Genomic DNA, 57,142 nt, shown 5'->3' with positions numbered 1-57,142 from the left:
CTGAGTCACCATCGTATTACTACTACGGAGTAGAATAATTGGAATAAACTTGAATCAAATAAAAGAACGAAATTCGTAGGCTAGGAGAGAAAATGATTGATATTCATTGCCATATTTTACCGGGGATAGATGATGGGGCTAAAACTTCTGGAGATACTTTGACAATGCTGAAATCAGCAATTGATGAAGGGATAACAACCATCACCGCTACTCCTCATCATAATCCTCAATTTAATAATGAATCACCGCTTATTTTGAAGAAAGTTAAGGAAGTTCAAAATATCATTGACGAGCATCAATTACCAATTGAAGTTTTACCCGGACAAGAGGTGAGAATATATGGTGATTTATTAAAAGAATTTTCTGAAGGAAAGTTACTGACAGCAGCGGGCACTTCAAGTTATATATTGATTGAATTTCCATCAAATCATGTGCCAGCTTATGCTAAAGAACTTTTTTATAATATTCAATTGGAGGGACTTCAACCTATTTTGGTCCACCCTGAGCGTAATAGTGGAATCATTGAGAACCCTGATATATTATTTGATTTTATTGAACAAGGAGTACTAAGTCAGATAACAGCTTCAAGTGTCACTGGTCATTTTGGTAAAAAAATACAAAAGCTGTCATTTAAAATGATAGAAAACCATCTGACGCATTTTGTTGCATCAGATGCGCATAATGTGACGTCACGTGCATTTAAGATGAGGGAAGCATTTGAAATGATTGAAGATAGTTATGGTTCTGGTGTATCACGAATGTTTCAAAATAATGCAGAGTCAGTGATTTTAAACGAAAGTTTTTATCAAGAAAAACCAACAAAGATCAAAACAAAGAAATTTTTAGGATTATTTTAAAGGGATTAAATGGAGTAAATAATGGAAGTTTTTGAGGAAGCCGCATCACCTGAATCGGAAGAGCATAAGTTAGTAGAATTAAAAAATTTTTCTTATAGAGAGCTAATTATAAAAAGAGCAATTGATATCCTAGGAGGATTAGCAGGTTCAGTTTTATTTCTTATTGCGGCTGCATTACTTTATCTCCCTTACAAAATGAGCTCAAAAAAGGATCAAGGGCCAATGTTCTATAAACAAAAACGGTATGGAAAAAATGGTAAAATTTTTTATATTTTGAAATTTAGAACAATGATAATTAATGCTGAGCAGTATCTAGAGCTACATCCAGAAGTTAAAGCCGCCTATCATGCCAATGGTAATAAACTAGAAAATGATCCCCGTGTGACGAAGATTGGTTCATTTATTAGACAACACTCAATTGATGAATTACCACAATTTATTAATGTCCTTAAAGGAGATATGGCATTAGTTGGTCCAAGGCCAATTTTGCTTTTTGAAGCGAAAGAATATGGGGAACGCCTCCCTTATTTACTGATATGTAAACCTGGAATTACTGGTTATTGGACAACACATGGTCGAAGTAAAGTTCTTTTTCCTCAACGAGCAGATTTAGAGCTCTATTATCTCCAGTACCATAGTACGAAAAATGATATGAAGCTTTTGGTACTCACAATTGTACAAAGTATTAACGGATCGGACGCATATTAAAAAATGAAAATAGCATTAGTAGGTTCCAGCGGTGGCCATTTGACACACCTGTATTTGTTAAAAAAGTTTTGGGAAAACGAAGATAGATTTTGGGTCACATTTGATAAAACAGATGCAAAATCTATATTGAAAGAAGAAAGATTTTATCCTTGTTATTATCCCACAAATAGAAATGTAAAAAACACGATAAAAAATACCATTCTTGCATTTAAAATACTTAGAAAAGAAAAACCAGATTTGATTATTTCGAGTGGTGCTGCGGTGGCTGTTCCTTTTTTTTGGTTAGGTAAACTATTCGGTGCCAAGACAGTCTATATTGAAATATTTGACCGAATCGATAAACCAACCTTAACAGGAAAATTAGTTTATCCAGTTACTGATAAGTTTATAGTCCAATGGGAAGAGTTAAAAAAAGTTTACCCTAAAGCAATTAATTTAGGAGGAATTTTCTAATGATTTTTGTAACTGTTGGAACTCATGAACAGCCTTTTAATCGACTAATCAAAAAAATTGATGATTTAGTCAGGGAAGAAAAAATTACAGAAGAAGTCTATATGCAAATTGGATATTCTTCTTATATCCCTAAGCATACTCAATATTCAAAAGTTATTGGCTATAAGGAAATGAATAAATTAATGTTGAAATCTGACATAATAATTACTCATGGTGGGCCATCAACGTATATGCAAGTCATACAAATGGGAAAGGTCCCCGTAGTTGTTCCACGTCAGCTAAAATTTGAAGAACATGTGAATGACCATCAATTACTGGTAACAAAAAAGGTCTTAGAAAAAGGATACCCACTCATTATGTGTCAAGATGTTGAAAATATATTGATAGACATGGAAAAAGTAAAAAAAATGAAAAGCCATTCTAAAATTACCAATAATGATGAATTTGTAAAAAAATTTATTTTAGAAGTAGGTAGAATATTTGAGTAGTCTTGACATTATAGTTCCTTTTTATAACGATGCCAAAGGAATACATAAATTATTGATATCTTTAGAGCAATTCAGTGGTTATACAACAATAATTATTATCGACGACAATAGCGATTATAATCAGTATCAAGAACTTATTAATATTTCGAAAGAATATAATAATGTAAAAGTTTTAAAAAATGATTCGGGATGTAAAGGTGCAGGAAGTTGTAGAAATTTAGGTATTTTAGAGTCAAAATCACCTTGGATGATGTTTGCAGATAGTGATGATCATTTCTTAAATAATTCTTCTAGTATTGTTGAGTATTATTTATCTAAAAATTATGATATGGTGTATTTCCCACCAATATCAAGTGATGAAAACGGGAATATAGGACACAGACATGATACTTATTTAGGTTATTTCAAAGACTCAAGTGGAAAAGAATTAAGATATAAACTTCCAGTTGTATGGTCCCGACTATTTAATTCTGATTTTATTAAATCCAATAGAATAAGTTTTGAGAATACAATTGTTAGTAATGATCGTATGTTCTCATTAGTAGCAGGGGTATATGCTAAAACCATTAAAATTGAAGATAAAAGTATATATAGCTGGGATTTTAATAGTAGTAGTTTAACTACAAAAATGTCTAAAGATAGGTTCAAAGTAAATTTAAGTGTTTTTGAGAGAGTAAACAAATATTTAAACAATAATCTTTCGGAAGTTGATTACAAAAAATATTCTGAAACAGGATTGAAGTTTTTAGCCATGTCACTTTTTAGATATAAATATGGTGTAATTTTCACAATACGAATTTTAAACTCTTTTCTACAGAAGAAGATACCGATAATAAGCAGAAAAGATTTAAAAAGGTTTAAAACGTTCTTTAGAAACAACAAATACTATTCAGAATAGAGTTAAAATGAAAAAAAAAATATTTTTTATATATCTAAATTTTTTTGATAAGTTTAGAAGATTAATCAATTCTAGTTATATCAATCAAATTTTTCATAATTCTGTGATTAATTATCTAGAAAAAAACTTTAAAGAAGTTATTTTAAAATATACTAATACACATCAAAAAAATAGTCAGGAATTAAATAAAAATGTATGGTTGATGTGGTGGCAAGGAGAAGAAAATGCTCCAGATTTAGTAAAAAAGTGTATTCAAAGCGTAAGAGATAACCTTGGAAATGTAACTATAATAAGTAAAGAAAATTATCGAGATTACGTTGATATTCCCGAAATAATTATAAGTAAACAAAAATCTGGGATAATAGGCATGGCTAATTTTTCTGATATTATGAGATTCAATTTATTGTCGAATCATGGAGGACTTTGGATTGATGCGACTATCTTCTTAAAGGATTATAATCCAGATTTGGAACTCAGTAATCCTTATTATACAATTAAGGGAAATGATTATTTCAATAATAAGTATGTCCCTAAAGGTCGTTGGAGAGGTTTTTTTCAGTACGGTCAAAAAGATTTATTGCTTTTTAAATTTAGTGTAGAGTTTTTTAATGAATATTGGAAAGTTGAAAAAAAGTTAATAAATTTCTTTTTAATTGATTATATTTTAGAAATTGCTTATAGAAATAATATAGGTGATTTTAAAAATATAAATGATAGAATTACTATGAATAATCCTGGAATCTATGATTTAGATAAAAAGTTATTAGGTTGTGATATTATACTTGATTTTGAAAAAACTCATGTATTTAAACTAAATATAAAACACCATTATGAAAATAAAGATAATAGTTCTTCAAATTATAAAAAATTTATAGAAAGCACCTTGTTTTCGTAGGAAATTTAATTTCTTAGATAAAAGGGGAAGAATTAAAGTTTATTTTTTATAATCTGGAAAGGGAGTGAATAATGGAAACTATTTTTGTACTTGATAAATTGGATATAGGAGGGTTGCAAAGAGTAAATACTAGTGTTGCAAACGAATTAGGAAAGCATCTATCGGTAAAGATTTATAGTTTGCAGAATTCTAAAAATGAGATGGAAACTAGTGTTCCAGTTGTTTATGGCGAATCTGGCAACTTAGAGCACCGATTTGTCCAAATGTTAAAAGCACTAAATTCTATATATAGATTAACTTCTTCTAAAAATAGTTTACTTGTTATAAAATATCAAGTTAAAAAATTAATAAATTATATTAAACTACATGATGTTAGCACGGTTGTTCTAAGTGGACCAAGTATATTGTTTGTCTCTGAAATAAAAAAAAAAATACCAGATTTACAATGTATTTTGTGGATGCATAGTACGTATGAAGTATATACTGAAAAGTACTTTATAGCATCAAAAATTCAGTTTACCTCATCTATAGTAAAAGCTGATAAAATTGTATGCTTAACAAGAGAGGATAAAAGTAAGTATTCTAATTTCAATATAAATACAACTTATATAAATAATCCGAATATTATTTACAATGATGGCGAATCTTCAAGTCTTAATAATAAGGTAATTTCTTTTGTGGGTAGTTTAAACATAGAAGCAAAAGGTTTAGATTATTTGATCGAAATCTCGAAACATATTCCAGATGACTGGGTAATTAAAGTTGCAGGAGAAGGAAAAGACCAAAAAGTTCTCGAAAGATTAAAAGTAAATAATGTTATATTTGTAGGTGGATTATCCGGAAAAGATTTAGAAAAGCACTATTTAAATTCTTCTATTTTTATTTCTACAAGTCGATGGGAGGGATTCGGACTCGTAATTATTGAAGCTATGAGTTTTGGAATTCCTATAGTTGCCTTTAATACCACGGGCTCTAGAGAAATATTGTTAGATAGTAAATTTGGAATTTTAGTAGAGAATGGAAATACAGATCAAATGATAGCTGAATTACAAAAATTAATAATATCCATTGATTTAAGAAAAAAATACTCAAAAAAATCTCTGGAAAGATCAAAAGATTTTGAAATAGACAATATTATTAATCAATGGATTAGTTTAATAAAGGATGTTTGTTAATTTGAAAAAAATAGAAATTCTAACAGCTTTACAGAATATGTCAATTTTCTTCATGTTTTTATATACCTTATTGAGACTTTTTGACATATCTACTCTAACTTTAGTAATAAATATATCTAGCTCTGAACAATATGCAATGATCGGATTAATTATTTGTTTATTTAGTATGAAAGTATTAAACAAGGAAGATATACGAGGAATATTGCTTGGGTGTTTAATTGTATTCTTTTTTTTAATAAGTAATTTTAATGGGCAGACCAACTTTTTAACAATTATATTAATTGCCTTAGGACTCAGTAATCGAAACATAAAAATATATGTTAAAGCAATTTATTATGCAACTATAGTAGGAATTTCAATGATTCTACTATTAAGATTTACTGGAATTATTCCTGATATGCTGGGACTATCTCCACGCGGGAGTATAAGGTATTCTTTGGGGTTCTTATCTGATAGAGGTATCTCTGATAATTACTTTTATTTTTGTCAATTATTTATTTTTTTGAAATATGATAAATTAAAAAAATACTGGTTAATTATTTTATTAATTCCCATGCTTATTCTATATAAAGTTAATGATGCAAGAGCAACTTTAATATTATTAATTCTGATGTTTCTAATGGTATTGATAGCTAAATCAAATAATACTGGTAAAACAACCACCATCTTGTATTGTTTAACGAATATAACATACATAACCTCTGCTTCTTTAACGATATTATCATCCATATTATATGATAACCTTTCTAATTTCTGGGTATCTTTAGACAATTTATCTAGTGGTAGGCTTCACTTATCTCAATTTTTCATGATAGCTTTCCCACCGCGAATGTTAGGTCAAAAGTTGCCTCTAGGTCTAGACTCAAGTTCATTATGGCTAAACTATAATAAAAATTATTTGATGCTTGATAGCGGATATATGACTATGTTAATTGAAGCTGGTATTTTGATTTTTATTATAATGACATTTTTAATTCTATTTACATTTAAAAAACTAAAGGACTCTAGGGATAATATTTCTTTAATTTTTTGGATTATTATGGGACTAAATATGATTCAAACAAGGCCGCTAAATCCAACATCACTTCAAGTGTTACAGATTTCAAAAGTATTTTCAAAAAATAATGTCCGAGGAGAGAGTCGTTGAAAAAAGGTTTTACATATACTGCTATTGGTAAATACAGCAACTATTTAATTCAATTAGTAGTCCAAATGGTTTTAAGTAGGTTACTAACTCCTAAAGAATTTGGAGTTGTTGCTATTATGCAAGTATTTATTGTTTTTTTTGCACTAATGGTTGAAGCCGGTATGGGACCCGCAATAATTCAAAATAAAACTTTAACTTATCAAGATAATAATATTTTATTTAACTTTTCGGCAATATTTACTGTAATAGTTTCAATAGTTTTTGGATTTTTTGGGTTTTTCTTATCTTCATTTTATAACAATTCTATATTCATCCAATTAACTTGGCTACAGTCATTATCAATAATGTTTGATGGTTTAAATATAGTTCCGACGGCATTACTTTATAAGAATAAAAAATTTAAAATATTAAATTTTAATGTTGTAATTGCTAACTTTATTTCAGGTGCCTTAGGAGTTGCCCTTGCATTTTATGGATTTGGAGTGTATTCACTTATATGGTATGCAATCTGTACATCTTTACTAAAATTTACTCTGAATATGTTTTTTACCAACGTTTCATTTGTTAGAGAATTGAATTTAGTAGCAATGAAAAAGATTTGGAGCTTCTCAAAAAATCAATTTTTCTTTAATTTTATTAATTATTTTTCGAGAAATTCCGATAATATTCTCATAGGAAAATTTATGGGAGAAACGGCAATAGCTAATTATAGTAAATCTTATCAATTATTAACAATGCCGAGTAGTTTATTATTAGGAATAATTTCGCCAGTATTGCAGCCAATCCTATCTGAATATCAGGATGATGTAATATATATTAGAAAAATATCTTATAAATTAGTACATTTTCTAGTTTTAATTAGCTTACCACTATCGGTATTCTTAAGCTTTACTGCACAACCAATAATCTTTATTTTATTTGGAAATCAATGGGGAAATGCTGTCTTACCTTTCAGAGTATTATCCTTAACTATATGGAGTCAAATTGCTGTAGCAAGCTTTGGCGGAATAATTGCTTCCAGAAACAAATCAGAAATACTAGTTATTAATGGTATACTTAATGCAATTATTACTGTCAGTTCAATTATAATCGGAATTATTTTTGGATCAATTAACAATGTATCTATATGTCTCACAATCGCATTTATTATAAATTTCTTTATAAGTTCATATATAATAATTAAGTATGTATTAGATGATCATATGAAAAATTATTATAAACTATTTTATTCTCCTATATTGCTATCTATTGTTGTTTCTATATTTTTGTGGGGAGTTAATATTTTTAATTATTCAAATGTATGGCTTTCATTTGCTATCAACTTAATAGTATTTATAGTTGTTTTTATAACTTACTTAGCTATAACAAAAGAAATAAATAATGTTTTAAAAATCTTTAGAAAGGAATAATTTAAAGTGAAGAAAATTCATATTGCTTTATATTATTTATTACTTCAGTATCTGCCTGTTGGTAAAAGTTATAATAGGTTTTCTAAAATATGGTGGATAATACGAGGTATTGCATGTAAAAAAATATTTAAATATTGTGGTAAAAATGTACATATACAACGCAAAGCCTATTTTGGAAGTGGAAAAGAGGTTGAAATTGGTGATAACTCAGGCCTGGGTATAAATTGTGAAATACCTAGTAATATCAAAATTGGTAAAAATGTATTGATGGGGCCAAATTGCGTAGTATTAAATGGGAACCATGAATTTAAAGATAATGATATTCCAATTATTGAACAGGGGATGCGTCCATCAAGAAGGACTATTATTGAAGATAATGTATGGATCGGTTATGGTGTAATAATAACCCCTGGACGTATATTAAAAAAAGGAACAATTGTAGCTGCTGGAGCAGTTGTTACTAAAGACTTTCCTGAGTTTTCAATAATTGGCGGGAATCCAGCAAAAATTATAAGAATGAGGAAATAAATGAAAATTGCAGTCGTTGGTACAGGATATGTAGGCCTATCGATCTCAGTGTTATTCGCAAAGCATCACGAAGTAGTTGCTTTAGATATCCTTGATGAAAAAGTAAAGTTAATTAATTCTAAAAAATCTCCTATTTTAGATAAAGAAATTGAATTATTCTTAGCAAGTAAAGAATTAAATTTACTTGCAACGACGGACACGGCCCAAGCGCTAGATGGAGCTGACTTTGTGGTCATTGCAACACCTACCAATTATGATGATGTCAAGAATTATTTTAATACGGATTCTGTAGAAATAGCAATTGAAGAAGTTTTAGAATTTAGTCCAAATGCTACGATTGTAATAAAATCAACTATTCCAGTTGGATTTGTCGAAAAAATGCGTGATAAATATAATGTTGATAACATCATCTTTTCCCCAGAATTTTTACGAGAAGGTCGAGCATTATATGACAATCTTCATCCATCTCGCATTGTTGTTGGTGATCAATCTAAGCAGGCATCTCAATTTGCTAAACTCTTATTAGAAGGAGCTGTTGAGAAAGATATTCCAGTTCTTTTTACAAATCCTACTGAAGCAGAGGCAATTAAGCTCTTTTCAAATACATATTTGGCTTTACGTGTAGCTTATTTTAATGAATTAGATACATATGCTGAAGTTCGTGGTTTAGATACAAAACAAATCATTGATGGCGTTGGGTTAGATCCACGAATCGGAACACACTATAATAATCCTTCATTTGGTTATGGGGGGTATTGCCTACCGAAAGATACCAAACAGCTTTTGGCTAACTACGACCAAGTTCCTGAGAAATTAATTGAGGCTGTTGTTGAATCAAATAGTACAAGAAAAGATCATATTGCAGATATGATCATTAAACGTTCTCCTAAAGTGGTGGGTATCTACCGCTTGACTATGAAGTCAAATTCTGATAATTTTAGATCAAGTTCAATTCAAGGAATTATGAAACGAATTAAGGGCAAGGGAATTGAAGTAGTCGTCTATGAGCCAACACTAAATGATACTCATTTCTACAATTCTCGGGTAGTTCATAATCTGGATGAGTTTAAAATGATTTCTGATGTGATTGTTTCAAATCGTTATACTAAAGAACTTGAGGATGTTAAAACTAAAGTTTATACGAGAGATTTATTTGGGCGTGACTAAACAATAATTTTGGAGGAAAAATTGGAACGAAAAAAAAAGAAAAAAAAGAATATTTGGGTTATAATTATACTTATCTTAATTTGTATTACCCTTATAGGAGCAGGGGTTTATGCCTTAAGAGATTCACTTATTCCTAATGATCATACGAAAACAAATAGTTCGGATCAACCGACCAAAACTTCGGCCTCTAATGGTTATGTAGAGAAAAAAGGTGAAGAAGCTGCTGTGGGTAGTATAGCACTTGTAGATGATACTGGTATACCAGAATGGGTTAAAGTTCCCTCAAAGGTAAATCTAGATAAATTTACTGATTTATCTACGAATAATATCACTATTTATCGAATTAACAATCCGGAAGTCTTAAAAACAGTTACCAATCGTACAGATCAACGGATGAAAATGTCAGAAGTTATAGCTAAGTATCCTAATGCTTTGATTATGAATGCTTCCGCATTTGATATGCAGACAGGACAAGTAGCTGGATTTCAAATTAATAATGGAAAGTTGATTCAAGACTGGAGTCCAGGTACAACGACTCAATATGCTTTTGTTATTAACAAAGATGGTTCGTGCAAAATTTATGATTCAAGTACACCTGCTTCAACTATTATTAAAAATGGAGGGCAACAAGCCTATGATTTTGGTACTGCGATTATCCGTGATGGTAAAATTCAACCAAGTGATGGCTCAGTAGATTGGAAGATCCATATTTTTATTGCGAATGATAAAGATAATAATCTCTATGCTATCTTGAGTGATACAAATGCAGGCTATGATAATATAATGAAATCAGTGTCAAATTTGAAGCTCCAAAATATGTTATTACTTGATAGTGGTGGCTCAAGTCAACTATCTGTCAATGGTAAAACGATTGTTGCTAGTCAAGATGATCGAGCCGTACCGGATTATATTGTAATGAAATAAAAAAAAGAACCTCTTGGTTCTTTTATTTTAGAGATTTTTCAAAAAGGGTTTTGACTGAGTCTAATTCTGTTTGAGAAACTACCTTAGCTCCATTTTCATCTGTTGTATGTAGATTGAGCTTGCTGGTATTCTTTAGAGCCTTATTGTAGCTCATAACGATCGTTTTAGCATCATTGAAACTTATATTGGTTTTAACAGTGTTTGAAAAAGCATAGAGAATTTCTCGATAGTAATTGAAACTTTCAAGTTTTTTCATATGAGCAATTTTTTGAATATTTCCGTAGAGTTCCATTGAGACATTTTGAATCCGAGTGATTGAAGCATCCAAATCAGTATCGTCAATTTGTGTCATATAGGCTTGGACTTGATCAGCAGTTTGTAAATTAACAGTTCCTTGTTTAAACTCATAACCTTCAGCATTGAACGCCTTTGGATTTTGCATGGTGATTCCACCAGTGGCCTGTACAAGTGATCCCATTTTATTAACATCGATCTGAATTACTTTGTTAATGGAAACATTCAATAGGTCTTTAACCATCTGGAAAATTCCATCATCTCCATTCGTATTGTAAACTTCAGTGATTGTTTTTTGATTAGGCATTGTCGCAAAAACTGGGAAGTTCATGAAAGTAGTTTGATTTGTCTTTACATTCGTTGAAGCTAAAACAGTAGCATAAGCTGAATTTTTAGAATTATTTTTACCAGTTGCAATGATAAGTGTGGTGAATGTTTTAGATTTTTTTAAGTCAATACTTGTTGTTTTAGGAAAATTTTCATATGATGTTGAAAAGGTTGATTCAACATTTCTATAAGCTGCGTAGGCTATAGAAGCAACAGCGATAATTACTAATACAAAAATAATTGAAATAACTTTTAGTACTGTGTGTTTTTTCTTACGATAATGACGCCTCTTTTTTTGATTCATGGTATCTCCATATACATATTATATACCTTAAATTATACCATATTTAATAACAAATTTAAATGTAAGAATAGTGATGTTATCCTTAAAGCTTAGAGTGTGTATTGTATAATTTAGACAAAGGACAAAATCATGCAAAAGAATTTAAAGAAACCTTTATCGACTTCTACCATTCTGGGCAATTCATCACTCAGCTTTCTAAAAAATACAACGTGACTCATTCAACGATTTATAAATCGATTGACCTCTAATGTCCAATGAAGAATCACTCTCAAAAGATGATGCTCTAGAATTTAAAATATGATATCTCAAATCCAATCAATTTTCAAAAGTAAACGCTTAAAAAAATATATTAGAATTGTACATTCTTGCTTATAAGAATTTGATTGAACGTCAATGAACCCTGTTGGTTAATTTTTTTTATAATTGAAGTAAAATAATACAGTTATTTTTTATTGGAAAATGAACTTATAATATTTTAAAATTTTTATAGTATCTGTTATTTTAAATACAAAATAAAAGTAGATAGAATTCTATCTACTTTTATAAGCATTTATTTACGCTGGACTCTTTCTTTTCTCCATTTTATATTTTCAAAAAAGGTTGCCAAAAAGGTTGCCATAAGATTTATTTTTAGTGAAATGTATTGAAAGTAAAAATCTTATAAAATCACTAAAAATCAAGGTTTTACAAGTCTATTGACGTGTAATGAAACCTTATTTAACCTCTTTAAAGATTACGTGTTTACGCAATTTTTTAGAGTATTTTTTAAGTTCCAATTTGTCTGGAGTGTTGCGTTTGTTCTTTTGAGTAAGGTACAGACGTTCACCAGATTCTTTGTGTTCAAGTGTAATATTTACGCGCATGATAGTCCCTTTCTATAACTTTTGTCGAATTATTTAGTGTCGCGAACTTTGCGGCCTTTGTAGTAGCCTTTAAGTGAAACGCGATGTGAGTGACGGTAGTCACCAGTAGTTTCGTCAAAAGTAACAGTTGGAGCTGTCAATTTGTAATGTGTACGACGACGGTTTTTCTTTGCTGATGAAGTGTGACGTGCAGGTACTGCCATTGTTTTTTTCCTCCGTAGAATTTTATCTCGTTCTTGCAAAGTGCAAAAACGTACTTTATTAGTATAGCATAAATTTTCAGAAATGCAAGTTTTGTAAAGTAAAATTACTTGACAAATTTTTGCAAACCTTTCTGTCAGTAAAATTTGAGTAAGCAAAAGTACTGACAAATATCTTTGACAACTAAAATGATAGGGCCTTTAGCGCAAATTTGATAAAATAGAAGTAACTTAACGGATAACTTAAAAATTTAAGCTCAGCTTCGAAAGAATCAAAGCGGCGTAAGGAGAAGACAATCAGGTCGTAAAAACTCCTCACAAAGCAGGGCAATGTTCTAGGACAATTAAATTTTTAAGGAGAAATGAATGAAGAACTGGAAAAAACTGATTCTTGTTTTTGTCATTGCAGGCGTGGCATTGATTGCTTACTTTGGCTTTAATCAGCCTTTTTTGGCACGCTTAATTGTTACAATTGCTGGGGGAGTCTTGGCTTTCTCAATGCTGATTGAAATGATTAAAACTTTACGGTCGGGCTCTTATGGTGTTGACTTATTGGCCATCACGGCCATTATTGCTACTTTACTAGTGGGCGAATATTGGGCCTCTTTGATTATTATTCTCATGCTTGTTGGAGGTGAGAGTTTAGAAGACTATGCAAATGGTCGAGCTCACCGAGCTTTAGCTGCTTTATTAGATAAGTCGCCTGATATTGCTCATGTGCAAAAAGGAGATAAGGTGGTCGATTTACCGATAGACCATGTGGAAGTCGGGAGTCATTTATTGGTTAGACCGATGGAAATTATTCCAATTGACGGGAAACTTATTTCTGAGGCAGTGGTACTTGATACAGCGTCATTGACGGGTGAAACCAAGCCGAATGAATTAGTAAAAGGTGATCCTGTTCTTTCGGGAGCTATCAATGGGAATTCTAGTATCCAGATTGAAACTACGGTGATAGCGGCAGAATCACAGTTTCAAAAGATTGTAGAACTGGTTAAAGAAACGGAGAAAACTCCAGCTCAGTTTGTACGTCTGGCTGATCGTTATGCTGTTCCTTTTACAATTATTGCCTATCTTATTGCAGCAGTTGCTTACTTTATTTCTGGTGACCCAGTACGAATTGCGGAAGTCCTAGTGGTTGCAAGCCCTTGTCCATTGATTCTGGCAGCTCCTATCGCGTTTGTTTCGGGAATGAGTCGCTCTAGTCAAAATGGAGCTTTAATCAAAAATGGAACAGTCATCGAAAAATTAGCAAAGGCTCGGGAAATATTTTTAGATAAAACAGGTACAATTACTGAGGGGACAATTAAGGTTGACAGCCTAAAACCAATAGAAACGGTAGATGAAGTAGAACTTTTACAGTTGGTTTACACGGTTGAAAAATCAAGTGGTCATATTTTGGCAAAAGCTGTTGTTGAATATGCTGAAAATAAAAAGGTTCAACCATTAAAATTGACCTCTTTAACTGAGGTTGCTGGACTTGGTGTGATTGGAGAAATCGAAGGTCAAGAAATTAAAATTGGGCGAAGTTCTTTTGCTTTTGCACCTGATAATCTCAACTATGAAACAGCATTTTACGTGAGTAAAGCAGGTAAATATATTGGGGCGGTCACATTCTCTGATACTTTAAGACCAGAAGCTAAAGAAACAATTGCTCAGATGAGAAAAATTGGTCTTGAAAAGATTACAATGTTGACGGGTGACAATCAACTTGTTGCTGATAAAATTGCGAGCACTGTTGGAATTGACAATGTTTATGCAGGTTTGATGCCAGATGAAAAATTAAAATTTATTAAAAATGCGACGAATAGACCAGTAATTATGGTTGGAGATGGAGTTAATGATGCTCCAGCTCTAGCCACAGCAGATGTTGGAATTTCGATTGGTGTGGGCTCAGGTACAGTTGCAAGTGAAGCGGCTGACATTGTTCTATTGCAAAATGACCTTAGGAAAGTGACGACATCTATTGAAATCAGTCGTGATACGTTAAAAATTGCTAAACAAGCGGTCATGATTGGGATTATCATTTGTATTATTTTGATGTTTATTGCAGCTCTGGGAGTGATTCCAGCTGTGATTGGAGCTTTGTTCCAAGAGATCATTGATGTTGTTTCAATTCTCTATGCGCTTCGGGCTTTAAGAGGATAAAAAAAATTTACTGACGGAATGCTTAAAAGTCCTCTGTCAGTAAATTTTTTTTATTTTTTTAGTAATTTTATTAGATGTTCCAGTTCATCAAGATTATCAAAGTGAATGGATAAATTCCCTTGATATTTTTTATTTGCTTGAATCTTAACCCTATTTCCCAATTTTTTCATCAGTTCTTTTTCAGTTTCGTCAGTAAAAAGATTGATATTTAATTTACTGACAGATTTGTCAGTAACTTTTTCTTCACCATAAATAATAGCTTCAAGTGCTCTGACATTGAGCTGCTCTTTAATTATTTTATCAACGAGCTCTAATTGCTTTTTAGGATTTTTTTCAGCTAAAAGTGTTCTAGCGTGAGCAGGTGAAATCTCTCGATTTTCAACATGCTTCAAAATTGTGTTAGGCAAACCAAGTAAACGAATAAGATTAGAGACATAAGACCTTGATTTTCCAAGGGACTTAGCGATTTGATCGTGGGTCATTCCCAATTTGTCAGCCAGTTGTGCCAAGCTTTTGGACTCTTCTAGTGGATTGAGATTTTCTCTCTGCAAATTTTCTAAAATTGAGAGAGTCATCATTTCTTCATCAGAATAGCTTCTAATAATTGCTGGTATAGTTTCTAAACCAGCTAATTTTGAAGCTTGAAACCGACGTTCACCTGCTAAAAGCTCATAGCCAACAAGTTTTGATTTACGAACGATTATGGGTTGTAAAACGCCATTTTCTTGGATAGAATTAGCCAATTCTTTTAATTTATCCTCATCAAAAACAAGACGAGGCTGGTAAGGGTTTTTTACAATTGTTGACAACTTAAGTTGAGTGATTTGTTCTACCATATTTTTCACTTTCTGTCAGTAAATTTTATTGTGCTCTATTTACTGACAGATTTGTCAGCTCCTCTTTTTTTGTTCATCAATCCATTCTTTACGACTGTGGAGTGCTTTTTCATATCTTCCCATATCATCAGGACGGAAATAATCAGCATTTTTAATTTTATCAGGTAAGTACTGTTGGTTTACCCAGTGATTAGGAAAATTATGAGCATATTGGTATTCTACAGACCTTCCTAAATCTTTTGCCCCAGCGTAATGGCCATCCTGTAAGTGTGGTGGTACAGCAAGATTTCCATATTTTCCTAAATCAGCAATGGCTTCATCCATCGCTAAATAAGCCGCATTTGATTTAGGGGATAAAGCCAAGTCAATAATGATATTGGCAAGGGGAATCCGTGCCTCAGGAAAACCGAGTTTTTCGGCTGCTGATAATGCTGAAACCGTATGAAGTGCGGCATCAGGATTTGCTAAACCAATATCTTCATAAGCCATAACGGTTAAGCGCCGGGCTAGACTCTGCAAATCTCCGCCCTCAATTAAACGAGCCGCATAGTGTAAACTTGCGTTGACATCAGAACCACGAATTGACTTTTGTAAAGCAGAAAGCAAGTCATAATGAGCATCGCCATCTTTATCAAAAGTTGCAGCTTTTCTTTGCAAAGAATTTTCCATATCATCTAAAGTGACATGATGTTCTTCTGAGGAAAGAACGGCTAATTCTAAGGCATTAAAAGTAGAACGTAAATCCCCATTAGTCGAATGAATTAAAAAGTAAAGTGCATCATCGTCAATGGTCACATCAAAATCAAATCCACGTTCTTTATCTTGTAAACTTAGGTTTACAGCAAATTCTAAATCTTCTGGTTCTAAAGGTTTTAATTCAAAAATCTGTACGCGAGAACGAATCGCTGGAACAACTGAAAAATAAGGGTTTTCGGTTGTTGCTCCAATTAAAATAATTTGTCCGTTTTCTAAAAGTGGTAAAAGAAAATCTTGTTTAGGTTTGTCTAGGCGATGAATTTCATCAAGTAATAAAACAAGCTGACCAGAAAATTCGGCTTCTGAGGCAATTTCTTGAAGTCTTTTTTTAGTGTCTGTCGTTGCATTAAATGTCCGAAATGCGACATTCATTGTTCCAGCAATCGCTGAAGCAATTGAAGTTTTACCAATGCCAGGAGGTCCGTAGAGAATCATACTTGAAAGAAGTTGAGTTTCGACCATTCGGCGAATGATTTTTCCTTTACCAACTAAATGTTTTTGTCCAACAATTTCATCAATATTTCTTGGTCTCATTCGTCTTGCAAGATTTTGTGCCATATTATTCTCCAATCCATAGGTTTACAACAAATGTAAATCTGGTTTACATAAGGCTTTTGTCTAGATAGAAGGCGAGAATGCAATCATCAATATATTCACCATCAATGAAAAATTCTTTTTTCAAACGTCCTTCTTCAACAAAGCCTAATTTATTATAAAGTTTCAAGGCTGCTGGATTTGAACCCATCACTTGAATTGTAATTTTTTTGAATCCTTCTTTTTTTGCAAAATCAATAAAGAAGTTTATTAGTGTATTAGCTACGCCCTTACCTCTGGCTTCTTGTGCTGTCATAATGCCAAAGGTGACAGTATGTCTTCCAAATTCAGATTTGTGGCGGGGGCCGTAATCAAGTATTCCAAGAATTTCATCATTTTCTACTGCCAGAAAATAAGTGGTTCCAGTCATAATTTTACCGATAATTTTTTCTGCTGAGGAATCCATGACATGTGGAGTTGAAGCTAAGGTCCAATTTTCATTCTCCAATTGAGCAACTTTGACAAAGTCACGTGGTTCTATTTTTCTAATTTCCATTAAATCTTTCTCCAAATTCTAAAAAAATATCTATTTATACATTCTAAACGTAAAAAAAGCTATTAAATGAGCTGATTTATTAAGTCTTGCGACTTTTCTAGAGCAAATTTTTGTTATAATTATTTTAACATAATATAAAGAGGGTGTGAACAATGGCTAAATTTGGATTTTTAGATGTTTTGGAAGAAGTTTTAGAAAAAGGATTTACTTATGATTTTGAAATGAATTGGGATAAGCGTAATTTTGCGGTAGAAGTCAGCTTTTTACTAGAGGCAGAAAATAGTTCTGGAGCGCTTTTGACTGATGCAGAAGGAGTAGAATCAGCAGAAAATATCGTCTATGAGGATGCAGTTTTATTTTATAATCCAGCTAAATCACGTTTTGATGAAAATGATTATTTGGCAACAATTCCTTATGGTGAAAAAGGCTTATCTCGTGAATTTTTGGCTTATTTTGCTCAATTTTTACAAGAAAGTGCCGATCAAGGCTTGGATGATTTAATGGACTTTCTAGCTGATGAAGCTGCCGAAGAATTTTCAGTCAATTGGGATAAAGGAGCTTTTGAAAGTGGCATTGCTGATTTATCTGAAACAGAATTTTATAAGTATCCAAGATATTAAGAAATTTAGAAAGATTTAAGAAATAAAAAATGAGTATTTTAAATGTAAAAAATCTATCCCACGGTTTTGGTGACCGCGCAATTTTTGAAGATGTAAGTTTCCGTTTGCTAAAAGGTGAGCACATCGGATTTGTTGGGGCAAATGGTGAGGGTAAATCAACTTTCATGAATATTATCACAGGAACTCTGGTTCCTGATGAGGGAAAAGTAATCTGGTCTAAAAAACACCGGGTTGGCTATATGGATCAACACGCTGCGCTTGGAAAAGGTAAAACGACGCGTGAAGCATTGGCTGAGGCTTTTCAATATCTTTTTGATATAGAAGCGCAAATCAATGATACTTACATGAAAATGGCAGAAATGTCAGAAGATGAGATGAATGCTGCGCTTGAGAATGTAGGAGAACTTCAAGAAGAATTGGATAATAGTGACTTTTATCTCATTGATGCCAAAGTTGAAGAAACAGCACGAGGTCTTGGTTTAACTCCTCTTTTGGATAAAGATGTAGCCGAGCTTTCTGGAGGGCAAAGAACAAAAATTTTACTTGGTAAACTTTTGCTTGAAAAACCAGATATCTTGCTTTTGGATGAACCAACAAACTATTTGGATGAAGAACATATTTTATGGTTGAAAAATTACCTTAAAAACTATGAAAATGCCTTTATTTTGATTTCGCATGATGTGCCCTTTATGGATGAAGTGGTCAATATCATTTATCATGTGCATGGTCTAGGGATTACCCGCTATTCAATGGGGTATGCGGAATTTGAACGTGTCTTTGAAGAGAAAAAGGCACAGCTTGAATCTTTGCATAATGCGCAGGTCGCTGAGCAAGCTAAACTTAAAGATTTCATTGCCCGTAAAAAAGCGAATGTGGCAACGTCTGGGCAAGCAAAAGCGCGTGAGAAAAAATTGGCGAAAATGGAAATTGTTGAGACTATTTCTGAAAAGCCAAAACCTCATTTTGATTTTAAATTTAGTAGAAAACCAAGTCGTCTCGTTTTTGAGGCAAAAGATTTAGTTATTGGTTACAATGAACCTTTGTCGTCAGAAATTAATTTAAAAGTAGAATCTGGACAAAAAATTGCCTTTATTGGTTCCAATGGGATTGGGAAATCGACTTTGCTCAAGAGTTTAATGGGCTTGATTCCAAGTCTTGATGGGGAAGTTGAAAAAGGAAATTTCCAAGATATTGCTTACTATGAGCAAGAAATCAAAAATCCTTCGCAAAAAACGGTACTTGATGATTTATGGGATGAGTATCCAAGTTGGAATCAAGCAGAACTCCGCGGGGCACTTGCTCGGGTGGGCTTGACGGCCAAACAAATTGAATCACGTGTTTATGTTCTTTCAGGTGGAGAACAAGCAAAATTACGTTTTGCTAAACTAATGAATACCGAATCAAATATTCTCATCTTGGATGAACCAACCAATCATTTGGACGTGGACGCTAAAGAAGAACTCAAGCGTGCACTTATTGAATATCCGGGAACTGTTTTGATGGTTTCACATGAACCAGAATTTTATGAAGGTCTAGTTTCTGATGTCATTAACTGTGAAGAATGGACAACTCGTATTTTGTAATTACTGATTAATTCTTATGCTAGTTCATCTCTAATTTTTCTTAAAAATTGGTAGTTGAACTGCAGTTATACTAGCTTGCACAAACACAAGAAATGGTTTGCATGAAAAATTAAACAGTATTAGGAGAAAAATGACTCAGAAACTTCATCCTTGGGAAAATCCCGAACAAGATTATGCACAAACTTTGGCAAAACGCCGCTCAGAGCGGCGTTATCGGAGCTTACAGTTAGTAAAGACGCTTAAAATTTTACTGACAGAATTTAAAAAGTACGATGTGAATAATTTTAACTCAGAGATATTGAGTTGGATTGATTTGCTTGAAGATGCTGTTGAATATGTTGATGATGAAGATTTTAAGTCAGCAAAAAAATTTGTTTCGCGAATGCAAAGAGAACTAAAAAAACTTGAAAAGTAAATTTTTTACTGACAGGAAAGAGGACTTTAAGGGCACTATGAAAAGTTATAGTTTTCAAGCTGAACTGGAAATTATCGGTATCAATCCCTTTGTGGCTGTACCGCCAGATATTTTGCAGAAAATATTTCAGGATTCAGGACGAGAAAAATCGCCCATTCCTATTTGTGGTCAGATTAATGAAAAAACTTATCAGCAAAATCTAATGTTTTTCAAAGGGGATTGGCGCTTATATGTCAATACGACGATGCTGAAAAATTCGCCTAAAAGAATCGGGGAAATCTTTGATTTTACAATTTCCTATGATTCAGAGCCACGAATTGTCAAACAACCACAAGTTTTAAGTGAAGCATTAGCCAAAAATCCGGAAGCAAAAAAAGTATTTGACCAATTAATTCCCTCTAAACAAGTTGAAATTAATCGTTATATTGCGAGGTTGAAAACAGAAGAAGCTATCGAGCGAAATGTTAGGCGAGCGATTGGTTTCTTACTGGGAAAGAACTCTTTTGTAGGCCGAGATAAACCATAGAAAGAAAGATGAAATAAATGAATAATTGGAATTCAATCACAATAAAAATCAGTCGGGAAGCCGAAGAGGCCATTTCAGCTTTGCTGATAGAGGTGGGTTCAGCCGGCGTTGAAATTAATGACAGTGCTGATTATCTCAATCACGAAGACCAATTTGGCGAAGTTCTTCCTGAAATTGAACAATCTGATTTTGTTGAAATTACTGCTTATTATCCAGAAAACAGGCCAATTGTGGAACTCAAAGCCGAAATTGAACATAAAATCGCAAATTTGAGTGATTATTTTTCACTGACAGGTCTGTCAGTAACAACGAATAACCTGTCAGAAACAAATTGGGCAGAAGCTTGGAAAAAGTATTTTGAACCAGCACGAATTACGCATGATTTAACCATTGTGCCGAGTTGGACAGAGGATTACGTGGCGACAGGCTCTGAAAAATTGATTCGACTTGACCCTGGTATGGCTTTTGGGACTGGAACACATCCAACGACCAAAATGTCACTCTATGCCTTAGAACAAGTTCTTCGTGGTGGAGAAACGTTACTTGACGTTGGAACAGGTTCGGGCGTGCTGTCAGTTGCAGCTTCATATCTTGGCGCATCAGAAATATTTGCTTATGATATTGATGAAGTGGCTGTGCGCGTGGCTTTAGAAAATATTGAACTCAATCCTGGTCATGAAAAAATTCATGTTTCAGCAAACAATCTGCTTGAAGGAATTGACAAAAAAGCGGATGTCATTGTGGCTAATATTTTGGCTGATATCCTTGTTTTAATGACAGAAGACGCATTCCGCTTGGTCAAAGAAGAAGGCTATCTCATTATGTCAGGAATTATTGCTGACAAAGCGGACATGGTCATTGCATCAGCAGAAAAAGCTGGATTTTTCCTTGAAACACGAATGATTCAAGGCGAATGGAACTGCCTGATTTTCAAGAAAACAGAAAATCGTGAAGGCGTCATTGGTGGATAAAAGGCTTAAATAAAGTCGTTTATCTTTCAGTCAATGGAGAAGCACAATAAAGAAAAGATTAGATTCAAAACTTTATTCTAAGAAATGATTGGAAAAAATATGGCCAACCAATATTTTGTATTTAAAAAATTACCGGAACTGGGCGAAGAATTTATCATTGAAAATCAAGCAGCAGCTCATCATATTTTCACTGTGATGCGGGCTAAAAGTGGTGACCAAATCCGTCTTGTTTTTACTGATGGTGAAATTGGGCTGTCAGAAGTCATTTCGCCAAGTGACCAATCAGTGAAGCTGATAAAATTACTGACAGAGTCCTCAGAATTGCCTGTTCAAATTACAGTAGCTGTAGGATTTCCTAAAGGGGATAAGCTCGATTTTATTGTTGAAAAATCAACAGAATTAGGAGCTACAGCCATTTGGTCAGCACCTTTTAAAGCTTCTGTCAGTAAATGGGACAAGAAAAAACTGACAAAAAAACAAGAAAAATTGGAAAAAGTTGCTCTAGGAGCAGCCGAACAATCACGCAGACAAATGATTCCAGAACTTCAACTTTTTGAGCAATTTACTGATTTACTTGATAAGTTTACTGATTTTGACCAAGTTCTTATCGCTTATGAAGAATCAGCAAAAATGGGTGAGAAAACAATGTTCAAACAAGCACTGACAGAAATGTCACTCAACCAAAAAGTACTTATCATTTTTGGACCAGAAGGCGGAATTAGTCCAGACGAAATCACAAAATTTACTGATTTAGGTGCAAAAATGATTGGCTTAGGGCCGCGAATTTTAAGAGCAGAAACGGCTCCATTATATGCCCTCTCAAGTATTTCAGCTTATTTTGAATTATTATAAATAAAGAAAAATTTTTAGGAAATCGATTATGAAAAAACGTGCACAACGTAACAAAAAACGAATTCGCTGGGCTTCAATCCTCACAGTTTTCGTTCTTTTAATTGGAATAATTGCAATTGCTTTTGCTGGGGTTCATTTGTTAAGTCCTAAAACAAATACAAGCCCAAAAAGCAGTCAAACTTCAAGTCAAGAAAAAGCTAAAAGCACTGCCTCATCTAGTACTTCTCAACCAAAAGAAACAAAATGGCTGGCTGGAACAAATGAAAATCAACTGCCCATTTTGATGTTTCATTATGTTACTTCAAGGGCTGATCAGCTCCCACAAGATAGTAATAACATCAATATTGTAACCTTTGAAAATGAATTAAAAGCGCTGAAAGAAAAAGGCTACACAACGGTTAGTGGCTCAGATGCCGAAAAAATTCTAACGACCAAAGAAAAACCAAGTGATAAAATGGTTTGGCTTACTTTTGATGATGGTTCAGTCACAATGTATACTGAAATTTTCCCTTTATTGAAAAAATACAATATGCACGCCACGAATTTTATTATTACAGGTTATGTGAATAAAGGCCAAGGCGGAATTTTGACCTGGGAACAAATCAAGGAAATGAAAGCAAGTGGACTTGTTGATTTTGGCAGTCATACGGTCAGCCATCCTGATTTAGGAAAGCTCACTTTGGAAGCTCAACGAACAGAACTTGAACAATCAAAAGCAGACTTAGATAAAAACCTCGATCAAAAAACAGATATCATCTGTTATCCAGCAGGGGGTTATAACCAGAATACCTTGAATTTAGCCAACGAGTTAGGCTATAAGTTTGGTTTGCTTGACCCGGGCCGTAATGGTGCTATTGCAATAGCAGCCAAAGAAAGTGATGGTCTATTAACGCTACCACGCTTTAGAATGATGAGTTCTACCACAACTGAGCAAATGCTACAAATGATTCAACCCTCAACCGATTATAATGAAAAAAATAAATAAACTCCGAATAATCGGAGTTTTATCTTTAGTTTTGCAATAGTCATCCTTTTGCTTAACCTACAAATGTGATAGAATAGATTAAATTAAGTGAAATAAACCTTAACTTACAAAATTTGATGAGATGATATATTAATCTAAATAAGGAGGAAAACTGGTCACCATTTTAGAGTCAACTTTAAAATGGTCTAGTATCTAAAGTTATGCCTAAAGAACCAGACTTAACCGGAGCAGAAGTTGTCAATATCTGTTCTGACTACATGAATGAAACAGACCTTTTACTCGTAGAAAAAGCACTTGCTTGTGCTTCACTTGCCCATGCAGACCAATATCGTGCATCAGGAGAAGCTTACTTTGTCCACCCTACCCAAGTTGCAGGAATTTTAGCCAAATTAAAACTGGATGCCGTTACCGTTTCCTGTGGTTTTTTGCATGATGTTGTTGAAGACACCAATTTTACCCAAGGTGATTTGCAAGAATTATTTGGCGACGAAATTGCTGAAATTGTTGATGGAGTTACTAAGTTAGGTAAAGTTGAGTATAAGTCACACGAAGAACAATTGGCTGAAAACCACCGCAAGATGCTTATGGCTATGTCCAAAGACATTCGTGTTATTTTGGTCAAATTGGCTGACCGTTTGCACAATATGCGCACGCTTAAACATCTCAGACCAGATAAACAAAAGCGGATTTCACGTGAAACCATGGAAATTTATGCCCCTCTTGCTCATCGCTTGGGGATTGCCAGTATCAAATGGGAATTAGAAGATTTATCATTCCGTTATCTTGAAGAAGCAGAATTTTATCGCATTCGTGGTCTCATGAATGAAAAAAGAACAGCTCGTGAAGCGCTTGTTGCTGAAGTAATTGGTAAATTACAAGAACGAGTCGAAAAAGCTGGAGTTGACGCAGAAATTTATGGTCGTCCAAAACATATTTATTCTATTTATCGTAAAATGCACGATAAGAAGAAACGTTTTGATGAGATTTATGACCTGATTGCCATTCGTTGTATCACAGAAACAACAAGTGACGTTTACACGACTTTAGGTTATATTCATGACCTTTGGAAACCAATGCCGGGTCGTTTTAAAGATTACATTGCCAATCCAAAAGCCAATGGTTATCAATCTGTCCATACAACCGTTTATGGTCCCAAAGGCCCAATGGAATTCCAAATTAGAACACGAGAAATGCACCAAATCGCTGAGTTTGGGGTTGCCGCTCACTGGGCTTACAAACAAGGAATTAAAGCAAAAGTTGATGTTCATGAAATTTCTGAAACCTTGAATTGGATTCATGAACTTGTGGAATTGCGTGAAGAAGCTGGTGATTCAGCAGAAGATTTTGTCAAAGCCGTTCAAGAAGATATTTTATCAGATAAGATTTATGTCTTCACTCCAAATGGTGAAGTCCAAGAATTACCAAGAGGTTCAGGTCCTATTGACTTTGCTTATGCTATCCATACAAAAGTTGGTGACCATGCGACTGGAGCGAAAGTAAATGGACGAATGAAACCATTATCTGTTCAACTAAAAACAGGTGATCGGGTTGAAATTATTACCAGCTCAAGCTCTTTTGGACCAAGCCGTGACTGGATTAATCTAGTTAAAACTAATAAAGCTAGAAACAAAATCAAACAATTCTTTAAGAACCAAGATAAAGAATTGTCGGTCAATAAAGGCCGTGAAATGTTACAAGAAGCTTTGGAAGAAGGTGGATTTGTACCAAATCAGTATTTAGATAAGAAACATCTAGATGAAGTCTTCAATAAGATTAGCTACCGTAATGCGGAAGCTTTGTATGCAGCAATTGGATTTGGTGAGCTTTCAGCAACAACAATTGCCAATCGTTTAACTGAAAATGAACGTCGTGAAGTTGAGAGAGCCAAACAAAAAGCCGAAGCTGAAGAGCTGATGAAGGGTGAAGTTAAACGCGAATCAAGTAAAAACATCATGAAGATTCGTCACGATGGTGGAGTCAGTGTTTCTGGTATTGATAGCCTACTTGTTCGTATCGCCAAATGTTGTAATCCTGTTCCAGGGGACCCAATTGTGGGGTATATTACAAAAGGGCGTGGTGTTTCAGTTCATAGAGCTGATTGTCAAAATGTGCGAAGTATGGAAGACTTTGAACAAAGACTTGTTGAAGTTGAATGGGATGATTCAGAAAACTTAGTGAAAGAATATGTCGCTAATATTGATGTCTATGGCTTTAATCGTCCTGGATTACTCAACGATGTGATGCAAGTTTTATCAAATTCTACTAAAAATTTGATTTCAATTAATGCTCAACCCACTAAAGATAAAAAAATGGCGAATATTCACATCGCTTTAGGCATTAAAAATCTATCAGATTTGACTTTGATTGTTGATAAAATCAAAATGACCCCAGATGTTTATTCTGTAAAACGGACAAATGCTTAAAAAAAAGAGCTTGACTTAGTCAAGCTCTTTTAAATTACTTTCTTTAATAATATAATTGGGACGTTTTTTTGTTTCCAGGAATATTTTAGCGATATATTTACCAATAATTCCAAGAGAGAGAAGTTGTAAGCCGCCTAAAAGTAAAATCAAAACAATCAAAGTTGGGAAACCTTGAACAGGGTCACCGTAAATCAGTGTTTTAAGAAGATAAAAAATACTGAGTAAAAGTGAGGCTAAAAAACTAAAAAAGCCAACAAATGTCGCAATATTGAGCGGCATTTCCGAAAAATTTATAATCCCATCAATAGAATAACGGAGAAGTTGACTAAAAGACCAAGAAGTGTGACCAGCACTTCGTTCGTGATTTTCGTATTCTAAATAAGTTACATCATAACCGACCCAAGAAAAAAGCCCTTTTGAAAAACGATTATTTTCTCTGAGTGTCAAAATACTATCCACAACTTGACGAGTCATAAGCCGAAAATCTCTGGCTCCGTCTACAATAGGTGTAGTCGATACTTTATTAATAATCTTATAAAAAAGTCGAGAGAAAAATGAAATCAGTGGAGATTCACCAGAACGTGAAATTCTGCGAGCACCAACACTATCATAACCTTCTTGAAGTTTCTGATACATAGAAACAAGTATTTCAGGTGGATCTTGTAAATCAACATCCATTACTGTAACAAGAGGTTCTGTAGTAGCTTCTAAACCAGCAAGTAAAGCTGCTTCTTTACCAAAATTTCTTGAGAAACTAATGTAGTTAATATTATCAACTTGACTCGCTAATTTTTTTATAAGAGGAAGCGTTTGGTCACTAGAACCGTCGTTTACAAAGTAAAAAACCTTTTTTAGCTCGAGTTTTTCTGTTTTGTCATTTACCTCTTTAATAAAGAGCTCAAGCGTTTCTTCTTCGTTATAAACGGGGACAACAATCGCTAATTCTTCCATTTTTTTCCTTTATTGTTTTTTTATCTTATCTTAGTACCTATTTATGATAATACCTAAAGAGTCCTGTGATGTCAAGCTTTCTTTTGATGTTATTAAAATGAATAAATGCCCAAAGAGAGCTGATTAAAATTGGACTTTTTGTGCTATACTGTCAGTAAAGAGATTATCATAGGAGTGAAATATAAAGATTATGAAAATAGTAATTCAACGTGTAAAGTCAGCTTCTGTCAGTATTGATGGAGTCATTAAGGGAAAAATTAATCAAGGCTTTTTATTGTTGGTTGGGGTTGAAGATGCTGACAGCAATTTTGATTTGGATTATGCAGTACGTAAAATCGCGCAAATGCGAATTTTTTCAGATGAAGCTGATAAAATGAATCTCTCCGTTCAAGATATTCAAGGAGAGATTTTGTCAATTTCTCAGTTTACTTTGTATGCGGAGACTAAAAAAGGGAATCGTCCGAGCTTTTCTGCAGCAGGAAAACCTGATTTTGCTAAAGCAATGTATGAAAAATTTAATGATAGCTTAGCTCAGATTGTGCCGGTTAAAGCAGGAGTTTTTGGGGCTGATATGCAAGTTGAGTTGATAAATGATGGCCCTGTCACTATTATTTTAGATACGAAAGAAGCTAGAAAAAATGCCTAAAAGACTGCAAAAAAGTAGCGTAAAAAAACGGGTCGTTCTGTCAGTAAAATAAAAACTTATCAGTCCTCAGAAAAACCTGACCAAGTTGGTGAAATTTGGCAAAATAATATTATTGGCTCACTTGATAACGGTTATTCAAAAGAGCAGGCTAGAAAACAACAAAGTCAAAACCTGACTGAACGTCAGAAACGAAAAATTGAGGAAATGCAAAGCAATCCGGAGATGATTCAAGCGCGTGAAGAACTTAAAGAAGAGTTTCTCAATACGCATCCACAATATGCCAAGATGACGAGTGAAGAATTGCAAGAATCAATGACTCATCATGCTTTAGAAGATGAAAAGCTTAGAAAACAAAAGCTCCGTCATCACATTGAAGCATTTGCTGACGGAATTATTGCGGTCATCATTACTATTATGCTCCTTGAAATTCCTGTCCCTTCTGGTAATCAAGGTTATTGGGAGTTCATCAGTTCAGTTGGAATCTTCTTAGTTAGTTTTGTTGTTACAGCTAATTTTTGGTTCAATCGTCACAAGATTTTTGCTCTGACAGAGGAAATTACGGAAAAAATTATTGTTCAAGATTTTATCTTTATTGGTTTGCTTTCACTAATTCCGCTGTTGACCAAATGGATTATGGTTGCTCCAACATCATTTAGTGCCCTGAATTTTGGTCTGGTTTTGATTGTGATTTTACTTCAGCAGGAGCTTTTAAGTTATTCAATTACTAAAGATCATTTTCATAAAATGCCTAAATCATTTAAATTCTGGCGTCGTGTTTGGTTAATCAGGCTATTTTCAACTATTCTAATGAATGTTGTCATCATGATTATTGCCATTATTTTTCCATTTTATGGACATTGGCTCTTTGTTATTGTTCCTATTTTTAACTTTTTGTTCCGCATGGTTAATGACCGCAATCAGGAGGAAGAAGTTTATGCTGCTACACGTTCTATCGGTGTTCCTTATTTGAAAGAAGGTTAATAATGACTGTAAAAAATATTATTTTTGATTTAGGTGGTGTAATTTTAGACTTAGGTTTTGAACGAATGGTCAATTCCTTTGAGAACTTAGGAATAAAAGATTTTTCTGCTTATTTTAATCCGCAAAAGCAAGTCGATTTTTTTGAGAAATTAGAATTAGGTCTTATTTCTCCCGAAATTTTTTATGACAAGTTTAGAGAAGCAACAAATAGCCAACTGACAGATGAAATAATTGAAAAAAATTGGAATTTAATTCTAAAAGATTTCCAAAAAGAACGAATAGATTTACTGACAGAGCTGTCAGCAGATTTTTCACTCTATCTTTTTTCAAATACGAATGCTATTCACGCTAAGTGTTTTGAGCAACGTTGTATTGAAGAAATGGGTCAGCCTCTATCAACTTATTTTAGAAAAACCTATTATTCACATGATTTGCATTTGAGAAAGCCAACAGTCGAAAGTTTTCAAGAGGTTCTACGTCAGTCAAATTTAAAGGCTGATGAAACTTTATTTGTTGATGACAATGCGGATAATATCTTGGGGGCGCAAGCAGCAGGTTTGAAAACTTATCATCTAAAGGCACCAAAAGTACTGACAGAACTCAATTTTCAAGAAATAATTTACTGACAAGTCTGTCAGTAATTTTTTTTGGAAAAAATATTTTTATACTGCATAAAGTTAGTTCTTGACAATTGTCAGACAATTCGGTAAAATACAGTTTATTGAAATTATTTAGTTACAAATTCAGAAAAATGAGGATTTATTATGGGATTTATGAGAAAAGCTGATTTTGAGCTTTATCGAGATGCAGATAAACACTATAATCAGGTGTTAACCACACGTGATTTTCTTGCACTAGGTGTTGGAACAATTATTTCGACTTCTATTTTTACTTTACCAGGTCAGGTCGCTGCTCAATTTGCAGGCCCAGGTGTTGTCTTTTCTTACCTGCTTGCTGCATTGGTCGCTGGTTTTGTTGCCTTGGCTTATGCTGAAATGTCAACAGTGATGCCATTTGCGGGTTCAGCCTATTCTTGGATTTCAGTCTTATTTGGCGAAGGTTTTGGTTGGATTGCTGGTTGGGCTTTGCTTGCGGAATATTTTATTGCCGTTGCCTTTGTTGGTTCAGGCTTCTCAGCAAATCTGCAACAATTGCTAGCGCCACTCGGTTTCCATCTACCAAAAGTATTGGCCAATCCATTTGGTACAGACGGTGGAGTTGTCGATATTATTTCACTTTTAGTCATTTTACTCTCGGCAATTATTGTCTTTCGTGGGGCATCTGATGCTGGACGAATCAGTCAAATTCTTGTTGTGCTTAAAGTAGCGGCTGTCATTGCTTTCATCATTGTTGGGATTACGGTCATTAAGCCAGCAAATTATCATCCATTTATTCCACCACACAATCCCAAAACAGGTTTTGGTGGCTTCTCGGGAATCTGGTCTGGGGTATCAATGATTTTCTTGGCCTATATCGGTTTTGATTCAATTGCAGCCAATTCAGCGGAAGCTAAAAACCCCCAAAAAACAATGCCACGTGGAATTATTGGGTCGCTTCTAATTGCTGTTGTTCTATTTGCAGCAGTAACCTTGGTACTTGTGGGGATGCATCCTTACTCAGCCTATGCAGGAAATGCAGCGCCAGTTGGTTGGGCTCTTCAACAATCAGGTTATTCTGTTTTATCAGAAGTTGTAACAGCTATTGCACTTGCCGGAATGTTTATCGCCCTTTTGGGAATGGTTCTTGCAGGTTCACGTTTGCTTTATGCTTTTGGACGCGATGGACTTTTACCTAAAGGTTTGGGTAAAATGAATGCTCGAAATCTTCCAGCAAATGGTGTGTGGACCTTAGCCATTGTTGCTATTGTCATCGGGGCATTCTTCCCCTTTGCTTTCCTTGCTCAACTTATTTCAGCAGGAACTTTGATTGCTTTCATGTTTGTTACACTTGGAATCTATTCACTTCGTCGTCGTCAAGGAAAAGATTTGCCAGAAGCAACTTACAAAATGCCTTTCTATCCAGTTTTACCAGCTCTTGGTTTTATTGGTTCATTATTTGTATTTTGGGGATTGGATGTGCAAGCAAAACTTTATTCAGGAATTTGGTTCCTTATTGGAATTTTAATTTATTTTGCTTATGGAAATCGTCGAAGCAGAAAATCAGAAGAAAAATAAAAAGATATTATAAAAAATGGTTTCAAAATCTTTTGGAACCATTTTTTTGTCATCATTTTGGAGCGGACAAAAATTGCTAAAATTACTAAAATAAGTTAAAATAGGGAAGTTATCAGCAACTATGATATGAGGAGTAAATTACCCAAAAATGAAAGAATATGAAAAACAACATCGAATCTTTTATGTCTTTTTACGCAATCTTGTCGCTTTTTTACTTTTGATTTTGAATGGAAAAAGTAAATACTACAATGTTGACCGAATTCCTAAAGATGAAAATTATATATTAGTCGCCCCTCACCGAATGGCTTGGGAGCCAGTTTGGTTTGCTTTTGCAACTCGTCCTAAACAATTTATTTTCATGGCGAAAAAAGAATTGTTTAAAGGTTTTGGGGGTTGGTGGATTAAAATGTGTGGTGCCTTTCCAGTTGACCGCGAAAATCCAGGAACTAAGCCTTTAAAACATGCGGTTAAAATGCTTAAAGAATCAGATAAATCAATGATTATGTTTCCATCAGGAAGTCGTCATAGTGCAGAGATGAAAGGTGGGGTTGCGGTCATTGCTAAAATGGCAAAAGTCCGAATTGTACCTGCCGTCTATCAAGGGCCCTTGACGATGAAAGGTGTTTTCAAGCGTCAAAAAGTTTCAATAAATATTGGACATCCAATTGATATTTCAGATATTAAAAAAATGGATGAAGCAGGCATTGCCGAAGTTAACCGTCGAATGGAAGTTGCTTTTGCAGAACTTGATAAAGAATTGAACCCAGATTTTCATTATGAAGCAAAATAAAAAAACTCTAGCAAATTGATTTGCTAGGTTTTTTTTGACTTATTCTGAATCAAAAAGTCCTGCTTCTGTCAGATTGAAATCAGACAGAAAGCTCAAAATAATTGATTTTTCTTGTTCATTATATTTATCGAAAATTTGTCCAAGTCTAATATCCATGATTTTATGCATTTTATCGTGAATGGTCACTACTTTTCGACCTTTGACTGTCAGGTGATAGAAAATTTTCTTTTTATCACTTTCAGATTGATAAGTAGTTAAAAACTGATATTTGATTAAATTTTGGACAGCACGAGTCACTCCGCCACGAGTGACGGATAATTTTGTGGCTAATTCAATACCGGTTAAATCTTCTTTGGTCAAAGCTGACAAAATGTGAAGGGCAACAACTGACAAAGTCAAAACTTCTTTTTCCAATTTATCATTATCTAATTGAGCTAAAATCCAGCTTCTTTCCTGAGAACGATTGTCAGTTGCATGTCGTAACTCATGCAATTCTTTTGAGATTTGTTGGTTTAGGTCTGCTGAGGTCATCTTATCCATGCTTACATTATACAATAAAAGGGAATTAGAAGGCTTTCCCAAAATTTTCTGCACTGGTAAATGCTTTTTCTTTTAATTCATCCGCACGTTCTGGGTAGCGAGCATATCCTTCTACGAAAAGTTGTTGACGGTTCTCGTCAGTAATTCCTACCATTTTCATTGTTTGGTCAATATAAGCAGCACCTAAATCGTTAGCCATATGTGTTGGGTCTTGTTCATTATGATAAAATCCTCCGGCTGATTGAATATGAAGCGATTTTTTTCCTTCAAGTAAGCCAATCGGACCATTTTCAGTATAACGGAAAAGTTTTCTAGGCACAGCAATAACATCAATATATTGTTTCAATTCAGCAGTGACAAAGCCGTTGTACATAGGGTTGACGAAAACATATTTGTCAGCTGATAGAAATTCTTCTAAATATTCTTTGTGTCGATGTAGTAAATTTTTATCATCAGCACTCAGTGTATCAGGAGCATATTTATTACGTTTCCAAGCAGCAAAAGTTTCATTATCAAGAGCTGGGACCTTTTCTGAAAATAAATCACGGATGATTATTTTATCTAAAGGATGAGACTCTTGATAAGATTTTTTGAATTCTTCTACTGTAGCAAGAGACCAGCTAAAGTCGTCAGTATGTGGGTGAGCTAAAATTATAAGTAAAGTTGTCATTTTTTTATTCTTCTTCCTTTTTTTGTTGATAAGCAACATTATAAACTTAATTTTGTTGCTTGTCAACATGAAAACGAATTAAATCCGAATTATTTGTGGTATTTCAGTTTGTAAAAGCTATGTAAAAGTGTTACAATTAATGGTAATATCCACTTATTTTTGTGAAAGAGAAATTATGCCGAATATTATTAGAAAACTTGTCGAAAACGACAAAAAAGAGCTCAAAAAACTCAATAGAATGGCGCTTCAAGTTGAAAGTTTCGCTGATGAAATGGAACATTTGACTGATGAGCAATTGAAAGCCAAAACTCCCGAATTAAAAGAACGTATTGCAAAAGGAGAAAGTCTTGATGATCTTCTCTATGAAGCATTTGCTGTCTGTCGTGAAGCAGCCCGCCGTGTGCTTGGCTTATACCCTTTCCACGTTCAAATTATGGGTGGGATTGTCTTACATAATGGTGACGTTCCCGAAATGCGTACTGGTGAAGGTAAAACTTTAACTGCGACAATGCCAGTTTATCTTAACGCTTTGTCAGGTAAAGGCGTTCACGTTGTTACTGTCAATGAATATTTGGCAACACGTGATATGACTGAAATGGGTGAACTTTACAGCTGGCTTGGATTGACTGTTGGTTTGAACTTGAATTCAAAATCACCAGAAGAAAAACGTGAAGCTTACAACTGTGACATCACTTATTCAACATCAGCTGAGCTTGGCTTTGATTATCTTCGTGATAACATGGTGACACGTGCCGAAGATATGGTTCAAAAGCCATTGAACTATGCTCTTGTCGATGAAGTTGACTCAATCTTGGTCGATGAAGCCAGAACACCTTTGATTATTTCTGGACAAGCTGAAAGTTCATCAGCACTTTACTATCGTGCTGACCAATTCACTAAGACATTAAAAGGTCAAAACTTGAATGTTGCCACTTCTGAATATGAAGAGGGCGACGATTACAAGATTGATTTACAATCAAAAACAATTTCCTTAACTGAAGAAGGAATTGATAAGGCCGAAAAATTCTTCCAAATCGAAAATCTTTATGATATGGAAAATGTTGCATTAACTCACTTTGTAGATAATGCTTTACGTGCCAACTTTATCATGCTTCACGACATCGACTATATGGTTGATGAAAACCAAGAAGTTTTGATTATTGACCAATTTACTGGACGTACGATGCCTGGACGTCGCTATTCTGATGGTCTTCACCAAGCAATTGAAGCTAAAGAAGCTGTGCCAATTCAAGATGAATCAAAAACAATGGCTTCAATTACGATTCAAAACTACTTCCGGATGTATAAAAAACTGTCAGGGATGACAGGGACTGCTAAAACCGAAGAAGAAGAATTCCGTGAGATTTATAACATTCAAATCACACCAATTCCAACCAACCGTCCTGTTCAACGTTTAGATCATCCAGATTTACTTTACCCAACTTTGGAAGCTAAATTTAAAGCAGTTATTGATGATATTAAACGTCGTCATGCTGAAGGTCAACCAATATTGATTGGTACTGTTGCTGTCGAAACTTCCGAATTGATTTCTAAGAAATTGGTCGAAGCAAAAATTCCTCACGAAGTTTTGAATGCGAAAAATCACTTCCGTGAAGCACAGATCATCATGAATGCGGGGCAACAAGGAGCAGTAACGATTGCGACCAACATGGCTGGTCGTGGGACTGATATCAAGCTTGGGCCTGGTGTAATTGATCATGCAGACCCTGAATTCCGAGGTCTTGCTGTTATTGGTACTGAGCGTCATGAATCTCGCCGTATTGATAATCAATTACGTGGTCGTTCTGGACGTCAAGGTGACCCAGGGGTTTCACAATTCTATCTTTCTCTTGAAGATGAATTAATGAAACGTTTTGGTTCGGAACGTGTTTCAGCTTTCCTAGATAGAATGCGTATTTCTGGTGAAGATGCTGTCATCAAATCTGGCTTGATTACTCGTCAGATTGAAAGTTCACAAAAACGTGTCGAAGGAAATAACTACGATTCTCGTAAACAAGTCTTGCAATATGATGATGTCATCCGTGAGCAACGTGAAGTTATTTATGCGCAACGTCAGGAAGTTATCTTGGCTACAGAAGATATGACTCCTGTTTTGATGGGCATGTTCAAGCGAACAATTGATCGTCAAGTGGATGGTCATGAACTTGCAGGAAGTCTCAAAGATGAAGAAAATGTCAAAAATCTCTTGCAAACATTGCACAATACAATGTTGCCAGAAGATGGCATTGAATTGTCTGAACTGACAGGTTTGTCAGTACAAGCAATGAAAGATTTGATTTTTGATAAAGTCAAAGCTCGTTATGCTTCACAAATGGAAAAATTATCTGACCCAGAACGTCAGTTGGAATTCCAACGTGCAGTTATCTTACGAGTTGTTGATAATAACTGGTCAGAACACATTGATGCGCTTGACCAAATGCGTCAATCAGTAGGACTTCGTGGTTATGCCCAAAATAACCCTATTGTTGAATATCAAGAAGAATCATATAAAATGTACAATAATATGATTGGTGCGATTGAATTTGAAGTGACTCGTTTGATGATGAAAGCTCAAATTCAACCACAAACGGCAATCCGTCAGGAAGCGCCAAGAATGACAACCACAGCTTCACAAGAAAATATTACAAATGTTGATACTGAACATTCTGTCAGTGAAGAAATTTCATTTGAAAATGTTGGTCGTAACGACCTTTGTCCTTGTGGTTCTGGTAAGAAGTTTAAAAATTGTCACGGACGTACACATATTGCCTAAAAGGCCAATTAATTTACTGACAGCTCTGTCAGTAAATTTTTTTATATTAATGGACGCAAATAAGTATAGAATTAAATAAATTTTTGATACAATAGATAAAATAACAAAGCGAAATACGAGGAATTGGAATGAGTTTTAAAGAAATAAGTCCTAAGATAAATATTGATGCAATTAAGATGTTGGGACATCTCAACAGTGAGCAACAAGAAAAAAAATTGCAACGGGATAAAGAACTTGAAGCAATTATAAAAGGTGAAGATGACCGTTTACTCTTGATTATTGGGCCATGTTCGTCAGACAATGAAGAAGCAGTTTTAGAATATGCTCGCCGTTTAGCTAAACTTCAAGAAACAGTTAAAGATAAAATTTTTATGGTCATGCGTGTCTATACTGCAAAACCTCGTACAAATGGCGATGGCTATAAAGGATTGATTCACGAACCAGATGCTGACGGTCATACTGATTTAATCAATGGAATCAAAATGGTTCGTGATTTACATTACAAGGTCATCACTGAAACTGGTTTGACAACTGCTGATGAAATGCTTTACCCAGAAAATCTTCCAATGGTAGATGATTTGGTCAGCTACCATGCGATTGGTGCACGTTCTGTTGAAAATCAACAACACCGTTTTGTTGCTTCTGGGATTGATGTGCCAACTGGTTTGAAAAATCCAACATCAGGAAATTTGAAAGTGATGTTTAATGGAATTTACGCCGCTCAACAATCACAAGATTTCCTCTTTGGCCGTGCAGAAGTTCAAACATCAGGAAATCCTTTAGCACATGCGATTTTGCGTGGTGGACAAGATGAAAATGGAAAATACCATCCAAACTACTACACTGATAACTTGCTTGATACAATTGAAATTTATGAAAAAATGGGCTTGAAAAATCCTTTTATTGTTATTGATACAAACCATGATAACTCTGGTAAGAAATTTATGGAACAAATCCGTATTGTTCGTCAAACCTTAGTTAATCGTGACTGGGATGATAAAATTCGCCAAAATGTTCGTGGCTTCATGATTGAATCTTACCTAGAAGATGGTCGCCAAGATAAACCAGAAGTATTTGGTAAATCAATTACTGACCCATGTTTAGGTTGGGATAAAACAGAAGCACTTGTTCAAGAAATTTACGAAGCTGAAAACAAAAATAACTAAAAATAAAAGCTGTCAGAACTGATAGCTTTTTTTCAGCTCACTTTCTTCAGGAAAATAATATAAAAAATACTTATTTGATGATAAAAGAAATCAAAGTCTAGCAACCATTCAAAAGCAGCCATGAAAAAAATAATGAAAAATTAACAGCAGATATTGCAAACCCTTTCGTTTTGTGGTACAATTTCAAGAGTGATAGATATTTTAGATATCGTCAATAAAAATGAAAAAACATCTAAGGAGAACCATAAAAATGGCATCTAAAGAATTCCACATCGTTGCAGAAACTGGTATCCATGCACGTCCAGCTACATTGCTTGTGCAAACAGCTTCAAAATTCACATCAGAAATCACTTTGGAATACAAAGGTAAATCAGTAAACCTTAAATCAATCATGGGTGTTATGTCACTCGGTGTTGGTCAAGGCGCTGACGTTACTATTTCAGCTGAAGGTGCAGATGCTGACGATGCAATCTCAACAATCGCTGAAACAATGACTAAAGAAGGACTCGCAGAATAATCATGACAACTATGCTTAAAGGTATCGCCGCATCATCAGGTGTAGCAGTAGCTAAGGCATACTTGCTTGTCCAACCAGATTTGTCTTTCGAAACAAAGACAATTGCTGATACAGCTAATGAAGAAGCTCGCCTTGATGCAGCACTTGCTACATCTCAAAGCGAGCTTCAACTTATTAAGGACAAAGCAGTAACAACCCTTGGTGAAGAAGCAGCATCTGTATTTGACGCTCATATGATGGTCCTCGCTGACCCAGATATGACTGCTCAAATTAAAGCAGTAATCAACGACAAAAAAGTTAACGCTGAATCAGCCCTCAAAGAAGTAACTGATATGTTTATCGGTATCTTTGAAGGAATGACTGATAATGCTTATATGCAAGAACGTGCAGCTGACATTAAAGACGTTACAAAACGTGTTTTGGCTCACCTTCTTGGTGTTAAATTGCCAAGTCCAGCGCTTATCGATGAAGAAGTAATCATCGTAGCAGAAGACTTGACACCATCTGATACAGCTCAATTGGACAAGAAATTCGTTAAAGCCTTTGTTACTAACATTGGTGGACGTACTTCTCACTCTGCAATTATGGCTCGTACTTTGGAAATTCCTGCTGTTCTTGGAACAAATAATATTACTGAACTTGTTTCTGAAGGTCAACTTTTGGCTGTTTCAGGATTGACTGGTGAAGTAATTCTTGATCCATCTACTGAACAACAAAGCGAATTCCACAAAGCTGGTGAAGCTTATGCTGCTCAAAAAGCAGAATGGGCTGCTCTTAAAGACGCTGAAACTGTTACAGCTGACGGACGTCATTATGAGCTTGCTGCTAATATCGGAACACCTAAAGACGTTGAAGGTGTTAACGATAACGGTGCTGAAGCAATTGGTCTTTATCGTACAGAATTCTTGTACATGGATGCACAAGATTTCCCTACAGAAGATGACCAATACGAAGCATATAAAGCTGTACTTGAAGGAATGAACGGTAAACCAGTTGTTGTCCGTACAATGGACATCGGTGGTGACAAAACATTGCCTTACTTTGACCTTCCTAAAGAAATGAACCCATTCCTCGGATGGCGTGCACTTCGTATCAGCCTTTCAACAGCTGGTGACGGAATGTTCCGTACACAATTGCGTGCACTCTTGCGTGCTTCTGTACACGGACAACTTCGTATCATGTTCCCAATGGTTGCTCTCGTAACTGAGTTCCGTGCAGCTAAGAAGATTTATGACGAAGAAAAAGCAAAATTGATTGCTGAAGGTGTTCCAGTTGCAGATGGTATCGAAGTAGGTATCATGATTGAAATTCCAGCAGCAGCAATGCTTGCAGACCAATTTGCTAAGGAAGTTGATTTCTTCTCAATTGGTACAAACGACCTCATCCAATATACAATGGCTGCAGACCGTATGAATGAACAAGTTTCTTACCTTTACCAACCTTACAATCCATCAATCCTTCGTTTGATTAACAATGTAATCAAAGCAGCTCACGCTGAAGGTAAATGGGCTGGTATGTGTGGTGAAATGGCCGGCGACCAAACTGCTGTACCATTGCTTATGGGTATGGGGCTTGACGAATTCTCTATGTCAGCAACATCAGTACTCCAAACTCGTTCACTTATGAAACGTTTGGATTCTAAGAAAATGGAAGAATTGTCTAGCAAAGCTTTGAGCGAATGTGCAACAATGGAAGAAGTTATTGCCCTCGTTGAAGAATACACTAAATAATCTTTTCGATTGATTTGAATAAATGAATCCTGTCAGTTCTGACAGGATTTTTTGTAATTTATTTATCAACAACAAATATACTGACAGAAAAACTTATCCACGTGGATAAGTTTTTTGTATTATTTTAATGTTAAAACGTACAATAATGATAAGTGGAGAGAAATGGCAAAATTAAATTTTTTTGATTACTGGTTAGTTGGAGAGGGAGGTTACGGTCTCATTTTGATATTGATTTTACCTAGCCAAATTAATATTAATTTCTGGCTTGTTTTGACGAGTAAGCAAACTAGCGGTTCAGTTTTTAATATTATTGCCCTACCAATTTTGATGGCCTTGCCTAATCTAATTCAACGGGTGATGACCTCAAATTCTATTTATTGGACTAAACAAAAATATATTATTCTGATATTGAATTGTATTTTACTTTCAGTGACAACTTTTTGGTTGCTAACATTGCCTTTTGGTCAGTAAAAAAGTTACTGACAAAAAATCTGTCAGTAACTCATACATGCTTAAAATGGTAATCCTTTAGTGAATTTTCCAAGTTTTTGTTCAGTAACTTTTTCGATTTGGCTTAGCGCATCATTAACAGCATCAGTGACCATATCTTGTAAAGTTTCAGGATCTTCAGGGTCAATCACATCAGGTTTGATGTCGAGAGATTTCAAAGTGCGGTCACCTGAAAATTCAACAGTTACAAGGTCTTGAGCAGATTTACCAACAAAAGTTGTATTGGCAATTTCTTCTTGTGAAACTTGCATTTGCTTTTGAAGTTTTTGTGCTTGTTTCATCATTGATTGCATATTCATCATGGAAATATTACCTCTTTTAGAAATTTTGTTGAAAGCCTTTCAACACCTCTCTATTTTACCATAAAAAAAGATAATAAAAAAATAGGAAAATAAAGGAGAGGCAAATGAAACTTATGTAAAGTCACTTTTTATTTACTGACAGAAGTAGAAAGGTTTGAGGAGATTTCTGTCAGTAAAAAATGAGACAAAAAAACTCAGCCTTAGCTGAGTTTTATTAGTGCGGTGGGCGGGACTTGAACCCGCACCAAGAAAATTCCCGACAGGATCCTTAATCCTGCGCGTCTGCCAATTCCGCCACCACCGCGAAAACAGTACCTAAATATAATACCATTTTCATTGTTCTCTGTCAAGAATTAACTCGTAATTTACTGACAAGATTCATAGTAAATTATGGATTATAAGCTTTCATAAATTTTGCAATTGTTTGGCGGTAAAGTTCAGGATTTGTTTCAAATGATTTGGCGTGAGCAGCCCCTTTGATAACCAATAATTCTTTTGGCGTTCCTTTTTTGACAGCTTTATAATTTTCGTAAACCATCGAAGTAGGGACATAAGTATCATTACTTCCATGAATCAATAGAATAGGAAGTTTATCTTTTGTCAGTGCTTTTGTAGCACTAGCCTCTTGGAAAAACCAACCTTGTCGCAATTTACTTTCAAGAGAAACACTATAAACGAGTGGGAAAGGTGGAATATTATAACTTTCTTTTGCTTGATAAGTAATTTCATCCCAAGCGTTGGTATATCCACAATCTTCAATAATATTTTTTACTGACGAAGGTAAAGATTTTTCGCTGGAAGCCATCATTACTGTAGAAGCTCCCATGGACAGTCCATAAAGACTGATTTGACTCTCAGGATTCCTGTCAGTTAGATAGTTAGCCCAAGCAATGACATCAAATTTATCATCATAACCAAAAGTGATGAATTTTCCTTCTGACTGACCAGCCCCACGATTATCTGGCATGAGCACATTATAACCTAATTCATGAAAAAGTTGACCATACTGACGCATAGCCGACTTATCTTGGCGAAAACCATGTACCACGATTACTGTATTATTAGTTTTGTGCTCGGCTGGAACATACCATGCATCAAGTTTCAGACCATCATTTTTAATTGACTCAGTACTTTTTGATAATTTATCGAATTTTTGTACTAAAGAATAATTAGGACTGCTACTTTTGACCTGACCAATCTGTTGATTATTTCGAACACAGGCAATTTGATAAAAATATAAAGTTGCTCCTAAATTAATAACTAAAAGAAGAGTAAAAAGGCCAATTATCACACGCCAGATTTGTTTTTTTCTAAATTTTTTCATGAATTTTATTATACATGAAATTCAATATAAAACCAAAATTAAAAGATTCTCTGTTTTAATAATAGATTTAATCATTCAACTCTAAAAAATAAATTTAGCTTTTTTAATAAAAGTGTGATAGAATGAAGAAAATAGAATAAATACTCCACCGGGAGTTAAATCGTATGAACGATTATTTGCATTTCAGTAGGTCTGAGAAGAAATGTAGATGGTCGTTCTTTTTTAGCTGAGGAGGCAAAAATGACTTGGATTTATTTACTTATAGCGGGAACATTTGAAGTGGCTTGGGCAACAACAATGAAGTTGAGCCACGGCTTTTCAAATTTGAAGTTTACACTACTGACAATCATCGGAATGATTGCTAGCTTTGGTTTTCTTGCGCTAGCTCTAAAAAAATTACCTTTAGGGATTGCTTACCCAATTTGGACGGGGATCGGAGCCGTTGGCTCAATCTTAATCGGACTTATTCTATTCAAAGATAAAGTCCCACCATTAACTTGGCTTTTCATTGCCTGTTTAGTCGTGGGTATTATTGGAATAAAAGTAACAAGCGGTCACTAAAGATGATACAGTCTTTTAATTTTTTAGTATATAGATTTCATGATATAATAAGAGAATTGGTAAAAAATAAAAGAAATAGCAATAGAATAATCTATTTGCTATTTTTAATGAGGAGGAAAAAATGAAAAACAAAAAAAGCATGATGAATTTAGCAATTTCTAATCTCTTTTTAGTATTTTTGGGTGCAGGTTTAGTCATTCCTGTTTTGCCAACCCTTAAAGAACAAATGCACTTTTCAGGAACAACAATGGGAATGATGATTTCTATTTTTGCAATTGCTCAATTGGTTGCTTCACCAGTCGCTGGTGCTTTATCTGATAAAATTGGGCGCAAAAAACTCATTGCCATTGGAATGATTATTTTTTCTTTTTCTGAACTTTTATTTGGTTTAGCACAAGCGAAAACAGGTTTTTATATTTCGCGAGCGCTAGGGGGTGTCGCAGCTGCGATGCTCATGCCTTCAGTTACTGCTTACGTGGCTGATATGACCACAATTGCCGAACGTCCTAAAGCGATGGGACTTGTTTCAGCAGCAATCAGTGGTGGCTTTATTATTGGTCCTGGAGTGGGTGGTTTTATTGCCCATTTTGGAATACGTGTTCCTTTTTATGTTGCAGCAATTTTAGCTTTCCTTGGTTTTATTTTAACAATCACAATTTTAAAAGAACCAGAGCGCACAATTGAAAGTCATCAAGAAATCGAAAAAGTTTCATTTCTTGATATTCTCAAAAATCCATTATTTGGTTCACTCTTTATTATAATTTTGATTTCATCATTTGGTTTACAGGCCTTTGAGTCAATTTATAGTATCATGGCAAGTATTAACTTTGGTTTTAGTATGAGTGAAATTGCTTTGGTAATTACAGTGAGTGGAATTTTAGCTCTCTTTTTCCAACTTTTCTTATTTGATGCAATCGTCAATAAAATTGGTGAACTTGGCTTGATTCAATTAACTTTCTTTGCCAGTGCAATCTTCATTGCTGTTATTGCCTTTACAAAATCAAATTTAGTCGTTGCTCTTTCTACATTTGTTGTTTTTCTGGCCTTTGATTTATTTAGACCAGCTGTAACAACCTATCTTTCAAAGCATGCGGGAAATCGCCAAGGTGCAATCAATGGCTTGAACTCAGCCTTTACAAGTTTTGGAAATATTTTAGGGCCGATGGCCGCGGGTTATATGTTTGACCTTAACCATTTATTTCCATACTATATCTCTGCGATTATTCTACTGGGAACCGGATTTTTATCACTATTCTTAAACAGAAAAAATTTCAGTAAAATCTAAATATAATTTTTTTATTCAAAAAGCCTACACTAATCTGTAGGTTTTTTTGTATTTATGTATTAATAATAATTAAAAAAGTATTAAATTTCGTAAATGCTAAAGTGGATGAAGTATTACAAAACATAGTATTAAGGTCTGTCTATAAATAACAGTAATTTGTTGATTTTTAACAATATATGAACTATACTAGAAGCAAAGAAATGTATAAAAAATTTCTATTTTGTCTACTAAGAAATACGTATTCTTAATTATCTAAGAAAATGAGAAAAGTTTAATATGAAGTTATCAATTGTAGTTCCGGTGTATAACGAAGAAGAAAGCATCGAAATATTCATAAAGGAAGTGGAAGAAAAAACCAAAAGTTTACCATTAGAAAAAATTTTTTATTTTGTAAATGATGGTTCAACTGATAAGACATTAAAAATAATAAAAAAGCTAGCCGAAAAGAGAGATGATATACAATATATCAGTTTTTCGAGAAATTTTGGTAAAGAAGCCGCTCTATTAGCAGGTTTAGAAGTAGCGGTTGGTGACTTTGTTACGATTATGGATGTAGACTTACAAGACCCGCCAGAAATGCTTCCAGAAATGTTTGAAAAGTTGCAAGAAGGATATGATGTTGTGGGGACAAGACGAACAAGTCGAACCGGAGAACCTCCTATTCGCTCTTTCTTTGCAAAGCTTTTCTATAAAATAATAAGTAAAATTTCTAAAACACAAATAGTCGATGGTGCGCGTGATTATCGATTGATGACTCGACAAGTGGTAGATAGCATCTTAAAGCTTCAGGAAAGTAATCGATTTTCCAAAGGTTTGTTTTCTTGGGTGGGTTATGAAATTATTTATTTAGAATATGAGAATAGAGAACGGAGTAGAGGGCAAACTTCATGGTCTTTTTGGAGTTTATTACGCTATTCTGTTGATGGTTTCGTTAATTTTTCCGAGTTACCATTAAATATAGCAACATTTGTTGGTATCCTTTGTTTTTTTATATCAATCATTCTGAGTCTTTTTTATACAGTAAAAACACTTGTTTGGGGTGATAGCGTACAAGGATTTCCAACACTTGTTATCTTAGTTCTAATGTTGGGAGGATTGCAACTTTTAGCCTCTGGAATCATCGGAAAATATTTAGCTAAAACGTTTATTGAAGTAAAAAAACGTCCTAATTATATCATCAAAGAAAGTAATATAAAATCCGAAGACGAACCATTGAACAATCAGAAAGGTAAAAGGTTAGTAATGTGATAAAAAAAGAAAACTTTCCCTTTCTGCTAATAATCCTTTTTTACATTTTATTTTTTATAACAAATCAAGTTGATTGGTTGGGTGGAGATGCCTTGTGGTTCTCTAAAGTTAATTCTTCGCCACTTACTTTTGCTATAGATAGATATGAGACTTGGTCCTCTCGATTTTGGATTGAGGGAGCAGTGCTTCAATCAAGTAAAAATCTGTTGATTTTTTTCATCCTAACAATTGTTTTTATCTTTCTGTTATTTTATTCGATAAGTCAACTTATTTCTTTTAATAAATTTATAAGTAATTTAGTGCTTGTTTTAGTTTTTATAATACTATTTCCAATGGTTTCTCTTAAATCTGCGGGACTAATTGCTACAATTGTGAATTACGTCTGGCCTAGTGCCTTATTTGCATACTGGTTAATGATTGACCGTCAGAGGAATTCAGAAGAGAAAATTGCAATTTATAAGATTATCATTGCCACTCTTTCTCTAATACTATCAGTGTTTAATGAAGGCTTGGCAATTGTACTTTTTCTCTATCTTATCATTCAAGTGGTTATTGAGAAAAAAGAATTTTTCAACCCATATCGAATAGTTTGTCTTCTCGTTTCTTTATTGAGTATTTTAAACGTCTTGATATGCCCGGGAAATCAAAAAAGAGGGGCTTTAGAAATGGCCCATTGGTTTCCAACATTTAACCATTTATCATTTTTTGATAAGTTACTAATTCAATTCAACAATATCGCTTCAAATTTGATTGTTAGTCATAACTTTATAGAGATTTTATTTCTGTTGTTATTATTGAGAGCAGTTCAGAAAAAGCAGATATTATCCGTAATACTATCTGCTGTGCTTATAATGTTATGTAAAATCTCACAAAAATTAATTTCAGATCCACTTAGTGTAATTGTACACCATTCATCGGAAAAGAAATTTAATTATAATATAACTGGCAAGTTGCTAGGACCGAGTGTTATTTTTATGATAATGATAGTTATGATTGTCTTTGTTATTATCTTATTGGATGGTAAATCAAAGAAAAGTTTCGTAGCTATTGGTTCTTTAGCCGTTACTTTTTCGGCGGGGATGGCTATTAGTCTATCACCGACACTATTAGCGTCATCAGACCGGCCACTGTTATTTTTATATTTTGTAATAATCTTTAATTGTGCTATTTTAGCAGACGATATAATTGGATTTAATAAAAGTAAAGACAGTCTAAATCCTGTTGATGAAATATCCAAATAAAAAAGATTTAACTTATTAATGAGTTGAATCTTTTTTATAATAATGAATAAAAAAACCTCCTGATGTAATCTTATACAGTCAGGAGGAAAAGGAGTAAGCGTATTGGTCACTGGCTTTTCTATAATTTTTTCAAATAGGGTAGAAAAATCCATTTATAAAAGGAGTCAAGGGGATTTGAACCCCTGCGCCGCTTTACACGGTTCGACGGATTTCGAGTCCGCTGCATTACCACTCTGCCATGGCTCCATTCCTTTATCTAAATTAATTATATCACAGTTGATCCTCTTCTTGAAATAATATGAAATTGCTAGAATGAAAATAAAACGCATATTTATACAAAAATGTTGACAAATGAATAAATATGCTGTACAATTGCATTTATATTAATTTGAAAGAAGAAAAATGATGGGAAACAAAAAAATTGTCTTGGCATATTCGGGTGGATTGGATACAAGTGTTGCTGTAAAATGGTTGACTGATAAAGGATTTGACGTCATTGCTGCCTGCATGGACGTTGGTGAAGGAAAAGACTTGAATTTTATTCATGATAAGGCTCTTCAAGTAGGGGCAGTGGAATCTGTTGTTTTGGATTGCAAGGAAGAATTCGCTAAAATATTTGTTGGAGCTGCACTCAAAGGAAATTTAATGTATGAAAATAAATATCCTTTAGTATCCGCTTTGAGTCGCCCTTTGATTGCTCAAAAATTAGTAGAAGTAGCCAAAGAAAAAGGGGCAACGGCTATTGCTCATGGTTGTACAGGAAAAGGAAATGACCAAGTGCGTTTTGAAGTAGCCATCCATTCTCTTGCGCCTGAGCTTGAAGTCATTGCTCCAGTTCGTGAGTGGCATTGGGCTCGTGAAGAAGAAATCGAATATGCCAATCAAAATGGTGTTCCTATTCCTGCTGATTTAGACAATCCCTACTCAATTGACATGAATTTATGGGGACGTGCGATTGAAGCTGGTGTTCTTGAAAATCCTTGGAGTACTTGTCCAGAGGATGCTTTCTTTATGACTAATTCTGTGGAGGACGCTCCAAACGAAGCTGAATATATCGAGGTTGAGTTTAAAGAAGGATTACCAATCGCCTTAAATGGAAAAAGCTTAGAATTGCATGAAATCATTAAAGAAGTGAATATTATTGCAGGAAAACATGGAATTGGTCGGATTGACCATATTGAAAATCGCCTGGTTGGGATTAAATCCCGTGAATTTTATGAATGTCCTGCTGCCATTACTTTATTAAAAGCACATAAAGATTTGGAAGATTTAACTTTCGTTCGAGAACTTGCACATTTTAAACCAGTTCTTGAAAATGAATTAGCAAACTTGATTTACAATGGTTTGTGGTTCAATCCTGCTACTAAGGCTTTGATCGCTTATCTTGATGAAACTCAAAAAGTAGTTAACGGGATTGTAAAAATTAAATTATATAAAGGTTTAGCAACACCAGTGGGACGTAAATCAACTAATTCGCTTTACAGCGAAAAATTAGCAACATATACTGCTGCAGATGAGTTTGACCAAGCAGCGGCAGTTGGATTTATTAAATTGTGGGGTCTACCTACTCAAGTCAATGCTCAAGTAAATCTCAAATAATAGCTATAGGAAAATTTGGAAAGTAAGAGAATGGTAGAAAAACTTTGGGGAGGACGTTTTGAGGCGTCACTAGATAAACAAACGGAAGAATTTGGAGCATCAATTAAATTTGAGCAACGACTTGCTCCTTTTGATTTAAAAGGCTCATTAGCTCATGTAAAGATGTTGGGTGAAACAGGAATTATTACTACCGAGGAATCCCAAAAAATTGCCAAAGGTCTGAAAAAAGTAGAAGAAAAGCTTCTTAATGGCCAAATTGAATTCAAGATGGAAAATGAAGATATCCATATGAATATGGAATCTTATCTTCATCAAGAAATTGGTCCACTAGCTGGTAAATTGCATACGGCTCGCTCTAGAAATGATCAAGTGGCAACAGATATGCATCTATACCTCAAAAGTATCTTAGAGGCCGTTTTAGAAGCTTTAAAAGGGTTAAGAGAAACAATTGTAAAGCTCGCTGTAAACCAAATTGACACTATTATGCCTGGTTATACTCATTTACAACATGCACAACCGATTTCCTTTGGTCAACATCTAATGGCTTATTATCAAATGCTGACACGTGATTTTGAACGTTTTGAATTTAATGTTAAGCATACAGATATGAATCCTTTAGGAGCGGCAGCTCTAGCTGGGACAACGTTTCCGATTGATAGAATGTTGACGACAAAATTACTTGGTTTTGAGAAGGCTTATGATAATTCAATGGATGCGGTCAGTGACCGTGACTTTATTTTAGAATTTCTCTCAAATGCAAGTTTGTTAATGATGCACTTATCAAGATTTTGTGAGGAGCTTTTACTATGGTCTAGTCATGAATTCAAATTTGTCAGTCTGTCTGATGCATATTCTACGGGTTCTTCTATTATGCCACAGAAAAAGAATCCAGATATGGCAGAATTAATCAGAGGAAAAACAGGCCGCGTTTATGGAAATCTTACAGCTTTATTGACTGTGATGAAAGGTTTACCTTTAGCTTATAACAAAGATTTGCAAGAAGATAAAGAAGGAATGTTTGATAGTGCTGATACTATAATAACTTCTTTAACAGTTATGAATGGGATGTTGTCAACTTTAACTGTAAACCGTGTAAACATGGAAAAATCAACTGAACAAGATTTTTCTAATGCGACAGAGTTGGCCGATTACCTTGCAGCAAAGGGCCTTCCTTTTAGAAAAGCTCATGAATTAGTGGGTCTCTTAGTATTAGATTGTATAAAAAAAGGAATTTACCTTCAAGATGTAAATTTACAAGATTATCAAATGCTATCTCCATTAATCAATGAAGATGTTTATGAAGTTTTAAAATCAAGAACGGCAGTTTCAAGAAGAAATTCTCTAGGTGGTACGGGATTTGAATCGGTTAAAAAACAAATAGAAGAAGCAAAAAAAGAACTTCAAATTTGAAGTTCTTTTTTATAATTAGTTTTTTACAGCAAGTGATTTAGTATGTGTAAAGTAGTTTATTAAGTTAAAGACAACCAGAATTGCTGAACCCACAAAGACATAACGATAGTCAATAAATCCAGCAATAGCTGAACCAAGTAAGGGACCTGCAAAAGCACCAATTGATTGAGCAGATTGATTATAAGAGAAAATTCGACCAGTAATAGCTTGAGGAGATTCTTTTGCTAAGATGGCTTGAACTGAAGGGAGAATTGCCGCATCAGAGACTCCGACAAGTAGTCTCATAACAATTAAAAACCAAACATTAGTTGTCATTGCTGTGATTGAGAAGACGATTAGTGAAAAGAAAAGTCCAAAACCAAGGATTTTTCTTTGACCAACTTTATCACCTAGACGACCTAAGAATGGAGCAGCCACTAATGTAACGATTCCTGGGGCAGCAGCGACAATTCCGGCCATGAAAGTAATGTTTCCTTGACCATGCATAAGTTCTTGGACATAGAGTGAAAGAACTGGATTAATCGATTGATTGGTCATTTGAGTAATGAGGGTTGCAAAAAACATGCTCCAAATAATGGCTGGGTGGGTAACAACTTCCCAAACTTGTTTATAGGAAAGCATGTTTTTCTTCTCAACGGGCTTAAATGTTTCTTTGACAAAAAATAAAGCAAGGAAAAAGACGAGAAACATAATAATTCCTGTGACGCTAAAAACGCGACGATAACCAGTTATATTAACAAGTATTCCGCCAATGATTGGACCGATAAGAGTTCCAGCAACAGATCCTGTTGTAAGGAGCGATAAGACGGCCCCTGATTTTTCCTTTGGTGCAGAACTGGCCATTAAGGCCATTGAATTAGAGACAAAACCAGAAAAGGCCCCAAGTAGCATGCGTAAAATAAGCAATTGCCAAGCAGCTGTAACAAAAGCCATTAATGAAATTGAAATTGCCATCCCAAGAGAAGCGCGTAAGAGCATCAATTTCCGACCTTTCTGGTCAGCTAATCTTCCCCAAAGGGGAGAAACGATTGCTAAAACAATAAAGGTGGATGAGAAGACCAAGCCTGACCAGATGTTTAATTCCGTTTTTGAGTAATGGCCAAGTGTACTGATGTAAAGTGATATAAAAGGGGCGATAAGACTTGAACCTATCCCCGTCATAAATGTCCCAAACCAAAGGACAATTAAATTTCGTTGCCATGATTCTTTCATGAATGAATGTCCTTCTTTCTTGATGTATTCATAATAATATTATAAAACTATTGTTCGTAGTTTGTCAATGACGAATCATTGCTTGAAAAAGATTGAGAATAGTTTTATACTGATAGTGAGATAGTTTGAATCGACTATAAAAGTTCAAACTTCGAGTAAACTTTCGCATCGAAAGTATTGAAAGGAATCCAATTATGGCAAGGATTGCATTGACTCGTGATAAAATCGTTCAAGCTACTATTGAACTAGCTGGTAAAATTGGTCTCTCTAATGTTAGTTTTCCGCGCTTAGCTGAGTATTTTGGAATTAAAGCTCCGTCACTTTATAATCATTTTAAAAATATGGAAGAAGTACGTGTGGCAACGGCAGTCTACCTCCAAAAAGAATTAAACTATGAACTAACTCATGCAATGGTGGGACTAACTCCTTTGGCAGCACTTAGGGCTTATGCTGAGAGTTATAAAAGATTCGCTGAAAAATATGAAGCAGTTTATGAACTGATTAATGTAATACACCAAACAAATAATGGGGAACTTGAATATTTGGCAAAAGAAAATATTCGTTTGGTTCGTCGAAGCTTGGAAAATTTTCATTTGTCAGAAGAAGAAAATTTTCATATCAGTCGGATGTTTCGCTCAACGCTTCATGGATTTATCACTTTAACACAGTTAGGATATTTCCGTCAGTCTGGATCAATTTCTAAAGAAGAATCCTTTACTTACATGGTCGATCATCTGCTTAGTCGTCTAGATAATCCAGAAAATATTTAAAAATACCTTGTTAAATACATGGTATTTTTAAATGCTAAATGTAACTGATAATCCTTCGTTCTATATAGAACGTTTTCAAGTGATATAGTGACTTTTTAGCAATTTTATGATAAAATTAATACGATAATTTCTAAAATGGGAGAGAGTGGCTTGGCTATAAAAAAAACATATCGCGTTAAACGCTCAAAGGATTTTGACCAAATTTTTTCAGCGAAACATAGCTTTGCCAATAAAAAATTTGTGGTCTATAAATTAAACACAAATCAACCTCATTTTCGTGTAGGTCTATCAGTAAGCAAAAAGCTTGGTCATGCGGTTTTACGTAATCGAATTAAACGTCTTTTACGCCATGCCATTGCTGAATTTAAGCCTTATTTGACAGATGAAGATTTTGTAATTATTGCACGTTCGGGTGTTGAAACACTCAGTTTTGAGGAAGTAAAGAAAAATCTAAAACACGTTTTGAAGTTGTCAAAAATCTATGTGGATGGAGAAAACGATTGAAAAAGAAATTTAGTTTGATCGCAATGGCAGGGGCGGCTCTTTTGTTGCTTACAGCTTGTGGAACAACAGCTGTGACAAGTAGTTCAACCAACCTTTGGGACCAAATTGTATATGGCTTTGCACAGGTTATTCGTTTCTTATCATTTGGTGGTTTGACCGGAGTTGGTATTATTTTATTCACGATTGTTATTCGGGCAGCATTGCTTCCCTTGATGAATATCCAAATCAAATCTAGCCAACGTATGCAAGAAATTCAGCCAGAAATCAAAAAAATTCAGGCTAAATACCCAAGCAAAGATATGGAATCTCGTCGTTTGATGAACGAGGAAATTCAAAAACTTTATGCAGAAAATAAAGTCAACCCTTACATGGGTTGTTTACCACTAGTTGTTCAAATGCCAGTGCTATGGGCACTTTATCAAGCCTTGTCTCGTGTGGACTTTTTGAAACACGGAACTTTCCTATGGTTTGAAATTGGTGCTAAAGACCCTACTTTTATTTTGCCTATATTGGCTGCGGTCTTTACTTTCTTGAGTTCATACTTGATGATGAAATCTGCTCCAGAAAGAAATGCAATGACAACTTCAATGACTTATATCATGCCTATTTTCATCTTGATTATGGGGGTTAACTTTGCTGCTGGGATTGCACTCTACTGGGTAATCTCTAATGCTTTCCAAGTATTCCAAACAATGTTGTTGGCAAATCCATACAAAATTATTGCGGCGCGTGAAGCTAAGGTACAGGTCGAAAAAGACAAAATTAAAGCTCGCGAAAAAGCATTGAAGAAAGCAAGAAAAAAATAAAAAATACCATTGGCAGTTTTTATTTTAATTTGGAAGTTGTGCTAGAAATTGTCAATAGGCTTTATCATATGACAGGAGTAGTTTTATTATGGCTATTTTTACTGGTGAAACGGTCGAAGATGCAATCGAACGTGGCTTAAATCGCTTAAATGTTAAGCGTGAAAATGTTCATATTCATATTGAACAAAAAGAAAAAAAGGGTTTCTTAGGATTTGGAAAGAAACGGGCTCGGGTTAATATTGAGCCAATCCATGAAGAAACAGTGCGTAAAGCTGACCATTTAGCAGAACGTGGTGTGGATGATACAATTAATCTTGGTGTGCCTAAGTCACAATCTGCTATGGAAGCAACACTTGAATTAAGCCAAGTGGTTAAAGCTGTCCGTGCGGCTGAGAGAGAACAAAATGGTGAAATCACTGAAGAAGAGCGTAATGCGATTATTGAAGTGGCTAAAAAGACGGTTGTTCAAAATCGTCAAGGAACAGCAGACCTCTCTGATGTGGTTTCTGCTGTTAAAGAAGAAGTTGAAGCGAAGAAAGAAGTTTCAAACGAAGATGAAAAAATTGCTTCAAAAATTTCAAGCTATTTAACAACTATCACACAAGAAATGGGAATTGCAACGCGTGTTTCAGTTTCTCGTGACGGAAATTTAACAGTTTTCAATTTGACTTCTAATCATGATGCTTTGCTTATTGGCAAACATGGTAAAATTTTACAAAGTTTGCAAATTTTAGCAAAAGCTTACGCTAATAGTATTTTGAATACACGAATGAATATTGCTGTTAATGTGGGTGATTATCATGAAAAACGCAAAGCTTATATCGTAAGTCTTGCTCATCGTGCAGCTGAACGTGCGCGTGGCGGTGAAACTGTTTATATTAATGATTTACAGTCTAATGAACGTAAAATTGTTCACACTATTATTGGTCAGGAAAATGGTGTATCAAGTCATTCAGAAGGACAGGAATATAATCGCTATATTGTTGTGGCTAAAGAGATTTAGCCTTGACAAAAGACCTTTCATAGTGTAGAATTGTAAGGTATGCTTTTAATAGCAGTAAAAAGATGAAAGGAACACCGAAAAGGTGGAGCTACTTTCAACCAAAAGTGAAGTAGCCCAGGGACTTATATAAAATGAAACGTACTTACCAACCACACAAAAAATCTCGTAAGACTACTCACGGATTCCGTAGCCGTATGGCAACTAAAAACGGACGTCGTGTCCTTGCAGCTCGTCGTCGTAAAGGACGTGCTTCACTTACAGTTTAATTTGTAAATGAAATTGAAATCAGCTTATGGCTGATTTTTTTTATTTGATTATTCATAAATAAGGCAGGAGTCAGTTGATGATTAAATATATTTTGTTAAACGGTTTCATTAATTGTGTTATAATGGTTTTATTAAATAATTAGTGAAATTTTTTCCTTTGTTGATTGAAGATAAGGTGAAATCTCACACTTAAAGGAGAGTTTTGTCGTGAAAAAATTCAAAATTGGTGAACTTGAAGCTTCTCAAATTATTTTAGGTTGTATGAGAATTAATGAAGAGGGAAAAGATCCGGTTGCTGTCATTGAAAAATCAGTGGAGCAAGGAATAAATTTCTTTGACCATGCTGATATCTATGGGGGTGGAGCTTGTGAATCGATTTTTGCAGATGCTCTAGAAAAATCGTCAGTAAAACGAGAAGATATTATTTTACAGTCAAAATGTGGAATTGTTCCTGGAAAAATGTTCGATTTTTCAAAAAAACATATTATTGAATCGGTTGAGGGGAGTTTATCTCGTTTAAAAACTGATTATTTGGATACTTTGCTCTTGCATCGTCCAGATACTTTAGTCGAACCTGAAGAAGTAGCTGAGGCTTTTTATGAATTGGAAAAAGCAGGAAAAGTACGTTATTTTGGGGTTTCTAATCAAAATCCTGGTCAAGTTGAACTGTTGAAAACAGCGGTGAAAGAGCCGTTGTTGTTTAATCAATTACAGTTTGGCTTGAAACATACGGGAATGATTGATGCTGGGATTCATGTAAATATGAGTGATGAAGGTTCTTTTGTTCATGATAATGGTATTTTAGAGTATTCTCGTATTAATAAGATGACTATTCAGGCTTGGTCACCTTTCCAATATGGTTTCTTTGAAGGTGTCTTTGTTGGAAATGAAAAATTCCCTGATTTGAATAAAAAATTGGAATTTTATGCAGAAAAATACAATTCTACCCCAACTGGAATTGCTGTCGCTTGGATTAATCGGCATCCTGCCAATATCCAAACAATTATTGGTACGATGACATTGAGCCGAATTGAAGAAATTGCTGCTGCTTCAGATATTGTCTTAGAACGTGCGGAATGGTACGACTTGTACATGGCGGCTGGAAACATTTTACCTTAAAATCATTGTAGTAAAGACTAGTTTTTAAAACTAGTCTTTTATTGAACTTATTTTTATAATTTATACCTTTGGAAATTTTTAACTTAAATTTAAAAGCCTTGATAGAAGGCTTTTATTTACTTTAATGGAGAAAACGGTTGAATTCAAGCAAAAAATAACGTATAATTAACATGTATCTAAGAAATTTTTAATGGGATATTTCTGTCAGTAAATAAAATGATTGTCTTCTAAAAATGTGGACATCAGTTGGCTGACGGGATGGAAATTATTGATTTTTAGTTTAATCTGGCTTTACAGATAAATTTAAAGGAGGTGTCTTATGAGTTTTACAGATGAAACAGTCCGTTTTGAATTTGGTGATTCGGACAAGAAAGAAATTGGCGAAACACTCGTTGATGTTTACAATGTGCTTGAGGCTAAGGGTTACAATCCTATCAATCAAATCGTGGGTTATGTTTTGTCGGGAGACCCTGCTTATATCCCTCGTCATGATGATGCACGTAATAAAATTCGTCGTTTTGACCGAGATGATATTGTTGAGGAATTAATCAAGAATTATTTGAAAGATAATGGTGTCAATTTATAGTGTTTGCACGAATTTTAGGGCTTGATGTCGGAACAAAAACTGTGGGAGTTTCTGTCAGTGATTTACTTGGGATGACCGCTCAACCTGTTGAAACCATTAAGATTGACAGTGAAGCTGGTGAGCTTGGCTTTGAACGTTTGGGCGTTTTGATTAAAGAATACAAACCTGAAAAGGTAGTTCTTGGTCTTCCAAAACATATGAACGGTGATGAAGGGATTCGTGCCGAAGCATCACGGGATTATGGTACAAAATTAGCCAATGAATTCGGTTTGGAAGTCGCTTATCAAGATGAACGATTGACAACTGCGCAAGCTGAAAAAGTATTGATTGATGGTGGTGTGCGTCGTAAAGATCGCAAAAAATCAATTGATAAATTGGCTGCTGTTTTGATTTTACAAAATTATTTGGATGCTCATGCATTAAAATTATAATTTTTGGTTTACTGATGAAAGCTTTAGTTTATTTGTAAGTATAAAAATACTGACAAGTATTCGTAGGATTTTCTGTCAGTAAAAGTTGTCTATTTATTTTATTATGAATAGCAGAAAATTCCTCTAATTAAGGATGAAGAAAAGGAAATAAAATGACTCATACACATGATCACGAACATGACCATAATCATGAACCTGACTATATTACTTTGGTTGATGAAAATGGAAACGAAAGCTTGTTCCAAATTTTGATTACCATTGATGGACAAGAAGAATTTGGCAAAAACTATGTTGTTTTACAACCTACTGAGTTTGAAGAAGATGAACAAGGTCTTATCGATGTTTTGGCTTACTCATTTACTGAGAATGCTGACGGTACTGAAGGTGATTTGCAACCAATCCCTGAAGATGCTGAAGATGAATGGGATATGATTGAAGAAGTCTTCAATAGCTTTATGGATGAACAAGAAGATTAAAATAAAAAGCTGTCATTAACTGACGGCTTTTTATTTCTTTAAGAAACTTATGAGGGATATTGTAGCAAGCATAGCAACGCAAACTAAGCCGATAGGAGGCCAAAACCAAACGATAACAATAGAAAGAAAGTTGATGAGAAAAAGATTTCTACCTGAAAGACTGTGTGTGATTTCTTTGTATTCTTTATCAGGATTTTCTTTGAGCAGCTCATGGTCCATAAGATGAAAAACAGCCGCCCAGAGAAAAATAACAATCAAATAGAAAAATTCAGGGAGAAACTCACTTGCATGTTTTCCGACCCAACCCGTGGTGAAGGGGAAAAATGACATAATGAATAGCCAGAGCGTATTCAATAAGAATATTCGAGGAGTAATATTTTTAATATCACGATAAAGTTGATGATGATTATACCATACGGTCATAATCATAAAAAAGCTCAAAGCATAGGCTAAAAGTCGGATGGTTAATTCTGCCAGAGTAGGCCAGCCACTTTTATCAGGGGTTTTAAATTCTAAAACCATAATCGTTGCAATGATGGCAATAATAGCATCTGTAAAAGCCAAAAATCTTTCTTTTTCCATGGAATTATTTTATCATAAATGTTAAGATTTGCTTACGCTTTTTTCAAAAAACAATAAAAAAGTTGCTGACCAATCTGTCAGTAACTTTTTTATTTATTTTTTAAATTTACGCTTTAAACCATTTTTAGCGACATCTTTAATGACTTTGTTACGTAAGCCTGGTTCATAGTTATCATAAATTGTTCCGTCAAAATTAATAATTTGAGCATTATGATTTTTGTCATCAAAAATAAATTTACTAATCATTTGAGCTGTTTCTTCAGGAGATTTTACAAATGGACTATCCCCAACTTTTGCACCGTTCAAATCTGTTGCAACTGCACCAGGCATAACAGCAAAGATTTGTTTTTTAGATTTATCTTTTTTGAATTGATGACCAAAAGCAAAGGTCATGGCATTTTGTGCGGCTTTTGAAGTGACATAAGCAAGTGGCATCCAATATTCTTGAGAAACGGGTACGGTAATGTTAATAATTTTAGCGTTTTCTGTCAGTGAATGTGGAAGAAGTTCTTTAATCACAGCATGTGTTCCCAAAAAATTGGTCTTAATTGTTTCTTCTAAATCAGTTGTTGAATAATCAAAAGCTGATTTTTCCATATCAAGATGCCCTTTATCTGAATGAATATTCCCAGAAATTCCAGCATTATTAATAAGTAAATCAATATCTGTCAGTGCTGACAGACTCGTCAATTGATTTAAGTCATCTAAATCTACTTTGACAAATTCGGCAGTAATTCCTTCGGCCTTCAGTTTTTCAACGGCTTCTTGTCCACGCGTTTCATTACGGGCTCCGACCAAGACTTCATAGCCGCGATGACCAAGGTTTTGAGCAAGTGCAAAACCAATTCCTTTATTTGCGCCAGTGATAAGTGTTTTCATGATTTTTCTCCTTTGAGTTTTAGTTGTCGCCTTTAGACATTTGTTGTTGGTCAATTAGATTGGAATTTAAAAACCAGTGACGGTGCCAATCTCCAGATAAAGCGGTAAAGGGAACAGGTTGTTGACCTGTTTTTTCTACTTTTTCTAGTAAATAATTTCGTAAAATCCAAGTGTCTTCGAGTGTTCTTTGTTTAAGATTAAATATTTTTTCAAGTTTTACTTCGCTAATTTTTAAATCAGTAGCAACT

61 protein-coding genes, 2 tRNA genes and 2 pseudogenes (2 of these 65 only partly in view) are annotated in these 57,142 nt (G+C 34.4%); 48 read left to right on the top strand and 17 right to left on the bottom strand.

From position 1 onward, the window contains the following. The 13 genes from HFD15_RS05255 to HFD15_RS05195 all read left to right on the top strand — a co-directional run. Positions 1 to 38: the 3' end of a polysaccharide biosynthesis tyrosine autokinase gene (locus tag HFD15_RS05255; protein WP_167593275.1), read on the top strand. 658 nt of this gene lie to the left of the window's left edge; 38 of the gene's 696 nt are visible here — the last part of the coding sequence; its start codon lies beyond the left edge, outside the window; the stop codon is at positions 36 to 38. Between the two features lie 54 nt (positions 39 to 92). Then, complete coding sequence (locus HFD15_RS05250; RefSeq protein ID WP_032490719.1) at positions 93 to 857, top strand: tyrosine-protein phosphatase; 765 nt, start codon at positions 93 to 95, stop codon at positions 855 to 857. A gap of 21 nt (positions 858 to 878) precedes the next feature. Then, positions 879 to 1,565 (top strand): sugar transferase, encoded by a 687-nt coding sequence (locus HFD15_RS05245; RefSeq protein WP_167593276.1) that lies wholly within the window; start codon positions 879 to 881, stop codon positions 1,563 to 1,565. A 3-nt stretch (positions 1,566 to 1,568) separates the two neighbouring features. After that, positions 1,569 to 2,018 carry a PssD/Cps14F family polysaccharide biosynthesis glycosyltransferase gene (locus HFD15_RS05240; RefSeq protein WP_014608337.1) on the top strand — a complete coding sequence of 150 codons (450 nt, stop codon included), beginning with the start codon at positions 1,569 to 1,571 and terminating at the stop codon, positions 2,016 to 2,018. Continuing rightward, the gene (locus HFD15_RS05235; protein WP_038598588.1) at positions 2,018 to 2,506 is read left to right on the top strand and encodes a glycosyltransferase; all 489 of its coding nucleotides are present in this window, start codon (positions 2,018 to 2,020) and stop codon (positions 2,504 to 2,506) included. Before HFD15_RS05240 ends, HFD15_RS05235 begins: the two co-directional genes overlap by 1 nt. Beyond that, a complete protein-coding gene (locus HFD15_RS05230) occupies positions 2,499 to 3,404 on the top strand; it encodes a glycosyltransferase family A protein (protein ID WP_167593277.1) in 906 nt (301 codons plus the stop codon). Before HFD15_RS05235 ends, HFD15_RS05230 begins: the two co-directional genes overlap by 8 nt. Before the next feature lie 7 nt (positions 3,405 to 3,411). Beyond that, positions 3,412 to 4,299, top strand: coding sequence for a capsular polysaccharide synthesis protein (locus HFD15_RS05225; protein ID WP_118263589.1), 888 nt, complete (start codon positions 3,412 to 3,414; stop codon positions 4,297 to 4,299). A 71-nt stretch (positions 4,300 to 4,370) separates the two neighbouring features. After that, on the top strand, positions 4,371 to 5,474 hold the full coding sequence (locus HFD15_RS05220) for a glycosyltransferase (RefSeq protein ID WP_167593278.1): 1,104 nt from the start codon (positions 4,371 to 4,373) through the stop codon (positions 5,472 to 5,474). 1 nt (position 5,475) lies between these two features. Next, positions 5,476 to 6,621, top strand: a complete 1,146-nt coding sequence (locus HFD15_RS05215; RefSeq protein ID WP_167593280.1) for a hypothetical protein — start codon at positions 5,476 to 5,478, stop codon at positions 6,619 to 6,621. After that, positions 6,618 to 8,030 (top strand): lipopolysaccharide biosynthesis protein, encoded by a 1,413-nt coding sequence (locus HFD15_RS05210; protein ID WP_167593282.1) that lies wholly within the window; start codon positions 6,618 to 6,620, stop codon positions 8,028 to 8,030. The genes HFD15_RS05215 and HFD15_RS05210 overlap by 4 nt, the downstream gene beginning before the upstream one ends. A gap of 6 nt (positions 8,031 to 8,036) precedes the next feature. Beyond that, positions 8,037 to 8,558, top strand: a complete 522-nt coding sequence (locus HFD15_RS05205) for a DapH/DapD/GlmU-related protein (protein WP_167593284.1) — start codon at positions 8,037 to 8,039, stop codon at positions 8,556 to 8,558. Next, positions 8,559 to 9,725, top strand: coding sequence for a nucleotide sugar dehydrogenase (locus tag HFD15_RS05200; protein ID WP_167593286.1), 1,167 nt, complete (start codon positions 8,559 to 8,561; stop codon positions 9,723 to 9,725). A 21-nt stretch (positions 9,726 to 9,746) separates the two neighbouring features. Continuing rightward, positions 9,747 to 10,649: a phosphodiester glycosidase family protein gene (locus tag HFD15_RS05195; RefSeq protein ID WP_167593287.1), complete on the top strand. Its 903-nt coding sequence runs from the start codon at positions 9,747 to 9,749 to the stop codon at positions 10,647 to 10,649. Positions 10,650 to 10,671: 22 nt separating this feature from the next. On the opposite strand, the gene HFD15_RS05190 is transcribed toward HFD15_RS05195, so the two are convergent. Further along, positions 10,672 to 11,574: an LCP family protein gene (locus HFD15_RS05190; RefSeq protein WP_167593289.1), complete on the bottom strand. Its 903-nt coding sequence runs from the start codon at positions 11,572 to 11,574 to the stop codon at positions 10,672 to 10,674. A 101-nt stretch (positions 11,575 to 11,675) separates the two neighbouring features. Between HFD15_RS05190 and HFD15_RS05185 the strand changes: the two are divergent. Then, positions 11,676 to 11,869, top strand: a pseudogene (locus HFD15_RS05185) (hypothetical protein); the annotation flags it as partial. A gap of 418 nt (positions 11,870 to 12,287) precedes the next feature. On the opposite strand, the gene rpmG reads toward HFD15_RS05185, so the two are convergent. Then, positions 12,288 to 12,437, bottom strand: a complete 150-nt coding sequence (gene rpmG, locus HFD15_RS05180; protein WP_003132258.1) for a 50S ribosomal protein L33 — start codon at positions 12,435 to 12,437, stop codon at positions 12,288 to 12,290. Positions 12,438 to 12,466: 29 nt separating this feature from the next. Further along, positions 12,467 to 12,640: a 50S ribosomal protein L32 gene (rpmF, locus tag HFD15_RS05175; protein ID WP_010905107.1), complete on the bottom strand. Its 174-nt coding sequence runs from the start codon at positions 12,638 to 12,640 to the stop codon at positions 12,467 to 12,469. A gap of 363 nt (positions 12,641 to 13,003) precedes the next feature. On the opposite strand from rpmF, the gene HFD15_RS05170 reads away from it, so the two are divergent. Next, complete coding sequence (locus HFD15_RS05170; RefSeq protein ID WP_058208206.1) at positions 13,004 to 14,785, top strand: heavy metal translocating P-type ATPase; 1,782 nt, start codon at positions 13,004 to 13,006, stop codon at positions 14,783 to 14,785. Between the two features lie 50 nt (positions 14,786 to 14,835). Here HFD15_RS05170 and HFD15_RS05165 read toward each other — a convergent pair whose 3' ends face one another. From HFD15_RS05165 to HFD15_RS05155, 3 genes are read right to left on the bottom strand one after another with little or no spacing between them, the layout of a single operon-like run. Then, positions 14,836 to 15,621 carry a ParB/RepB/Spo0J family partition protein gene (locus HFD15_RS05165; RefSeq protein ID WP_058208207.1) on the bottom strand — a complete coding sequence of 262 codons (786 nt, stop codon included), beginning with the start codon at positions 15,619 to 15,621 and terminating at the stop codon, positions 14,836 to 14,838. 54 nt (positions 15,622 to 15,675) lie between these two features. Continuing rightward, positions 15,676 to 16,935 carry a replication-associated recombination protein A gene (locus HFD15_RS05160; protein WP_010905110.1) on the bottom strand — a complete coding sequence of 420 codons (1,260 nt, stop codon included), beginning with the start codon at positions 16,933 to 16,935 and terminating at the stop codon, positions 15,676 to 15,678. 43 nt (positions 16,936 to 16,978) lie between these two features. After that, positions 16,979 to 17,467: a GNAT family N-acetyltransferase gene (locus HFD15_RS05155; protein WP_058208208.1), complete on the bottom strand. Its 489-nt coding sequence runs from the start codon at positions 17,465 to 17,467 to the stop codon at positions 16,979 to 16,981. 152 nt (positions 17,468 to 17,619) lie between these two features. Here HFD15_RS05155 and HFD15_RS05150 point away from each other — a divergent pair, with 152 nt between their 5' ends. From HFD15_RS05150 to HFD15_RS05115, 8 genes are all read left to right on the top strand, one after another. Continuing rightward, on the top strand, positions 17,620 to 18,087 hold the full coding sequence (locus HFD15_RS05150; protein ID WP_021722895.1) for a DUF3013 family protein: 468 nt from the start codon (positions 17,620 to 17,622) through the stop codon (positions 18,085 to 18,087). Between the two features lie 29 nt (positions 18,088 to 18,116). Continuing rightward, positions 18,117 to 19,670 carry an ABC-F family ATP-binding cassette domain-containing protein gene (locus tag HFD15_RS05145; RefSeq protein WP_038598438.1) on the top strand — a complete coding sequence of 518 codons (1,554 nt, stop codon included), beginning with the start codon at positions 18,117 to 18,119 and terminating at the stop codon, positions 19,668 to 19,670. A gap of 130 nt (positions 19,671 to 19,800) precedes the next feature. Further along, positions 19,801 to 20,085, top strand: a complete 285-nt coding sequence (locus HFD15_RS05140; protein ID WP_167593293.1) for a hypothetical protein — start codon at positions 19,801 to 19,803, stop codon at positions 20,083 to 20,085. A 37-nt stretch (positions 20,086 to 20,122) separates the two neighbouring features. Further along, positions 20,123 to 20,611: a YdeI/OmpD-associated family protein gene (locus HFD15_RS05135; protein WP_010905115.1), complete on the top strand. Its 489-nt coding sequence runs from the start codon at positions 20,123 to 20,125 to the stop codon at positions 20,609 to 20,611. Between the two features lie 17 nt (positions 20,612 to 20,628). Next, the gene (prmA, locus tag HFD15_RS05130; protein WP_058208210.1) at positions 20,629 to 21,582 is read left to right on the top strand and encodes a 50S ribosomal protein L11 methyltransferase; all 954 of its coding nucleotides are present in this window, start codon (positions 20,629 to 20,631) and stop codon (positions 21,580 to 21,582) included. A 99-nt stretch (positions 21,583 to 21,681) separates the two neighbouring features. Next, complete coding sequence (locus HFD15_RS05125; RefSeq protein ID WP_023189502.1) at positions 21,682 to 22,434, top strand: 16S rRNA (uracil(1498)-N(3))-methyltransferase; 753 nt, start codon at positions 21,682 to 21,684, stop codon at positions 22,432 to 22,434. Between the two features lie 28 nt (positions 22,435 to 22,462). After that, positions 22,463 to 23,419 (top strand): polysaccharide deacetylase family protein, encoded by a 957-nt coding sequence (locus HFD15_RS05120; protein WP_058208211.1) that lies wholly within the window; start codon positions 22,463 to 22,465, stop codon positions 23,417 to 23,419. Between the two features lie 200 nt (positions 23,420 to 23,619). After that, a complete protein-coding gene (locus tag HFD15_RS05115; protein WP_003132277.1) occupies positions 23,620 to 25,842 on the top strand; it encodes a bifunctional (p)ppGpp synthetase/guanosine-3',5'-bis(diphosphate) 3'-pyrophosphohydrolase in 2,223 nt (740 codons plus the stop codon). A 15-nt stretch (positions 25,843 to 25,857) separates the two neighbouring features. Here the strand turns inward: HFD15_RS05115 and HFD15_RS05110 are convergent, their stop codons facing one another. Next, positions 25,858 to 26,793: a glycosyltransferase family 2 protein gene (locus tag HFD15_RS05110; protein ID WP_058208212.1), complete on the bottom strand. Its 936-nt coding sequence runs from the start codon at positions 26,791 to 26,793 to the stop codon at positions 25,858 to 25,860. Between the two features lie 190 nt (positions 26,794 to 26,983). On the opposite strand from HFD15_RS05110, the gene dtd reads away from it, so the two are divergent. The 5 genes and pseudogenes from dtd to HFD15_RS05085 all read left to right on the top strand — a co-directional run bounded on the left by dtd (position 26,984) and on the right by HFD15_RS05085 (position 31,384). Next, positions 26,984 to 27,439, top strand: coding sequence for a D-aminoacyl-tRNA deacylase (gene dtd, locus HFD15_RS05105; protein WP_010905120.1), 456 nt, complete (start codon positions 26,984 to 26,986; stop codon positions 27,437 to 27,439). Continuing rightward, positions 27,432 to 28,420, top strand: a pseudogene (locus HFD15_RS05100) (TMEM175 family protein). Before dtd ends, HFD15_RS05100 begins: the two are co-directional and overlap by 8 nt. Before the next feature lie 2 nt (positions 28,421 to 28,422). Further along, positions 28,423 to 29,046: an HAD family phosphatase gene (locus tag HFD15_RS05095; protein WP_058208213.1), complete on the top strand. Its 624-nt coding sequence runs from the start codon at positions 28,423 to 28,425 to the stop codon at positions 29,044 to 29,046. A gap of 138 nt (positions 29,047 to 29,184) precedes the next feature. Further along, a complete protein-coding gene (locus tag HFD15_RS05090; protein WP_012896953.1) occupies positions 29,185 to 30,594 on the top strand; it encodes an APC family permease in 1,410 nt (469 codons plus the stop codon). Positions 30,595 to 30,742: 148 nt separating this feature from the next. Next, positions 30,743 to 31,384 carry a 1-acyl-sn-glycerol-3-phosphate acyltransferase gene (locus HFD15_RS05085; protein WP_003132283.1) on the top strand — a complete coding sequence of 214 codons (642 nt, stop codon included), beginning with the start codon at positions 30,743 to 30,745 and terminating at the stop codon, positions 31,382 to 31,384. A 39-nt stretch (positions 31,385 to 31,423) separates the two neighbouring features. Here HFD15_RS05085 and HFD15_RS05080 read toward each other — a convergent pair whose 3' ends face one another. Together HFD15_RS05080 and HFD15_RS05075 are read right to left on the bottom strand one after the other, a co-directional pair. Next, a complete protein-coding gene (locus HFD15_RS05080) occupies positions 31,424 to 31,915 on the bottom strand; it encodes a MarR family transcriptional regulator (protein ID WP_167593332.1) in 492 nt (163 codons plus the stop codon). 34 nt (positions 31,916 to 31,949) lie between these two features. Beyond that, positions 31,950 to 32,594, bottom strand: a complete 645-nt coding sequence (locus HFD15_RS05075; protein ID WP_167593295.1) for an NAD(P)H-dependent oxidoreductase — start codon at positions 32,592 to 32,594, stop codon at positions 31,950 to 31,952. Positions 32,595 to 32,769: 175 nt separating this feature from the next. On the opposite strand from HFD15_RS05075, the gene secA reads away from it, so the two are divergent. The 5 genes from secA to HFD15_RS05050 all read left to right on the top strand — a co-directional run bounded on the left by secA (position 32,770) and on the right by HFD15_RS05050 (position 39,251). After that, on the top strand, positions 32,770 to 35,367 hold the full coding sequence (gene secA, locus HFD15_RS05070) for a preprotein translocase subunit SecA (RefSeq protein WP_021211046.1): 2,598 nt from the start codon (positions 32,770 to 32,772) through the stop codon (positions 35,365 to 35,367). Positions 35,368 to 35,495: 128 nt separating this feature from the next. Then, a complete protein-coding gene (locus tag HFD15_RS05065) occupies positions 35,496 to 36,533 on the top strand; it encodes a 3-deoxy-7-phosphoheptulonate synthase (RefSeq protein WP_012896956.1) in 1,038 nt (345 codons plus the stop codon). 250 nt (positions 36,534 to 36,783) lie between these two features. Continuing rightward, positions 36,784 to 37,050, top strand: coding sequence for a phosphocarrier protein HPr (locus tag HFD15_RS05060; protein WP_003132292.1), 267 nt, complete (start codon positions 36,784 to 36,786; stop codon positions 37,048 to 37,050). Positions 37,051 to 37,052: 2 nt separating this feature from the next. Beyond that, entirely contained in the window at positions 37,053 to 38,780 is a 1,728-nt protein-coding gene (ptsP, locus tag HFD15_RS05055) for a phosphoenolpyruvate--protein phosphotransferase (RefSeq protein ID WP_010905129.1), read from the top strand. A gap of 162 nt (positions 38,781 to 38,942) precedes the next feature. Continuing rightward, the gene (locus tag HFD15_RS05050; RefSeq protein ID WP_021723306.1) at positions 38,943 to 39,251 is read left to right on the top strand and encodes a hypothetical protein; all 309 of its coding nucleotides are present in this window, start codon (positions 38,943 to 38,945) and stop codon (positions 39,249 to 39,251) included. 41 nt (positions 39,252 to 39,292) lie between these two features. On the opposite strand, the gene HFD15_RS05045 is transcribed toward HFD15_RS05050, so the two are convergent. From HFD15_RS05045 to HFD15_RS05035, 3 genes are all read right to left on the bottom strand, one after another. Next, positions 39,293 to 39,592: a YbaB/EbfC family nucleoid-associated protein gene (locus tag HFD15_RS05045; RefSeq protein ID WP_010905131.1), complete on the bottom strand. Its 300-nt coding sequence runs from the start codon at positions 39,590 to 39,592 to the stop codon at positions 39,293 to 39,295. Between the two features lie 218 nt (positions 39,593 to 39,810). Next, positions 39,811 to 39,896, bottom strand: a tRNA-Leu gene (locus HFD15_RS05040). Between the two features lie 84 nt (positions 39,897 to 39,980). Next, on the bottom strand, positions 39,981 to 40,916 hold the full coding sequence (locus tag HFD15_RS05035; protein WP_058208215.1) for an alpha/beta hydrolase: 936 nt from the start codon (positions 40,914 to 40,916) through the stop codon (positions 39,981 to 39,983). 240 nt (positions 40,917 to 41,156) lie between these two features. Between HFD15_RS05035 and HFD15_RS05030 the strand changes: the two genes are divergently transcribed. The 4 genes from HFD15_RS05030 (at position 41,157) to HFD15_RS05015 (ending at position 45,251) form a co-directional block, all read left to right on the top strand. Next, a complete protein-coding gene (locus HFD15_RS05030; protein ID WP_021723289.1) occupies positions 41,157 to 41,477 on the top strand; it encodes a SugE family quaternary ammonium compound efflux SMR transporter in 321 nt (106 codons plus the stop codon). Positions 41,478 to 41,598: 121 nt separating this feature from the next. Next, positions 41,599 to 42,762 carry an MFS transporter gene (locus HFD15_RS05025; RefSeq protein WP_010905134.1) on the top strand — a complete coding sequence of 388 codons (1,164 nt, stop codon included), beginning with the start codon at positions 41,599 to 41,601 and terminating at the stop codon, positions 42,760 to 42,762. A gap of 276 nt (positions 42,763 to 43,038) precedes the next feature. Continuing rightward, complete coding sequence (locus HFD15_RS05020; RefSeq protein ID WP_058208216.1) at positions 43,039 to 44,010, top strand: glycosyltransferase family 2 protein; 972 nt, start codon at positions 43,039 to 43,041, stop codon at positions 44,008 to 44,010. Beyond that, the gene (locus HFD15_RS05015) at positions 44,007 to 45,251 is read left to right on the top strand and encodes a hypothetical protein (RefSeq protein ID WP_021723286.1); all 1,245 of its coding nucleotides are present in this window, start codon (positions 44,007 to 44,009) and stop codon (positions 45,249 to 45,251) included. The genes HFD15_RS05020 and HFD15_RS05015 overlap by 4 nt, the downstream gene beginning before the upstream one ends. A 159-nt stretch (positions 45,252 to 45,410) precedes the next feature. On the opposite strand, the gene HFD15_RS05010 is transcribed toward HFD15_RS05015, so the two are convergent. Beyond that, a tRNA-Ser gene (locus HFD15_RS05010) sits at positions 45,411 to 45,497 on the bottom strand. A 159-nt stretch (positions 45,498 to 45,656) separates the two neighbouring features. On the opposite strand from HFD15_RS05010, the gene HFD15_RS05005 reads away from it, so the two are divergent. Together HFD15_RS05005 and argH are read left to right on the top strand one after the other, a co-directional pair. Then, positions 45,657 to 46,850 carry an argininosuccinate synthase gene (locus HFD15_RS05005; RefSeq protein WP_025017000.1) on the top strand — a complete coding sequence of 398 codons (1,194 nt, stop codon included), beginning with the start codon at positions 45,657 to 45,659 and terminating at the stop codon, positions 46,848 to 46,850. A 30-nt stretch (positions 46,851 to 46,880) separates the two neighbouring features. Next, positions 46,881 to 48,260, top strand: coding sequence for an argininosuccinate lyase (gene argH / locus HFD15_RS05000; RefSeq protein ID WP_021723284.1), 1,380 nt, complete (start codon positions 46,881 to 46,883; stop codon positions 48,258 to 48,260). Between the two features lie 15 nt (positions 48,261 to 48,275). Here argH and HFD15_RS04995 read toward each other — a convergent pair whose 3' ends face one another. Continuing rightward, entirely contained in the window at positions 48,276 to 49,472 is a 1,197-nt protein-coding gene (locus tag HFD15_RS04995) for a multidrug efflux MFS transporter (RefSeq protein ID WP_167593296.1), read from the bottom strand. A 194-nt stretch (positions 49,473 to 49,666) separates the two neighbouring features. Here HFD15_RS04995 and HFD15_RS04990 point away from each other — a divergent pair, with 194 nt between their 5' ends. From HFD15_RS04990 to HFD15_RS04950, 9 genes are all read left to right on the top strand, one after another. After that, positions 49,667 to 50,242: a TetR/AcrR family transcriptional regulator gene (locus HFD15_RS04990; RefSeq protein ID WP_003131814.1), complete on the top strand. Its 576-nt coding sequence runs from the start codon at positions 49,667 to 49,669 to the stop codon at positions 50,240 to 50,242. 135 nt (positions 50,243 to 50,377) lie between these two features. Next, on the top strand, positions 50,378 to 50,746 hold the full coding sequence (gene rnpA / locus HFD15_RS04985) for a ribonuclease P protein component (RefSeq protein WP_003131815.1): 369 nt from the start codon (positions 50,378 to 50,380) through the stop codon (positions 50,744 to 50,746). Continuing rightward, complete coding sequence (locus HFD15_RS04980) at positions 50,743 to 51,552, top strand: YidC/Oxa1 family membrane protein insertase (RefSeq protein WP_010905140.1); 810 nt, start codon at positions 50,743 to 50,745, stop codon at positions 51,550 to 51,552. The genes rnpA and HFD15_RS04980 overlap by 4 nt, the downstream gene beginning before the upstream one ends. 88 nt (positions 51,553 to 51,640) lie before the next feature. Further along, positions 51,641 to 52,555, top strand: coding sequence for an RNA-binding cell elongation regulator Jag/EloR (jag, locus tag HFD15_RS04975; protein WP_003131817.1), 915 nt, complete (start codon positions 51,641 to 51,643; stop codon positions 52,553 to 52,555). 131 nt (positions 52,556 to 52,686) lie between these two features. After that, positions 52,687 to 52,821 carry a 50S ribosomal protein L34 gene (gene rpmH, locus HFD15_RS04970; protein ID WP_003131818.1) on the top strand — a complete coding sequence of 45 codons (135 nt, stop codon included), beginning with the start codon at positions 52,687 to 52,689 and terminating at the stop codon, positions 52,819 to 52,821. A gap of 207 nt (positions 52,822 to 53,028) precedes the next feature. Continuing rightward, entirely contained in the window at positions 53,029 to 53,940 is a 912-nt protein-coding gene (locus tag HFD15_RS04965; protein ID WP_003131819.1) for an aldo/keto reductase family oxidoreductase, read from the top strand. A 319-nt stretch (positions 53,941 to 54,259) separates the two neighbouring features. Further along, positions 54,260 to 54,526: an IreB family regulatory phosphoprotein gene (locus tag HFD15_RS04960; protein ID WP_003131820.1), complete on the top strand. Its 267-nt coding sequence runs from the start codon at positions 54,260 to 54,262 to the stop codon at positions 54,524 to 54,526. Continuing rightward, a complete protein-coding gene (gene ruvX, locus HFD15_RS04955; protein ID WP_003131821.1) occupies positions 54,526 to 54,957 on the top strand; it encodes a Holliday junction resolvase RuvX in 432 nt (143 codons plus the stop codon). Before HFD15_RS04960 ends, ruvX begins: the two co-directional genes overlap by 1 nt. Positions 54,958 to 55,109: 152 nt before the next feature. Continuing rightward, a complete protein-coding gene (locus tag HFD15_RS04950) occupies positions 55,110 to 55,433 on the top strand; it encodes a DUF1292 domain-containing protein (RefSeq protein ID WP_003131822.1) in 324 nt (107 codons plus the stop codon). A 30-nt stretch (positions 55,434 to 55,463) separates the two neighbouring features. On the opposite strand, the gene HFD15_RS04945 is transcribed toward HFD15_RS04950, so the two are convergent. The 3 genes from HFD15_RS04945 to HFD15_RS04935 all read right to left on the bottom strand — a co-directional run. Beyond that, complete coding sequence (locus HFD15_RS04945; RefSeq protein ID WP_058208218.1) at positions 55,464 to 56,015, bottom strand: TMEM175 family protein; 552 nt, start codon at positions 56,013 to 56,015, stop codon at positions 55,464 to 55,466. Positions 56,016 to 56,108: 93 nt separating this feature from the next. After that, positions 56,109 to 56,894 carry an SDR family NAD(P)-dependent oxidoreductase gene (locus HFD15_RS04940; RefSeq protein WP_021215198.1) on the bottom strand — a complete coding sequence of 262 codons (786 nt, stop codon included), beginning with the start codon at positions 56,892 to 56,894 and terminating at the stop codon, positions 56,109 to 56,111. Positions 56,895 to 56,913: 19 nt separating this feature from the next. Continuing rightward, positions 56,914 to 57,142: the 3' portion of a DUF2316 family protein gene (locus tag HFD15_RS04935; RefSeq protein ID WP_023189515.1), read on the bottom strand. It continues 83 nt past the right edge of the window; 229 of the gene's 312 nt are visible here — the last part of the coding sequence; its start codon lies off the right edge, out of view — the gene reads right to left on this strand; its stop codon occupies positions 56,914 to 56,916.

It is taken from the genome of Lactococcus sp. EKM203L, assembly GCF_011800585.1.
Classification (GTDB): Bacteria; Bacillota; Bacilli; order Lactobacillales; family Streptococcaceae; genus Lactococcus; species Lactococcus lactis.
The sequence above is the reverse complement of the archived record's forward strand: the minus strand, read 5'-3'. Positions and strand labels throughout refer to the sequence as shown.

Excerpts from the sequence above, each read along its gene's own strand:
- HFD15_RS05030 (WP_021723289.1), top strand. The coding sequence starts at position 41,157 with ATGACTTGGATTTATTTACTTATAGCGGGAACATTTGAAGTGGCTTGG.
- rpmG (WP_003132258.1), bottom strand. The coding sequence starts at position 12,437 with ATGCGCGTAAATATTACACTTGAACACAAAGAATCTGGTGAACGTCTG.
- HFD15_RS05220 (WP_167593278.1), top strand. The coding sequence starts at position 4,371 with ATGGAAACTATTTTTGTACTTGATAAATTGGATATAGGAGGGTTGCAA.
- HFD15_RS05045 (WP_010905131.1), bottom strand. The coding sequence starts at position 39,592 with ATGATGAATATGCAATCAATGATGAAACAAGCACAAAAACTTCAAAAG.
- HFD15_RS05235 (WP_038598588.1), top strand. The coding sequence starts at position 2,018 with ATGATTTTTGTAACTGTTGGAACTCATGAACAGCCTTTTAATCGACTA.
- HFD15_RS05240 (WP_014608337.1), top strand. The coding sequence starts at position 1,569 with ATGAAAATAGCATTAGTAGGTTCCAGCGGTGGCCATTTGACACACCTG.
- HFD15_RS04945 (WP_058208218.1), bottom strand. The coding sequence starts at position 56,015 with ATGGAAAAAGAAAGATTTTTGGCTTTTACAGATGCTATTATTGCCATC.
- HFD15_RS05225 (WP_118263589.1), top strand. The coding sequence starts at position 3,412 with ATGAAAAAAAAAATATTTTTTATATATCTAAATTTTTTTGATAAGTTT.
- jag (WP_003131817.1), top strand. The coding sequence starts at position 51,641 with ATGGCTATTTTTACTGGTGAAACGGTCGAAGATGCAATCGAACGTGGC.
- HFD15_RS05025 (WP_010905134.1), top strand. The coding sequence starts at position 41,599 with ATGAAAAACAAAAAAAGCATGATGAATTTAGCAATTTCTAATCTCTTT.
- HFD15_RS04960 (WP_003131820.1), top strand. The coding sequence starts at position 54,260 with ATGAGTTTTACAGATGAAACAGTCCGTTTTGAATTTGGTGATTCGGAC.
- HFD15_RS05060 (WP_003132292.1), top strand. The coding sequence starts at position 36,784 with ATGGCATCTAAAGAATTCCACATCGTTGCAGAAACTGGTATCCATGCA.
- rpmF (WP_010905107.1), bottom strand. The coding sequence starts at position 12,640 with ATGGCAGTACCTGCACGTCACACTTCATCAGCAAAGAAAAACCGTCGT.
- HFD15_RS05245 (WP_167593276.1), top strand. The coding sequence starts at position 879 with ATGGAAGTTTTTGAGGAAGCCGCATCACCTGAATCGGAAGAGCATAAG.
- HFD15_RS05075 (WP_167593295.1), bottom strand. The coding sequence starts at position 32,594 with ATGACAACTTTACTTATAATTTTAGCTCACCCACATACTGACGACTTT.
- rnpA (WP_003131815.1), top strand. The coding sequence starts at position 50,378 with ATGGGAGAGAGTGGCTTGGCTATAAAAAAAACATATCGCGTTAAACGC.
- HFD15_RS05165 (WP_058208207.1), bottom strand. The coding sequence starts at position 15,621 with ATGGTAGAACAAATCACTCAACTTAAGTTGTCAACAATTGTAAAAAAC.
- HFD15_RS05080 (WP_167593332.1), bottom strand. The coding sequence starts at position 31,915 with ATGACCTCAGCAGACCTAAACCAACAAATCTCAAAAGAATTGCATGAG.
- HFD15_RS05005 (WP_025017000.1), top strand. The coding sequence starts at position 45,657 with ATGGGAAACAAAAAAATTGTCTTGGCATATTCGGGTGGATTGGATACA.
- rpmH (WP_003131818.1), top strand. The coding sequence starts at position 52,687 with ATGAAACGTACTTACCAACCACACAAAAAATCTCGTAAGACTACTCAC.
- HFD15_RS04950 (WP_003131822.1), top strand. The coding sequence starts at position 55,110 with ATGACTCATACACATGATCACGAACATGACCATAATCATGAACCTGAC.
- HFD15_RS04940 (WP_021215198.1), bottom strand. The coding sequence starts at position 56,894 with ATGAAAACACTTATCACTGGCGCAAATAAAGGAATTGGTTTTGCACTT.
- HFD15_RS05170 (WP_058208206.1), top strand. The coding sequence starts at position 13,004 with ATGAAGAACTGGAAAAAACTGATTCTTGTTTTTGTCATTGCAGGCGTG.
- HFD15_RS05035 (WP_058208215.1), bottom strand. The coding sequence starts at position 40,916 with ATGAAAAAATTTAGAAAAAAACAAATCTGGCGTGTGATAATTGGCCTT.
- HFD15_RS05020 (WP_058208216.1), top strand. The coding sequence starts at position 43,039 with ATGAAGTTATCAATTGTAGTTCCGGTGTATAACGAAGAAGAAAGCATC.
- HFD15_RS05140 (WP_167593293.1), top strand. The coding sequence starts at position 19,801 with ATGACTCAGAAACTTCATCCTTGGGAAAATCCCGAACAAGATTATGCA.
- HFD15_RS04995 (WP_167593296.1), bottom strand. The coding sequence starts at position 49,472 with ATGAAAGAATCATGGCAACGAAATTTAATTGTCCTTTGGTTTGGGACA.
- HFD15_RS04990 (WP_003131814.1), top strand. The coding sequence starts at position 49,667 with ATGGCAAGGATTGCATTGACTCGTGATAAAATCGTTCAAGCTACTATT.
- prmA (WP_058208210.1), top strand. The coding sequence starts at position 20,629 with ATGAATAATTGGAATTCAATCACAATAAAAATCAGTCGGGAAGCCGAA.
- HFD15_RS05190 (WP_167593289.1), bottom strand. The coding sequence starts at position 11,574 with ATGAATCAAAAAAAGAGGCGTCATTATCGTAAGAAAAAACACACAGTA.
- HFD15_RS05250 (WP_032490719.1), top strand. The coding sequence starts at position 93 with ATGATTGATATTCATTGCCATATTTTACCGGGGATAGATGATGGGGCT.
- HFD15_RS05115 (WP_003132277.1), top strand. The coding sequence starts at position 23,620 with ATGCCTAAAGAACCAGACTTAACCGGAGCAGAAGTTGTCAATATCTGT.
- HFD15_RS05090 (WP_012896953.1), top strand. The coding sequence starts at position 29,185 with ATGGGATTTATGAGAAAAGCTGATTTTGAGCTTTATCGAGATGCAGAT.
- HFD15_RS05065 (WP_012896956.1), top strand. The coding sequence starts at position 35,496 with ATGAGTTTTAAAGAAATAAGTCCTAAGATAAATATTGATGCAATTAAG.
- HFD15_RS05135 (WP_010905115.1), top strand. The coding sequence starts at position 20,123 with ATGAAAAGTTATAGTTTTCAAGCTGAACTGGAAATTATCGGTATCAAT.
- HFD15_RS05095 (WP_058208213.1), top strand. The coding sequence starts at position 28,423 with ATGACTGTAAAAAATATTATTTTTGATTTAGGTGGTGTAATTTTAGAC.
- HFD15_RS05200 (WP_167593286.1), top strand. The coding sequence starts at position 8,559 with ATGAAAATTGCAGTCGTTGGTACAGGATATGTAGGCCTATCGATCTCA.
- HFD15_RS05085 (WP_003132283.1), top strand. The coding sequence starts at position 30,743 with ATGAAAGAATATGAAAAACAACATCGAATCTTTTATGTCTTTTTACGC.
- secA (WP_021211046.1), top strand. The coding sequence starts at position 32,770 with ATGCCGAATATTATTAGAAAACTTGTCGAAAACGACAAAAAAGAGCTC.
- HFD15_RS05155 (WP_058208208.1), bottom strand. The coding sequence starts at position 17,467 with ATGGAAATTAGAAAAATAGAACCACGTGACTTTGTCAAAGTTGCTCAA.
- HFD15_RS05145 (WP_038598438.1), top strand. The coding sequence starts at position 18,117 with ATGAGTATTTTAAATGTAAAAAATCTATCCCACGGTTTTGGTGACCGC.
- HFD15_RS05110 (WP_058208212.1), bottom strand. The coding sequence starts at position 26,793 with ATGGAAGAATTAGCGATTGTTGTCCCCGTTTATAACGAAGAAGAAACG.
- dtd (WP_010905120.1), top strand. The coding sequence starts at position 26,984 with ATGAAAATAGTAATTCAACGTGTAAAGTCAGCTTCTGTCAGTATTGAT.
- argH (WP_021723284.1), top strand. The coding sequence starts at position 46,881 with ATGGTAGAAAAACTTTGGGGAGGACGTTTTGAGGCGTCACTAGATAAA.
- HFD15_RS05160 (WP_010905110.1), bottom strand. The coding sequence starts at position 16,935 with ATGGCACAAAATCTTGCAAGACGAATGAGACCAAGAAATATTGATGAA.
- HFD15_RS05150 (WP_021722895.1), top strand. The coding sequence starts at position 17,620 with ATGGCTAAATTTGGATTTTTAGATGTTTTGGAAGAAGTTTTAGAAAAA.
- ptsP (WP_010905129.1), top strand. The coding sequence starts at position 37,053 with ATGACAACTATGCTTAAAGGTATCGCCGCATCATCAGGTGTAGCAGTA.
- HFD15_RS05120 (WP_058208211.1), top strand. The coding sequence starts at position 22,463 with ATGAAAAAACGTGCACAACGTAACAAAAAACGAATTCGCTGGGCTTCA.
- HFD15_RS05050 (WP_021723306.1), top strand. The coding sequence starts at position 38,943 with ATGGCAAAATTAAATTTTTTTGATTACTGGTTAGTTGGAGAGGGAGGT.
- HFD15_RS05125 (WP_023189502.1), top strand. The coding sequence starts at position 21,682 with ATGGCCAACCAATATTTTGTATTTAAAAAATTACCGGAACTGGGCGAA.